We start from the raw sequence: 57,177 nt of genomic DNA on the forward strand, positions 1-57,177 counted from the left end.
TACCGCGCGCTTCGTGTCGCTCGTCGGTGCGGACGGCGCCGGCTCGGCGCTGCGCGGCGCCATGGCGGAGCGCGGCGACCTCGGCGCGCGCACCGAATGGCTCGGCCACGGCTACAAGGAGCTCGAGATCCCGCCCGCGGACGACGGCGGCTTCCGCCTCGAGCCCAATGCCCTGCACATCTGGCCTCGCGGGCGCTACATGTGCATCGCGCTGCCGAACGACGAGCGCACCTTCACCGTCACGCTGTTCCTGCCGAACGAGGGTGACCCGAGCTTCGCCACCGTGCGTTCGGGCGACGAGGCACGCGCACTGTTTGCGCGCGATTTCGCCGACGCGCTGCCGATGATCCCGCGCCTGGAGCACGACTTCGAGACTCATCCCACCGGCGGGCTCGCCACGCTCTACCTGGACCGCTGGCACGTCGACGGCCGCGCGGTGCTGCTGGGCGACGCCGCGCACGCGATGGTGCCGTTCCACGGCCAGGGCATGAACTGCGCCTTCGAGGACTGCGTCGCCCTCGCCGCGCATCTCGATGCGCAGGACGATCGCGCGGCGGCTTTCGCGGCCTTCCAGGCCGAGCGCCTGCCGAACTCGCGCGCGATCCAGGCGATGGCGCTCGAGAACTACCACGAGATGCGCGACCGCGTCGCCGACGACAGCTTCCTGCTCCAGCGCGCGCTCGAGCGCGTGCTCGCCGAACGGCATCCCGATCGCTTCGTACCGCGCTATTCGATGGTCACGTTCATGCGGCTGCCCTACGCCGTCGCCTTCGATCGTGGCCAGCGCCAGCGCGAGCTGCTGGTCGAGCTCACGCGCGGGCACGAGACGCTCGACACCATCGACCTCGATCATGCGGCACGGCGGGTCGAAGCCTCGCTGCCGCCACTCGCCGAGGCGGCGACCGCATGAGCGACAGCTTCCTCTTCTACGACCTCGAGACGTTCGGCGCCTGCCCGCGCCGCAGCCGCATCGCGCAGTTCGCGGCCATCCGCACCGACGCCGACCTGCAGCAGATCGACGACGACATCTGCTTCTACGTGAAGCCCGCCGACGACCTCCTGCCCTCCCCGGTCGCCAGCCTGATCACCGGCATCAGCCCGCAGCACGCCTGCGAGCAGGGCGTGAACGAGGCCGAGGCCTTCGCGCGCATCCACGAGCAGATGGCGCGCCCGGGCACGTGCAGCGCGGGCTACAACTCGATCCGCTTCGACGACGAGTTCGTCCGCCACGGCCTGTTCCGCAACTTCTACGACCCCTACGAGCGCGAATGGCGGGGCGGCAACTGCCGCTGGGACCTGCTCGACGTGATGCGCCTCGCGCACGCGCTGCGACCCGATGGCATCGAGTGGGTCTACCGCGAGGACGGTACGCCGACCTTCACGCTCGAGGGCCTCGCGAACGCGAACGGCGTGCGCATCGGCGACGCGCACGAGGCGCTTTCCGATGTGCGCGCCCTCATCGGCCTGGGCCGCCGCCTGCGCCAGGCGCAGCCGCGGCTGTGGGATTACTGCCTGAAGCTGCGTGACAAGCGCTTCGCGGGCAGCCTGCTCGATGTCGTGGCGATGACGCCCGTCCTCCACGTCTCGCAACGCTTCCCGGCGAGCCGGCTGTGCGCGGCGCCCGTCGTGCCGCTCGCCATCCACCCGCGCATCTCGAACCGCGTCGTCGTGTTCGACACCGCGCAGGATCCGGAGCGCCTGCTGCGGTCGAGCGTCGATGAGATCGTCGACACCCTCTACGCGAGGGCGGATCGCCTGCCGCCCGGCGTCGAGCGGCCCGCCCTCAAGGAAGTGCACCTCAACCGCTGCCCGGCGCTGATCGCCTGGGCGCACCTGCGGCCGGCCGAGCTCGACCGCCTGGGCATCGACCCGGCACAGGTCGAGACGCGGGCCGCCCGGTTTCGCGCCTGCGCGGCCGAAGTCGCGGACAAGGTACGTCGCGTCTATGCGCGCATGCCGGACCGGCCGCCGAGCGATTGCGATGCGAGCCTGTACGACGGCTTCCTGCCCGACGAGGACCGTCAGCGTTTCCCCCAGGTGCGCAGCACGCCCGCGCACGGGCTCGACGAGGCGAGCTTCGCCTTTCGCGATGCGCGCCTGCCCGAGCTGCTGTTCCGCTACCGGGCGCGCAACTGGCGCGACAGCCTCGGCGCCCCCGAGCGCGAGCGCTGGAACACGTACCGCCGCGAAAGGCTCGCCGCCACCGACCGCTCCGAACACAGCTTCCAGACCTACTTCGACGAGATCCGGCAGCTGCGCGTCGAGCGCGGCGGCGACGCGGCCGCCCACGGGCTGCTCGACCGTCTGGAGAGCTGGGGCCGCGACCTCGTGGCGCAGATCGCCTGACCTGCGCCACCCGCGCATGTCGACGCGACGTGGTGAGCGCGAGCGGCGACGAGGCTAAGCTCGCCTCACCGCCCCCGTTGCCCGTCGAATGAAGAAGCTCATCGCCCTCCTGCTTGTCGCCGCACTCGCGCTCGGCGGCTACATCGCCGCCGGTCCGTTCCTCACCATGCGCGCGATCCGCGACGCGGTGCAGCAGGGCGACACGCGCAGCCTGCAGGCGAACGTCGACTTCGAGCTCGTGCGCGCGAGCGTCCGCGCGCAGCTGGAGGACTATCTCGCGCGCCGCATGGCCGATCCGGAGACGCCGTCGGAGCTCCGGCGCATCGGCGCGCAGATCACGCGTGACATGACCGGCGGCGTCGTCGAGATGCTCGTCACGCCCGTCGGAATCGGCGCCGTGCTCCAGGGCCGGAGCATCGTCCGTCGCGTGATGGGCCTGCCGACCGAGGACACGCCGGCGGGCGCGCCCTCGCCGACCGCGCTGGATCCACTCGCCGGCGCGACGTATCGCTACGAGTCCACCGACCGCTTCAGCGCTACCGTCCAGAACGCCGACGGTGCCCCCGTGGTCTTCGTCTTCAGTCGCCAGGGGCTGCGCTGGCGCCTGACCGACGTGCGCATCCCCATCGAGCAGCTGATCGGCGGGATGACGCGCTGACGGGTGGCACGACCCGCGGCGCGGGTACGCGAAGAAGCGCGTGATGCCGCGGTCCACGCGAGCGCGGCCGCCGTGACGAAGCGCGCGTCGCACGCTTCCCCACGCCGCCCGGCCGGGGTCGCCGAGTCAGCGCCTCGCCCGGTTCGCGACGCCGTGCGGCACGTGTCCGGCGGCGACGTGGTCACGCGCGGACACGATGTTGTGCTCGGAATCGTCGAAGAAGATGTCCGCGCCGAAGGCTTCAAGGAACGGCCCCTTGCTGCGGCCGCCGAGGAACAGCGCCTCGTCCAGCCGGATGCCCCATTCGCGCAGGGTGCGGATCACGCGTTCGTGCGCGGGCACCGAGCGCGCAGTGACGAGCGCCGTGCGGATTGGCGCGTCCTCGCCCGTCGGAAACGCCTGCTGCAGCCGGTGCAGCGCATCGAGGAAGCCGCGGAACGGCCCGCCGGAGAGCGGCTCGCCCGCGCGACGCAACTCGTGCTCCGCGAAGGCCGCGAGCCCCCCCTCGCGCGAGACGCGTTCGCCCTCGTCGTCGAAGATCACGGCGTCACCGTCGAAGGCGATGCGCAGCTGGTCGGGATTGCGCGCCGCCGCCGAAGGAGAGCGCGAGGCCGATGGCAGCAGCATCGCCGCGGCGACGCCGGCCTCGAGCGCGGCACGCACGTCCTCGCCGTGTGCCGATAGGAACAGGTCGGCGCCGAACGGACGGATGTACGGATACGGCGGCGCCCCGTTGCTGAAGGCGGCGCGGCGGATCGACAGGCCGTGGTGCGCGATCGAATTGAAGATGCGCAGGCCGGTGTCCGCGGAATTGCGCGAGATCAGGATGACCTCGACGCGAGGCGCTTCCGGCGGCGCACCGTCGTTGAGCTTGAGCAGCTTGCGCACCAGCGGGAAGGCGATGCCGGGCGCGAGGATGTCGCTCTCGCGACTGCGCTGGTAGTCGGCATAGGCCTCGAGCCCCTGCAGCTCGAACAGGTGGTGGCCTTCCTCGAGGTCGAAGAGCGTCCGCGAGGAGATGGCGACGATCAGGGGATTGGCATCGCGATCGGGCATGGCGTCTATTCTGCCTGCGGCCGCGTGGCCCGCATGTTCGCGGCGCTGCGTGGATTCGCAGGGAGCGGCCGGAGCTGTCCGATCGGGCGCATCAGCCGCTCGTGAACTGCTCGGCGAGCATGCGCTCCTCGAGGTTGTGCTCCGGGTCGAACAGCAGGGTGACGGTGCGGTCGCGCGATTCGCGGATGACGACCTCCACCGCATCGCGGACCTCGTGCGAGTCGGCGGTGGCGCTGACCGGGCGCTTGAACGGATCGAGCACGGTGAAGCGCACCTCGGTCTCGGCGCGCAGCACCGCGCCGCGCCAGCGCCGCGGTCGGAACGCCGCGATCGGCGTGAGGGCAATCACGTTCGAGCCGAGCGGCAGGATCGGCCCATGCGCCGAGAAGTTGTACGCCGTGCTCCCGGCGGCCGTGGCCACGAGCACGCCGTCGCAGATGAGCTCGTCCAGCCGGGTCTGGCCGTTGAGGTCGATGCGCAGGTGCGCGGCCTGACGCGTCTGCCGCAGCAGCGACACCTCGTTGTAGGCGAGCGAGCCGACGCTCGCCCCGGACTCGGTCTGCACCACCATCTCGAGCGGCCGCAGGACCGCCGGCTCGGCCGCGTGCAGTCGCTCGACGAGCGCCTCGAAACGCTGCTGGTTCATCAGGAAGCCGACCGTCCCGAGCTTCATGCCGTACACGGGACGCCCCAGGCCACCGTGGCGATGCAGCGTCTGCAGCATGAAGCCGTCGCCGCCGAGTGCGACGAGCACGTCGGCATCGGCCGGCGCGTGGTCGCCGTGCACCTCGACGAGCTGCTGGCGTGCGGCCTGCGCCTCCGGCGCCGGGGATGCCAGGAACGCGAGGCGTGGAGTCGTGCTCATGCTGAGGCTGGCCATGGGCGGAGGATACCCGGCCGATGCGCGGGCGCGCGTAGCGGTCGTACACCGGCGCGCGATCGACCTACCACCCGGCGGCGACAGCGCGCCTGTCGCGGCGTCGTGCCCGATGCGCGCTCTGCGCGGCCTCACGGCTCGCCACAGCGCGCACCGGCCACGGCCGCCCTCGGTCCCTCGCAGGCGGAGAACTACCCCTTTGCCGCATTGGACAGCCACGGCCCGCCGATCGCGCCCCGAAACGACAAAGGCGGAACAGCCATCGGCTGCCCCGCCCGTCGTTTGCCTAGGCCGGCCCGAGCCGCGCGCTGAAGCCCGCGGCGTGCTCCGCCTATGCGGTTTCCGCCAGCTGCGCCAGGCGACGCACCGCCACCGACACCGTCGGGTAGTCGAGCGACTTCTGGCTCGCGAGCTCCGACAGCATCGCCAGCGTGAAGCGCAGGCTGGAGTCGTCGCGACGCAGCCACTGCTCGACCTTGGCCTCGCCGGCCTTCCGGCCGCCCTCGGCGAGGATCTGCCCGACCAGCGCACGCTGCTGCGTGCCCAGCTCGTCGCGGAGCGAGCCGCGCGCGAGCGCCTGCCAGCGGCTCTCCACCGGCAGCGACTCGATCTGCTCGTAGAGCCACGGCAGGTGCAGGGCGCTGCTGAGCGCGAAGTGTGCGCGCGCGACCTCGGCCGGCGCCAGGCGACGGGCGTGCGCGATCTCGACGATGTCCGTCGCCGCATCGAGCAGCGGCAGCGCGGCGAGCTGCGTCGCGAGCGCCGCGGGGATGCCCTTGCGACGCCAGTCGGCGAGGCGACGGTCGAACGCCTCCTTCTGGTCCGGCGTCATCGCGCCGGGAAGCGCCTCGCGCACGGCGCGGATGCCGTCGCCGTAGCGCGCCATCGCGGCCGCGATCTCCGGGATCTTGCCGGGGCGCGAGAGCAGCCAGCGCGTCATCGAGCGCATCAGGTGCCAGATCGCCAGCAGTGCGTCGACCTGCGCGGCTTCCGGCACCTTGCCGTCGAGCGCGTCGATCTGCGACCACAGCTCGCGCGCCTCGAGGGCTTCGCGGGCGATCGTGTAAGCCTTCGCGATCTCGGCGGGCGTGCGTCCGGTGTCCTCCTGCGCACGCAGCACGAACGTCGCGCCCATGCGGTTCACCATGGAATTGGTCACCGCCGTGGCGATGATCTCGCGCTTGAGGCGGTGCCCGTCCATGTAGCGCGCGTACTTCTCCTGCAGCGGCTTCGGGAAGTAGCGCACCAGCTCCTTCGACAGGTACGGGTCTTCCGGCACGTCGGACTGCACGAGCTGCGGGAAGAGCACGAGCTTGCTGTAGGACAGCAGCACCGAAAGCTCCGGCCGCGTCAGCCCCTGCCCGCGCGCCTTGCGCTCGGCGAACTCGGCATCCGACGGCAGGAATTCGATCTGGCGGTCGAGCAGGCCCTGCGACTCGAGCGTGCGGATGAAGTGCTGCTTGGAGCCCAGGCGCGAGACCGACATGCGCTCCATCACGGAGATCGCCTGGTTCTGGCGGTAGTTGTCGTTGAGCACGAGCTCCGCGACTTCATCCGTCATGGAAGCGAGCAGCGTGTTGCGATCGTCGAAGCTGAGCTTCTTCTGCTGCACCACCGCATTCAGCAGGATCTTGATGTTCACCTCGTGGTCCGAGGTGTCCACGCCCGCCGAGTTGTCGATGAAGTCGGTATTGAGCAGCACGCCGTGCTGCGCGGCCTCGATGCGGCCGAGCTGCGTGAGGCCGAGGTTGCCGCCCTCGCCCACCATCCTGCAGCGCAGGTCACGGCCGTCGACGCGTAGCGCATTGTTCGCGCGGTCGCCCACGTCGGCATGCGTCTCGCGGCTCGACTTCACGTAGGTGCCGATGCCGCCGTTCCACAGCAGGTCGACCGGCGCCTTGAGGATCGCGCTCATCAACTCGGCGGGGCTCATCGCCGTCACCGCCGCATCGATGCCGAGCGCCTCGCGCACCTGCGCGCTCACGGGGATCGACTTCGCCGTTCGCGGGTAGATGCCGCCGCCGGCGCTGATGAGCTTGGCATCGTAGTCCTCCCAGCTCGAGCGCGGCAGCTTGAACATCCGCGCGCGCTCCTTGAAGGAGACGGCCGCGTCAGGATTCGGGTCGAGGAAGATATGGCGATGGTCGAACGCGGCCAGCAGGCGGATGTGCTTGGATAGCAGCATGCCGTTGCCGAAGACGTCGCCCGACATGTCGCCGATGCCGACGCAGGTGAAGTCCTCCTTCTGCGAGTCGCGGCCGAGCGCCCGGAAGTGGCGCTTGACCGACTCCCAGCCGCCGCGCGCGGTGATGCCCATGCCCTTGTGGTCGTAGCCGACGGAGCCGCCCGAGGCGAAGGCGTCGTCGAGCCAGAACCCGTGCTCGCGCGCGATGCCGTTGGCGATGTCCGAGAACGTCGCGGTGCCCTTGTCGGCAGCGACGACCAGGTACGGATCGTCCTGGTCGTGGCGCACCACGTCGCTCGGCGGCACGATCTTGCCGTCGACGATGTTGTCGGTGATGTCCAGCAGGCCGTTGATGAACATCCTGTAGCAGGCGATGCCCTCGGCCTGGACGGCATCACGATCGCCACCAACCGGCGGGCGCTTCACGAAGAAGCCACCCTTCGAGCCGACCGGCACGATCACGGTGTTCTTCACCATCTGCGCCTTCACTAGGCCAAGCACTTCGGTGCGGAAATCCTCGCGGCGGTCGGACCAGCGCAGGCCGCCGCGCGCGACCGGTCCGAAGCGCAGGTGGATGCCTTCCACGCGCGGGCCGTACACGAAGATCTCGCGATAGGGGCGTGGCTTCGGCAGGTCGGGCACCTGCGCCGAGTCGAACTTGTAGCTGACGTAACCGGTGCCGGCGCCGCCACGCTCGCCCTGGTAGTAGCTGGTGCGCAGGGTCGCGTCGATCACACCCATGAAGCTGCGCAGGATGCGGTCCTCGTCGAGGCTCGAGACACGGTCCATCAGCCCGAGCAGCGCATCACGCGCGGCCGCGCCCTGTGCTTCGCGCTTGCCCGAGCGCGCCTCGATCACCGGGCGTACCGCGGCGACGAGCGCCGCGTCGTCGCCGGCCAGGCGGGCGAGCTGGCGCTGGAACTTCTCCATGCCCGCCTTGATCTCGGCCTTCGACTCGCGACCCGTAGCCGGGTCGAAACGCGCCTCGAACAGCTCGACGAGCAGGCGCGCAAGCAGCGGATAGCGCGCGAGCGTCTGCTCCATGTAGGCCTGCGAGAACGTCACGCCCACCTGCAGCAGGTACTTGCAGTAGGCGCGCAGCATCGCGACCTGCCGCCACGACAGCCCTGCAGCGAGGATGAGGCGATTGAAGCCGTCGTTCTCGGCCTGCCCGCGCCAGATGGCGGCGAACGCGTCCTCGAAGTCCTGGTCGACGCCCGTCACGTCGAGCGTGCCCGGGTACTCGACCTCGAAGTCCTGGATGAAGAACACCTGCCCGCCCGCCTCGATCCGGTACGGATGCTCGGCGATCACGCGCAGGCCCATGTTCTCCATCATCGGCAGCGCGTCGGACAGCGGGATGTCGTCGCCCTGGCGGTAGAACTTGAAGCGCAGTCCGCCCTCACCCTGGTGGCTGCGGTACAGGCTCAGCCGCAGGTCGTCGGCGCCGGTGAGCGCGGCGAGGTGCTCGACGTCGTCGGCTGCAACCTGCGCGGAAACGTTCTCGATATAGCCCGCGGGCAGTGCACGGCCGTACGCCTGCGCGAGCGCGAGGCCCCGCTCGTCGCCATGGCGGCCCACCAGCTGGTCGCGCAGGTCGTCTGCCCAGTTGCGCACGATCTGCGCGAGGCGCGCCTCGATCGCCGCCATGTCGACGTCGGGCAGGCTGCCGTCCGCCGGCTTCGGGCGGATCATGATGTGCAGCTGCGCGAGCGGCGACTCGCCGAGCATCACCGTCGAATCGACGTGGTCGGCATTGAGCGTCTCGCGGAGCATCGCCTCGATGCGCAGGCGCACCTCGGTGTTGAAGCGGTCGCGCGGGATGTAGACCAGGGCGGAATAGAAGCGCCCGTAGCGGTCGCGCCGCATGAACATGCGGCTTCGCACCCGCTCCTGCAGGCCGAGGATGCCAAGGCTCGTCGCCATCAGCTCGTCCTCGGACGACTGGAACAGCTCCTCGCGCGGCAGCGTTTCGAGGATGTGCTTGAGCGCCTTGCCGTTGTGGCTGTCCGGCGCGAGTCCGCACTGTTCCATCACGTGCGCGTAGCGCTGCCGCACCACCGGGATGTCCCACGGTCGGCGGTTGTAGGCGCTCGACGTGTACAGGCCGAGGAAGCGCTGCTCGCGCACCGGGCGGCCCTTCTTGTCGAAGCTGAGCACGCCGATGTAGTCCATGTAGCCGCGGCGGTGGACCGTCGCGCGTGCATTGGTCTTGGTGAGGATCAGCGGATCGACGTTGCCGGACGCGGCCTGCGCGCCCAGCGTGCTGAGCGGCCGCGCACGACCGCGCTCCTCCCCGCGCAGCAGGCCGAGGCCCGTGCCACCGACGGCCTGCAGGACCTCGTCGCGGCCCTGCTTGGCGACTTCGTATTCGCGGTAGCCGAGGAAGGTGAAGTGGTTGTCGGCCGCCCATCGCAGGAACTCCTGCGCCTCGGCGCGCGCCTCGTCGTCCATCGGGACGGCGCGGCTCCCGAGATCCTCGGCGACGTCGAGCATGCGGTCGCGCATGACTTCCCAGTCGGCGACGATCACGCGCACGTCCTCGAGCACGCGGCGGATCGCGCCCTCGATCTCCGCCATCTCATCGGCCGTCTGGCGATCGATCTCGAGGTGCATCATCGACTCGGGTCGACCCTCGCCTATGCGCGTCAGGCGGCCGCGCGCATCACGCGTGATCCGCACGACCGGATGCCCGATCACGTGCACGCCGATGCCGCGCTCGGCGAGCGCGAGCGTGACCGAGTCGACGAGGAAGGGCATGTCGTCGTTCGCGATCTGCAGCGCGGTGTGGCCCGACTCCCAGCCGTGGGACTTCACCGACGGGTTGAACAGGCGCACGTGCGCCGTGCCCGGCGCGCGCACCTTCGCGAAGTCGAGGAAGCCGGCGGCCAGCGAGGCCCAGCCCTCGGCGGGATGCATCGGGAATTCCTCCGCGCTCATGCGCTTGTAGAACTCGCGGGCGAAGGCCTCGCCCTGCTCCTGGCGATTCGCGGGGAGCAGGTCGGCCATCGCGCGGACGATCTGGTCGATCGCGGCGTCGCTGCGCTTGGCGGTGCGGGGACGGGCGGCGGAGGTGCGTTTGGTGGTCATTCGGCGGTCGCTCGATGGAATGCGGCCCGCGCGGTGGCGGGCCGACCAGGGTCTAGGGCGATCGCGCGCCCACCGCCGCACGCCGGTCGGCGCGCAGGTGGCGATGGGGGCGCAGGCGTTTCATCGCCGGCTCAGCGCAGGCCCGTCTCGTTGCGGGCGATCACGAGGCGCTGGATCTCGCTCGTGCCTTCGTAGATTTCCGTGATCTTGGCGTCGCGGAAATAGCGCTCGATCGGCATCTCCTTGGAGTAGCCCATGCCGCCGTGGATCTGCAGCGCCTGGTGGGTGATCCACATGGCGGCCTCCGACGCAGTGAGCTTGGCGACGGCCGCCTCCGTCGAGAAGCGCGGGCCGCCCTGGTCGTACTGCGTCTTGCCCCAGGCCGCGCGCAGCGTGAGCAGCGTGGCGGCATCGAGCTTGCACTTCATGTCGGCGATCTTCGCCTGGGTCATCTGGAACGTGCCGATCGGCGCGCCGAAGGCCCTGCGTTCCTTGACATACGAAAGCGTCGCCTCGTAGGCGGCCCGGGCGATGCCGATCGCCTGGCTGGCGATGCCGATCCGGCCGGCGTCGAGCACGCTCATCGCGATCTTGAAGCCCTCGCCTTCCTGGCCGAGCACCTCGTCCGGCTGGACGACGTAGTCGTTGAACTCGATCTCGCACGTCGCGGACGCGCGGATGCCGAGCTTGGGCTCGGTCTTGCCACGACCAAAGCCCTCGCGGGCGGTGTCGACCATGAAGGCCGTGATGCCGCGCGCACCCTTCTCCGGGTCCGTCATCGCGAACAGCACGATGTACTTGGCGACCGGGCCACTCGTGATCCAGCTCTTCTTGCCGTTCACCACGTAGGTGCCGTCCGCCTGGCGCGTCGCCTTGCAGCGCATCGCCGTGGCGTCGGAGCCCGACTGGGGCTCGGTGAGCGCGAAAGCGCCGATCTCGCGGCCCTCGGCGATCGCGCGCACATAGAGCTGCTTCTGCTCCTCGGTGCCGTACTTGAGGATGCCGTTGCAGAACAGCGAGTTGTTGACGGACATGATCGTCGAGTGCGCGGCGTCGGCCGCGGCGACCTCGATCATCGCCAGCACGTAGCTGATCGGGTCCATGCCGGCGCCGCCGTACTCGGCCGGCACCTCGATGCCCATCAGGCCGTTCTCGCCGAGGGTGCGCATGTTCTCGAGCGGGAATTCGCCGCTGCGGTCGAAGTGCTCGGCACTCGGCGCGATCTTTTCCTGCGCGATGCGCCGGGCCACGTCCTGGATCATCAACTGCTCTTCGGTGAAGCGGAAATCCACGTCGGCACCTCGATTCTGGCGATGGTCTGCAAAGCCCGCGAATTGTACCGGCTCGCGCCGTGCAGGTCGTCCGCACGGGCCCGAATGCTTGACCTCGTGCCGCGCAGCGGGGACACTTATCTTTCCATCGCGATACCAAGATAAAGGCACCATCGATGGATCTCGAAGGCTGGTCCGCCCAGCTCAAGGTCTTCGCCGACGCGACCCGCGTGCGCCTGCTCGCGCTGCTCGAGCGCGAGGAGCTCACCGTGGCCGAGCTCTCGGCCATCACGCGGCTCGCCCAGCCGCGGGTCTCGACGCACCTTGCGCGCCTCAAGGACGTCGGCCTCGTCCGCGACCGTCGCGCCGGGGTCTCGGCCTACTACCGCTTCGACGACGAGGCGCTGGACGGCCCGCAGCGCGCCCTCTGGACGATGCTCCGCGACGGCAGCGACGACCCGCTGCTGCGCCAGGACGCCGAGCGCGTGCCGGGCGTGCTGGCGAGCCGCGCCGCCGAGCAGAACTGGGCCGACACGGTGGCGGGCGACATGGAGCGCCACTACTCGCCCGGCCGCACCTGGGAGGCGCTCGCCCGCTCCGCCCTACCGCTCATGGAGACGGGCGACGTGCTCGACATCGCCTCGGGCGACGGCGTGCTCGCCGAGCTGATCGCGCCGCACGCGCGACGCTACGTCTGCCTCGACGCGAGCAGCAAGGTGGTGATGGCCGCGTCCGAGCGGTTGCGCAGGCTCGGAAACGTCGAGGTGCACGAGGGCGACATGCATGCCCTCGCCTTCGACGACGGCGTCTTCGACCTCGTCGTGATGATGCATGCCCTCACCTATGCCGAGCAGCCGGCCACCGCAGTCGCGGAGGCTGCGCGGGTACTTCGCCCGGGCGGACGCCTGCTGCTGACGAGCCTCGCACGGCACGAGCACCGCGCCGTCGTCGAGGCCTACGGCCACGTGAACCTCGGCTTCGCCGAGAAGGACCTGCAGCGGTTCGCGGCAAAGGCCGGACTGGAGGTCCTGAGCAGCGGCACGGTGACCCGCGAGCGCCGCCCGCCGCATTTCGAAGTGATCGCGGTGATCGCCCGTAAGCCGACGGCCACCGCGCCGCGCCGGAGGACTGCATGAATCGGCTGCCGTGGCTGCGCGCCGACCGCGCAGGCGCCCTGCTCGACGCGCTCGCCTCCCGCATCCTCGTGCTGGATGGCGCGATGGGGACGATGATCCAGCAACACGGCCTGAGTGAGGCCGACTACCGAGGCGACCGCTTCGCCGAAGGCTTCGACGCAGCTACCGCGCCCACGGGCCACGCGCATGGCCCGGCCTGCGGCTGCGCGCACGACCAGCGCGGGAATAACGACCTCCTGAGCCTCACCCGGCCCGAGCTGATCCGCGGCATCCACGCCGACTACCTCGCCGCGGGTGCCGATCTCGTCGAGACGAACACGTTCAATTCGACGTCGATCTCGCTGGCCGACTACGGCCTGTCGCATCTCGCGCGCGAGCTCAACGAAGCCGGCGCGCGCCTCGCCGCCGACGCCTGTGCCGAGGCCGAAGCCGCAACGGGGCGACCACGCTTCGTGGTAGGCGTGCTCGGGCCGACCAACCGCACCGCCTCCCTCAGCCCCGACGTCAATCGCCCCGGCTACCGCGCGACGCGCTTCGACGAGCTCCGCGACGCCTACCGCGAGGCGTGCGACGGCCTGATCGACGGCGGCGCCGACGTGCTGATGGTCGAGACCATTTTCGACACGCTCAACGCGAAAGCCGCCCTCTTCGCGATCGAGGAAGCCTTCGACGGCCGCGGCGCGCGGCTGCCGGTGATGATCTCCGGTACGATCACCGACGCCTCGGGACGCACGCTTTCGGGCCAGACCGCCGAGGCCTTCTGGTACTCGGTGCGCCATGCCGAGCCGGTCGCGATCGGGCTCAACTGCGCGCTCGGCGCGCGCGAGCTGCGCCAGCACGTCGACGTGCTCGCCCGCGTGGCCGACGCCTACGTGAGCACGCACCCCAACGCCGGCCTGCCGAACGCCTTCGGCGGCTACGACGAAACGCCCGAGGACATGGCCGCAGTGGTGGGCGAGTTCGCGAACGCCGGTCTCGTCAATCTCGTCGGCGGCTGCTGCGGCACCACGCCCGCGCACATCGCAGCGATCGCGGCGGCGGTCGACGGCGTGACGCCGCGGCGAATCCCGGCGCTCGTCGCTGCCGCCTGACACGCCTCATTTCCGACGCGCCCGCCGCGCGACGCAGGACCCATACGATCCATGGCCGTGCTTCCCCGCCACACCCGCCTCGCCGGCCTCGAGCCGCTTCAGATCACCCCGGAGACGAATTTCGTCAACGTCGGCGAGCGCACGAACGTTACCGGCTCGGCGCAGTTCAAGAAGCTGATCCTCGAAGGCCGCTTCGACGAGGCCGTCGCCGTGGCACGCCAGCAGGTGGAGAACGGCGCGCAGGTCATCGACGTCAACATGGACGAGGGCATGCTCGATTCGGAGCGTGCGATGGTCGATTTCCTCAACCTCATCGCCGCCGAGCCCGACATCGCCCGCGTGCCGGTGATGGTCGACAGCTCGAAGTGGAGCGTGATCGAGGCAGGCCTGAAATGCCTGCAGGGAAAGGGCATCGTCAATTCGATCTCGATGAAGGAAGGCGAGGCGGAGTTCCTGCGGCAGGCGCGCCTGGTGCGCCGCTACGGGGCCGCGGTGGTCGTCATGGCCTTCGACGAGCAGGGCCAGGCCGACACCGTCGAGCGCAAGGTGGAGATCTGCTCGCGGGCCTACCGCCTGCTGACCGAGTCGATCGGCTTCCCGCCCGAGGACATCATCTTCGACCCGAACGTCTTCGCGATCGCCACTGGTATCGAGGAGCACGACGACTACGCCGTCGCCTTCATCGAAGCCACGCGCGAGCTTAAGCGGCGCTTTCCGTACAGCCACGTCTCCGGCGGCGTCTCCAACGTCTCGTTCTCGTTCCGTGGCAACGAGCCGGTGCGGCAGGCGATCCACGTCGTCTTCCTGTACCACGCGATCCGCGCGGGCATGGACATGGGCATCGTGAACGCGGGTGCCCTGCCCCTTTACGACGACCTCGAGCCGGAGCTGCGCGAGCGCGTCGAGGACGTCGTGCTCAACCGCCGGAAGGACGCCACCGAACGGCTGCTCGAAATCGCCGACCGCTACAAGGGGAAGAAGGGCGAGAAGAAGGTCGAGGACCTGCGCTGGCGCGAGAAGCCCGTCCGCGAGCGCCTGACGCACGCACTCGTGCACGGGATCGACGCCTTCATCGAGACGGACGTCGAGGAAGCCCGTGCGCAGTCGACGCGCCCGCTCGACGTCATCGAAGGTCCGCTGATGGATGGCATGAACGTCGTCGGCGACCTGTTCGGCGCCGGCAAGATGTTCCTGCCGCAGGTGGTCAAGTCGGCGCGCGTCATGAAGAAGGCGGTCGCCTACCTGCTGCCCTACATCGAGGCCGAGAAGCTGCGCACCGGCGACACCGGCCGCAGCAACGGCAAGATCGTGCTGGCCACCGTGAAGGGCGACGTACACGACATCGGCAAGAACATCGTCGGCGTGGTGCTCGCCTGCAATAACTTCGACGTGATCGACCTCGGCGTGATGGTGCCGACGCAGGTCATCCTCGACCGCGCGAAGGCCGAGAACGCCGACCTCGTCGGACTGTCGGGCCTGATCACGCCGTCGCTCGAGGAGATGAGCCACGTCGCGCGCGAGATGGAGCGGCAGGGCCTGCGCATGCCGCTGCTGATCGGTGGTGCGACGACGTCGCGCGCGCACACGGCGCTGAAGATCGACCCGCACTACAAGGCGCCGACGGTCTGGGTGAAGGACGCATCGCGCGCCGTCGGCGTCGCGCAGTCGCTGATCTCCGCCGACCTGCGCGCGCCGTTCGTCGCCGCCAACGATGCGGACTACGCCGAGATCCGCGAGCGGCACCGCAATCGGGGCGACGGCAAGCGCCTCGTGAGCCTGGAGAAGGCCCGCGCCCAGCGCTTCGACGGCGACTGGGCGACGCACGTGCCCGTCGAGCCCCGCCTGACCGGCGTCCACGCCTTCGACGACTACCCGCTCGCCGAGCTCGTGCCGTACATCGACTGGACGCCGTTCTTCAACACGTGGGAACTCGCCGGCCGCTATCCCGCGATCCTCGACGACGACGTCGTCGGCGCGCACGCGCGGGAGCTGTATCGCGACGCACGCGCCATGCTCGATCGGATCGTGGCGGAGCGTTGGCTGCGGGCGAAGGCCGTCTTCGGGCTCTGGCCCGCGCATTCCGTTGGGGACGACGTCGACGTGCGCCTCATCGAGGGTGCGGCGAGCGGGCTCCCGGGGCTCCGCCACGTGCTGCCGGGCGATCGCGCGGGCGAGAGCGTGCGGCTGCACTTCCTGCGTCAGCAGGTGGACAAGCCGGTCGACCGCCCCGATTTCTGTCTGTCCGATTTCATCGCCCCCGCCGCCGGACGGGATGACTGGATCGGTGCCTTCGCCGTGACCGCCGGCATCGGCATCGAGCCGCACGTCGCGCGCTTCGAGGCCGCCCACGACGACTACAACGCGATCATGCTCAAGGCGCTCGCCGACCGCTTCGCCGAGGCGCTCGCCGAGCGCCTGCATCAGCGCGTCCGGCGCGAGTTCTGGGGTTATGCCACCGACGAATCGCTCGACAACGAGGCCCTGATCGCGGAGCGCTACCGCGGCATCCGCCCCGCCCCCGGCTACCCCGCCTGCCCGGACCACACCGAGAAGGCAACGCTCTTCCGCATGCTCGACGCGCCGGCCAATGCAGGCGTCGAGCTCACCGAAAGCTTCGCGATGTACCCGGCGTCGTCAGTCTCGGGCTACTACTTCGCGCACCCCGGCAGTCAGTATTTCGTCGTCGGCCGTGTCTCGCGCGAGCAGGTCGCCGACTATGCCAAGCGAAAGGGCGTGGAGATCGCCCACGTGGAGCGGTGGTTGGCGTCGAACTTGGATTACGACCCGGACTAGGCCGCCGAGCCCCGCGACCGATGCGGGGCGATGCGGGCCCGACACGCCGGGTGTCGGGCCCGCGCCACGTCAGGGCTGTGCGTCGTAGAAGTTGGCGCGCACGCTCACCACATTGCGCGCGCCGGACGCGGTGAACTGCTCGAGCGACTCCAGCACGTAAACGCGGCCGCCCGAGCTCGCGAGCGGCATCCAGCTACGCCGCTGACTGACGTAGCAGCCGCGTACACCGATCTGGCAGTAGGGCAGCGCAGACGGAAACGCGAACTGGCGATAGCTATCGGCCTGCCAGCGGCCGAGCGAATCGACCATCCAGCTGAACGGTGCGGTCACGGATTCGACAAGCGAGCCGTCGTCAGGCGTCGAGACCTGCAGATAGTCGCCCTGCGGCATCGGGCTGCCTGTATCGCGGATCCGCGCGAACAGCACCGTGGCGCCGATCGGGAACGAATCGCTCAGGTTGAAGCCGCTCTCGTAGGTGCCGGCCATCGCCTCGGCACGGAAGGCAAAAGCCGCATCGCGCACGACGGACATGTCGGCCTTGACCGAGCGCGTGCCATCGCGGCGGTAGGCGACCGCCATCACGCCGTCGGCGCCCTGCCCGTCCTCCGTGAGGCGACGGACCTCGTAGAACGTGTCACCGCTCGGGTCCTGGAATCGCAGGCGCCCGCCGATCACTTCGGTCCGCGCCTCAGGCGCGGAGAGGTCCGCAATTCGTGCGCCCCATGCCGGTAGCCCGTCCGGGCTGTAGCGCGCAGACACGTCCGGCACCAGCCGTTCACCCGTCCCGGCGGAGTCAGTAAAGGGCCGTTCGCCAGCGCCCGACTCGAATGCGACGAAGCGCCGCGCCGCCATCACCTGCCCCGCCTCGCGCGGCACGCACGCATCGCCGGGCATGAGATCTTCGGTAACGCGGTCGTAGAGGTAGGTCACTTCGACGACGTCCACGCCATCGCCATCGTGGAGACGCGCCAGGTCGAGGCTGCGCAGCGACAGGACCTCACGATCCTGACGCGCGCACGCGTTGAAGGGAAAGCTGTAGCTGACGACCGGCTCGTCGAGCATCACCGAGATCCGACCGTCGACGCGTACCCAATTCGCCACGTCGCCGCTGCGGAACGTCTCCGCGATATAACGCCCGGTGCCGGCGTCGGCCGCAGTACGCCCGCCGAACTCGATCAGCGCTTGCCCAAGCCGCCCGACGCGCACGGTACCCGGCGCGCTCGCGTACGTCAGCGCGTAGCCGGTCGCACCGCCGGAGGTGCCAAACCCCGCCACCTCTCGCGCAACGTCATGCTGCGTAGCGATTGCGGCATCGAGGCGACCCGCCGGGAGCGAGGCGATGAAAGCCTCCCGGACGGCGGCATCGCCGAGCAGGGTCGACGGCGTGGCCCCGGCCGGGAGTGGCACACCCTCTGCCAGCAGATGCACCAGGGCTGCGCCGCGCAACAGCTGCTCCGGGTCGACGTGTTCCGATGCCTGCCGAAGCGCACGCGCATTGTCGATGGCGCCACCCAGCGCGGAAGCCGCAAGCAGGTGATGGGCCGTGCCGAGCGCCGAGATACGCACGCGCCGCGTCTCGGCGTCGTCCAGCACGCCATCCACACCGGCGAGCCGCTCGAGATCGGCCGCGGGCCCGAGATCCGCGAAGTACCGGGTCTCGACGCCCGCCACGGTGGCGCCTTGAGCCTCGAGGCGAACGAGCGCGGCACCGTCCAGTGCGTGCAGATCGATCGAATAACGGCGGTCATCCTGGATTCGAGACGCGAAGCGGTGGCCCGCGATGACGGTCGAGACCTCGCCACTCAGCGGGCCACCTACCACGCGCCCGTCGATACGGACGCGCGCACCCGTGCGGCTGACGTGCACGTCGACGACGCCCGTATGCGGCGCCCCGCCCTTCGGGTGGACGACATAGGTGAAGCGATCGCTGCCAGCGAATCCCGCGTCCGGCGTGTAGACGATACGGCCGTCGGCTACGACGGCCGTGCCATGTGCTCCGTCACGCACCCGGCCGATGCGCAGCCTATCGCCGACCGGCGCATCGTTGGCCAGAACGTCGATGACGACAGCCTCGCCCCGAACGGAAAACCCGACGTCCGCAGGCGCGGTACGGTCACGCTCGACCGCACCTGCCGATGCACATGCGAACACGGCCATGACCGCCAATCCGGCGGCTCTGTTCCTGACTTCCATGGAATCCCCTGGCATTCGGGCCCACCCCCCGGGGCCCGTCACGCTTAGGATCCGCGAAATAGACGGCCGTCTCAATACGCGCCCGGGGCGGCTCGTGATCGTCCGCCACGAAGACGCGTAGGGTTGCTGGGCGCAGCGGGATCTGCCGTCGCCACCATCAGCCAAGGGTGCGGAGGCGGTCGTGCGACCAGCTGCTGCGGCACCACGCCATCCGCTCGACCCGACGCGTTCGGCGTTCAGGCGGCGCGGCGCGGCGCTTCACGCACTACCACACAAGATCGTCGGGCACCTGGTATTGAGGATCGCTGTATGGATCGTCGCTCGCAGGCGCATCCGGATCGACGCGCAATGCGACGCATGCGGGAAAAATCCCTTCCGCTTCGGCGAGCACCTCGGTCGTCACGAGAATGTAGCGCCCGTCCAGCTGCACGACGCCCAGCTCGCCCGCGTTGAGTGCGCGCAGCTGCTCCGCGTTGACGTAGATCCGCTTGATCTTGCCGCCGTACGGGAAGTGGCGCGCGATGTCGGCGTCCTTGTCGTTGAGCGCCTTGTCCTTGAGGTAGTCGCCGAGCTTCGCGCGGGCTTCGCGGCGCAGTCGTGCCTCCTCTTGGCGCGCGGCCTCAGCGGCGATGCGCTCGTCCTTCTCGCGCTGCGCGCGCAGCGCATAGGCCTTGCCGAGGTCCATCTCCGCAGCGCGCGTGCGTTGGCCCGCGCCGCCGGGCCTGCCCGCCGTACCCGGCTTGCCGGGCCGACCCTGGGCACCGCGGTGCTGCGGACGCGCGTCCGGCTTGCCGCGGTCCTGTCCACGCGTCTCGTTCCTGCGCGCGCCGGGCTGAGGGGCCTGGGGCCTGGAGGGGGGCTTCGGCGCGGGCTTGAAGCCCAACCCGAGGAGCTGGTCGCGGATGCTGTCGCTCATGGTCCGTGGCGTCAGTAATGGGGCGGCGGCGGCTCGCTGGCCGGATCGCCTGTGAGGTCGGTCGCGAGCGAGGCGCGCATCAGGCGCAGCTCGTCGAGTGCGCGCTGCAGCATGAGCAGCGTTCGCGTGTTTTCTTGGCGCAGCTCGGCCATCGCATCGCTCAGCTCGCCGAGGGCGTGCTCCTGGAAGGCGAGCCGGGTCTCGAGGTCGACGATTCGTGCGTCCATGTCGCTCATGCCCGCACCGATCGGCCGCGGCCGATACCGTAGTACGCGAGGCCCGCCGACTCGACCTCGTCCGGGTGGTAGATGTTGCGGCCATCGAAGATCACCGCATCGGCGAGCGCGGCGCGCAGGCGGTCGAAGTCCGGGCTACGGAACTGCTTCCATTCGGTCACCACGACCAGCGCGTCGGCGTCGACGAGCGCGGCGCGCGCGTTGTCGCAGAGCACCAGGTCGTCGCGCTCGCCGAAGATCCGCTGCGCCTCGTCGCGCGCTTCGGGGTCGTAGGCGCGCACGATGGCGCCCGCTGCCCAGAGCCTCTCAAGCAGCACGCGGCTCGACGCCTCGCGCATGTCGTCGGTGTTCGGCTTGAACGCAAGGCCCCAGACAGCGAACGTCTTGCCGCGGATGTCGCCGTCGTAATGGCGCAGCACGAGCTCGGCGAGGTGGCCCTTCTGCCGCGCATTGACCGCCTCCACCGCATCGAGGAGCTCCGCGCGATAGCCGGTTTCGTCGGCGGTGCGCGCGAGCGCCTTGACGTCCTTCGGAAAGCACGAGCCGCCGTAGCCGGCGCCCGGGTAGATGAAATGCCAGCCGATGCGCGGATCGGATCCGATGCCGAGGCGGACCATCTCGATGTCCGCGCCAACGCGCTCGGCGATGTTCGCCATCTCGTTCATGAAGGAGATCTTCGTGGCGAGCATCGCGTTCGCGGCGTACTTCGTCAGTTCCGCCGAGCGCACGTCCATCACCACGATGCGTTCGTGGTTGCGATTGAAGGGCGCGTAGAGCCGCTTGAGTCGATCGACGACATAGCCGTCGCTCGCGCCGATCACGATGCGGTCGGGCCGCATGAAGTCGTTGACGGCGTCGCCTTCCTTCAGGAACTCCGGATTCGACGCAACACCGAAGGCGACGTCGACACCACGTGCGCGCAGCTCGCCGTCGATCGCCTGCCGGACGCGGTCCGCGGTGCCGACCGGCACCGTGGACTTGTTCACCACGATCGCGGGGCGGTCGAGGTGCCGCCCGATCGTCGACGCCACCGCGAGTACGTGTCGCAGGTCCGCACTGCCGTCCTCACCCGGCGGCGTGCCCACGGCGATGAAGAGCACGTCGCCCGCGGCGACCGCCGATTCCGCATCGGTCGTGAAATGCAGGCGGCCGGCCGCATGGTTCGCGCGCACCATCGGTGCGAGCCCCGGCTCGAAGATCGGGATCTCGCCGCGCGTGAGCGCGTCGACCTTCGCGGCGTCGATGTCCACGCAGGTGACGTCGTGGCCGACGTCGGCCAGGCACGTTCCCGTGACCAGGCCGACGTAGCCGGTGCCGAAGATCGCAACGCGCACGCGGCGGTCCGGATCAGCCGCCCGGGGTGGGCTGCGGCGCGCCGCCGGCGTCGCCGATGCCGAGCAGTTCCACTTCGAAGACGAGCGTCGAGTTCGGGCCGATCGGGCCGCCGCCGGGCGTGCCGGCCTCGCCGTAGGCCAGTGCCGCGGGCACCCAGAAGCGGTACTTGCTGCCGACGCTCATCAGCTGCACGCCCTCGCGCCAACCCGGCACGACCTGCTGCAGCGGGATCGTGGCCGGCTGGCCGCGGTCGATCGAGCTGTCGAACTTGGTGCCGTCGAGCAGCGTGCCGACGTAGTGCACGCGCACCAGGTCGGATTCCTTCGGCTTCGGGCCGGTGCCTTCCTTCAGCACCTGGTACTGAAGGCCGGTCGCCGTGGTCTTGACGCCCGGCTTCTTGCCGTTCTCGGCGAGGAAGACCCGGCCGGCCTCGGCGTTCTTCTTCGCGGCCTCCATCTGCTCGGACATGCGCTTCATCTGGATCTTCTGCGCGAAGGCGTCGCGCACCTGCTGCGCCTGCTTCTCGTCCATCAACGGCTTCTCGCCCTTGAGCGACGTGCGCAGCGCCTTCTCGAGCGTCGGGATGTCGATCTCGTCCTTCACCGGCTGCAGCGTCTGCGCGATGTCGAGGCCGATCATGTAGCTCACGCGCTCCTTCTCGTCCTTGAGGCCTGCGATCGCGTTCGGGTCGTTCTTCGCGTCGGCGGACTTCGCCGCGGAATTCTCGGCCGTGCGGTTGCAGCCGGCGGTGCCGGCGAGGGCCACGGCGAACGTGGCGAGCGCGAGCAGGCGCATCGGGTGAGCGGTCATCGGGTTTCCTTAGGTCTAAGCGGCGGGGCCGCGGTTCACTGCGTGATGGAGAGCAGCTCGACGTCGAAGACGAGCGTGGCGTTCGGTCCGACCTGCGCACCGGCACCGCGCTCACCGTAACCGAGTTCGGCCGGAATCCAGAAACGGTACTTCGCGCCCACCGGCATCAGCTGCACGCCTTCGGCCCAGCCCTGGATCACCTGCTTGAGCATGAAGTCGACGGGCTGGCCGTTCTTGTAGGAACTGTCGAACACCGTGCCGTCGAGCAGGCGGCCCTCGTAGTTCACGCGCACCCGGTCGGTCGCGCGCGGCCGGGCGCCGGAGCCCTGGCGCAGCACCATGTACTGCAGGCCGGACGCCGTGGTGAACACGCCCTTCTGCGTCTTGTTCTGCGCGAGGAACTTCGCGCCCGCTTCCTTGTTCGACGTCGCCTGCGCGGCGGCGCGCGCCTGCAGCTTGGTGCTGACCTCGCGCGCGAACTGCTCGCGCAGCGCGGTGCGCTCGGCATCCGTCATCAGCAGCGTGCCCTTCGAGAACACGGTCGACACCGCCTGGATCAGCACCGGCAGCTCGAGCTCGTCCTTGATGGCCTCGAGCGAACGACCGACGTCCGCGCCCACCAGCGCGGCGACATGCGCCTTCGACACGGGCGGCGGCGTGGTGCCCGCCGGTGCCTGCCCGCGGCGCACGGCGATGCGCTTCATGAGTGCTTCGTGCGTGGCCTTCGCCTGCTCGGGCGTGATCAGCGGCGAGCCGCCGGCGAAGGCATTGCGGATCGCGCGCTCGAACTCGGCGACGTCGAGGTCCTCGGCGACGGGCGCGATCGACTGCGCGACGTCGGTGCCCACCATGTAGCTCACCTTCTGGCGCTGCGTGGTCAGCGCGGTGAGCGGCGCGGCGCGCGCGGCCTTCGTGGCGGCCGGTGCGGCGGGTGCCTTCTGCGAAGCGGCCGGCGGCGCGAACACGAGGGCGGCGCCGAGCACGACGGCGGCGCGGACGGTGGAATGCATGGGGAACTCCTGGGCGGCGCCGGTCCGCGGCGCGGGGCCCGTATTGTCACGACGGGCCCCGGCTGCGGCAATCACGGCGCGCGGCGGCAGTTCAGGGACCTATGCCATCAGTTGGGGGACCGACCGTTGACGGCCAGTAAATTGGTGTTATAGTTGCCTACAACACCGGTCAACCAACGAGGAGGTTTGCCATGTTCCGCAAGCTCCGCAACAGCCTGACAGCGCTCGCCCTGGCCGCTTCCGCCCTCACGGTCGGCGCGTTCGTCATGGCGGCCGTTCCGTTCAGCGCGCCGGCCGTGGCCCATGCCGCGGTCGCCGTCGAGTCCACCGCCACCCCGGCGCGCCCGCCGGTCGTCGTCATCGCCAAGCGCAAGGTCGCCCATGCCGTCCGCATGCGCCACTCCGCCGCGATGCCCTATTTCTCCTTCGTCCCGCGGGGCTGATCGCTATGGCCGCCATCCAATGGAGCGACGGCGCTCCCATCTACCGCCAGCTGAAGGACCGCGTCATCGCCATGATGCTCGACGGTCTGCTCAAGCCCGGCGATCCCCTGCCTTCGGTCAGGCAGGTCGCCGCCGAGTACCAGCTCAACCCCATCACCGTCTCGCGGGCCTACCAGGAGCTCGCGGATGAAGCACTGGTCGAAAAACGCCGAGGACTGGGCATGTACGTCACCGAAGAAGCCGCCAGGAAGCTCCTGACCAATGAACGCGAGCGCTTCCTCAAGGAGGAGTGGCCGCTCGTCATGGAACGCATCGCGCGCCTCGGCCTGCAGCTCGACGAGCTGATGGCCGCCGCCGGCCGCCGGGAGGGCATGCAATGAACGCCGAAGTGAACGTGTCCACCCCGGCCACCGTGGTCCGCGCCCGCGGCCTGCGCAAGGCCTACAAGAACAAGGTCGCGCTCGACGGCACGGCCATCGAGATCCCGGCCGGCCGCATCGTCGGGCTGATCGGCCCGAACGGCGCCGGCAAGACGACCGCCCTAAAGGCGATGCTCGGCCTGATCCCGTTCGAAGGCGAGATGTCGGTCCTCGGCCGTGATCCGCGCACCCAGCGCGACGAGCTGATGCAGGACGTCTGCTTCATCGCCGACGTGGCCGTGCTGCCGCGCTGGATCAAGGTCAAGGAAGCCATCGAGTTCGTCGCCGGCGTGCATCCGCGGTTCGACATGGCCCGCTGCGAGCGCTTCCTCGCCGGCACGCAGCTCAAGCCGAACATGCGCGTCCGCGAGATGAGCAAGGGCATGATCGTGCAGCTGCACCTGGCGCTGGTCATGGCGATCGACGCCAAGCTGCTGGTGCTCGACGAGCCCACGCTCGGCCTTGACATCCTCTACCGCAAGCAGTTCTACCAGCGCCTGCTGGAGGACTACTTCGACGAGGAGAAGACGATCATCGTCACGACGCACCAGGTCGAGGAGATCGAGCACATCCTCACGGACGTGATCTTCATCCGTGACGGCAAGGTGGTGCTGGACGCGCAGATGGACACGCTCGGCGAGCGCTATGCCGAGGTGCTCGTCGACCAGCACCAGCTCGACGCGGCCCGCGCGCTCAAGCCGGTCGACGAGCGCGCCCTGCCCTTCGGCAAGACCGTGATGCTCTTCGACGGCGCCGACCCGGATCGCCTCGCGCAGCTCGGCGAGACCCGCACGCCCGGCCTGGCCGACCTGTTCGTGGCCACCATGAAGGGGACCTACGCATGAACACGATGACCGATACCCTGCCGCAGCGCCGCCCCGTCGCCCCGCCGCACGCCACGCACAAGTTCAAGCTGCTGCTCAAGCGCGAGTTCTGGGAGCACCGCGGCGGCTTCTTCTGGGCCCCGCTGATCGCGGGCGCCATCACCCTGCTCTTTACGATCCTCGGGGCCATCGGCGGCAGCATCGCCAAGGCGCGGCACGCCAACCAGATCGAGATCGGCAATGCCGATCCGGACGAGGTCGCCCGCGTGCTCGGCGGCGCCGGCGACGTCGCCCTGATGGGCGGCATCGGCATCAGCCTGATGGTGCTGGGCTTCGTGGTGTTCTTCTACGCACTCGGCAGTCTCTACGACGACCGCAAGGACCGCAGCGTGCTGTTCTGGAAGTCGCTGCCGGTGTCCGACGCCAGCACCGTCGGCGCGAAGGTCACCTGGGCGCTCGCCCTCGCCCCGTTGCTCGCGATGGCGATCGGCATCCTCGTGGGCCTGCTGCTCTGGATCGTCGCGGCGCTCACCACCAGCATCAACGGGCTTCCGGGTGCCGGCGGGATCTTCACCTACTCGCATCCGGCGCGCGTGATCTCCAACGCCATCGGGCTGGTCCCGCTGTACGCCCTCTGGTCGCTCCCCGCCGTGGGCTGGCTGATGCTCTGCTCCGCCGCATCGCGCTCCAAGCCGTTCCTTTGGGCCGTGATGATCCCCGTGCTGGGCTGCGCGCTGATCAGCTTCGCGAACGTGGTGACGAACATGGGTCTCGACGTCGGCCCGCTCTGGTACACCGTCGCCTACCGCGGCCTGCTGAGCGTCTTCCCCGGCACCTGGATGCCGCGGCTCGGTGGCGATCCGGGCGACCACATCAACGGCCCGGAAGACATCGGCATGGCGCTCAATGCCGCCGACCACTGGGCGCTCGCCGGCACGGCCGACCTGTGGATCGGTGTGGTGGCCGGGGTGCTGATGATCCTCGCCGCCGTCCGCCTGCGCCGCTGGAGGGACGAGGGCTGAGGCCCTCGCTCCCCCGAACCGGAGACATGCCATGAACCGCTACCGCAACGCACTGCTGGCCCTCGCCGTCGCCGCTGCCCTCACCGGCTGCAACCCCGGTCGCGAGGAGGCCCGCACCGCCCAGGAGTCGGGCACTGCGATCGAGCGCAATGTCGAAACGAACATGCAGGCCGCCATGGACGAGGCGCGCACGAAGATGGCCCAGGGCAACATCGGCCTGGACGGCCGGGGCGATGCGCCCAAGGCCGAGATCACGCCCAAGGGCGACCTGCTCATCGACGGAAAGGCCGTGGCGATCACCGACGAGCAGCGCATGATGCTGCTCGACTACCGCGCCCAGGTCGCGGGGGTCGCCTCGGCCGGCATGGATGTCGGCGTGCAGGGCGCGCGCCTTGCCGCGCGTGCCGTCGGCGAGGCCGTGCGGGGCGTCTTCAGCGGGAGGGCCGACGAGGTCGATAAGCGCGTCGAAGCCCAGGCCGAGCCGATCCGCGTCGCCGCACTCAAGCTCTGTGATCGCCTGCCGGCCATGTTCGAGGCGCAGCAGAAGCTCGCCGTCGCCCTTCCCGCCTTCGCGCCCTACGCGACGATGGAGAAGGAGGACTTCGACGACTGCCGCAAGGATGCGATGGACGGCAAGGCGCCGACCCCGCCGGCCGCGCCGACCGCTCCCGGCGCGCCACCCGCCCCTGCGGCCGCGGCACAGGGCGCGAAGCAACTCACCGCGAAGGACGTGCTCGGCAAGCCGGAACTTCCGAAGCTTCCCGAGCTCCCGGATCCGACCGGCTGACGCCTAGCCGCCTCCGCCCAGCCCTTCCCGGATCCCGCCCTGCGTCAGCTGGGCGGGATCCAGCAGTTTCTGCAGCTCGGCACGGGGAAGGCCCGTAGCCTCCGCCGCCACGTCCAGGACCGGCCGCTGCTCCCTGTAGGCCTGCTTCGCGATCGCCGCCGCGTTCTCGTAGCCGATCACCGGGTTCAGCGCGGTCACGAGGATCGGATTGCGGTCCAGCACGCCGCGGATGCGGTCGTCGCGCACCTTGAGCCCGTCGATCGCGCGGTCCGCCAGCAGACGCGAGGCATTGGACATCAGTACGATGCCGTCGAGCAGGTCGAGCGCGATCAGCGGCAGCATCACGTTGAGCTGGAAGTTGCCGCTCTGCCCGGCGACCGTGATCGCCGTGTGGTGCCCCATCACCTGCGCGCAGGCCATCGCGACGGCCTCGGGCACGACCGGATTCACCTTGCCCGGCATGATCGAGCTGCCCGGCTGCAGCGCCGGCAGCTCGATCTCGCCCAGGCCCGCCAGCGGCCCCGAATTCATCCAGCGCAGGTCGTTGGCGATCTTCATCAGCGCCACCGCGAGCGCATTGAGCTGGCCCGAGAGCTCCACGGCGTCGTCCTGCGAGGCGATGCCCTCGAACTTGTCCTCCGCGGCCTCGAACTTCACGCCCGCCCGCCGCGACAGCACCCGCGCGACCTGCAGCGCGAAGCGCGGATGCGCATTGATGCCGGTACCGATCGCCGTGCCCCCGATGGGCAGCCGACGCAGGCGCCCGAGCGCATCCTCGATGCGCAGCCGCGCCGACTCGACCTGCGACGCCCAGGCGCCGAACTCCTGCCCGAAGGTGAGCGGCATCGCGTCCATCAGGTGCGTCCGCCCGGTCTTGGTGACCTTCGCGAAGGCGCGCGCACGCCGCCGGATCGTGTCGCGCAGGTGCTTGAGGGCCGGCAGGAGGTCCCGTGCGCAGGCGACCGTCGCGGCGACGCGGATCGCCGTCGGGATCACGTCGTTCGAACTCTGGCCGAGGTTCACGTCGTCGTTGGGATGCACGCGCGCGCCGGCGCGGCTGGCGAGCGCGGCGATGACCTCGTTGGCATTCATGTTGCTCGACGTGCCCGAGCCGGTCTGGAAAACGTCGACGGGAAAATGCGCGTCGTGCGCGCCGTCGGCGACCGCCTGCGCGGCCTCCGCGATCGCGGCCGCGACGTCCTCCGGCAGCAGGCGGAGCTTCGCATTGACGTCCGCGGCGCTTGCCTTGATCAGCCCCAGCGCCTCGATGAAGGCACGCGGCATGCGCTGGCCCGACATCGGGAAATTCTCGACGGCGCGCTGCGTCTGCGCGCCCCAGAGGGCATCCGCGGGCACCTGCAGCTCGCCCATGCTGTCGCGCTCGATCCGGTACTGATCGCCTGACCTGGCCATGCTCGCCTCCGTGGGGTTCCGCGCGAGCCTACGCCGTGCGGCGTATACGCGCCGGCCGGGCCGGCCCCGCCCGTTAGAATTGCGGCCCCACCGACGCGCCGACGCCCATGTCCAGCCCCGCCGACACCCCGCTCCTCGCCCTCTCCCCGCTCGACGGCCGCTACGCGGGCAAGGTCGACACGCTGCGGCCGGTGTTTTCCGAGTACGGGCTGATCCGTGCGCGCGTGCACGTGGAGATCGAATGGCTGATCGCGCTGGGTGCCGAGGCCGGCATCCCCGAGTTGCCGGCGTTCTCCGAGGCGCAACAGGCGCGGCTGCGCGCCTTCGCCTCGGGCCTCTCGGTGGCGGACGCCGCTCGCGTCAAGGAGATCGAGCGCACCACCAACCACGACGTCAAGGCGGTCGAGTACCTCATCAAGGAACGCCTGCAGGGCGATGCCGAGCTCGCGCCCACGCTCGAGTTCGTGCACTTCGCCTGCACGTCGGAGGACATCAACAACCTCAGCTATGCGCTCATGCTTCGCGAGGCACGCGAGGGCGTCATGCTCCCGCGCCTTCGCGAGCTCGTCGCCAAGCTGCGCGACATGGCCCATGCCCATGCGGGGCTGCCGATGCTCTCGCGCACGCACGGGCAGACGGCGTCACCGACCACCGTCGGCAAGGAGCTGGCGAACGTCGTCGCACGCCTGGAGCGCCAGCGCGAGGTGCTCGAGGCGCTGCCGATGCCGGGCAAGATCAACGGCGCGGTCGGCAACTTCAACGCGCACGTCGCGGCTTACCCCGAGGTGGACTGGCCGGCCTTCTCGCAGCGCTTCGTGGAGTCGCTGGGCCTCCAGTGGCAGCCCTACACCACGCAGATCGAGCCGCACGACGGCATCGCCGAGATCTCCGATGCGATGAAGCGCGTCGGCTCCATCTGCATCGACCTGTGCCGCGACGTCTGGGGCTACATCTCGCTCGGCTATTTCAGGCAGGCGGTGAAGGCCGGCGAAGTGGGCAGCTCGACGATGCCGCACAAGGTCAACCCGATCGACTTCGAAAACGCCGAGGGCAACTTCGGCATCGCGAACGCGCTGTTCGAACATTTCGCGGCGAAGCTGCCGATCAGCCGCTGGCAGCGCGACCTCACCGATTCCACCGTGCTGCGCGCACTCGGCACCGCCTTCGGCCATGCGCTGATCGGCATCGATGCGCTCATGCGCGGGCTCGGCAAGCTCAGCGCGAATCCCGAGCGCCTCGCGGCCGACTTGGACACGGCGTGGGAAGTGCTCGCCGAGGCCGTGCAGACGGTGATGCGCCGCTACGGCCTGCCGCAGCCCTACGAGCAGCTCAAGGCGCTCACGCGAGGGCATGGCATCGACGAAGCGTCGATGCGTGGCTTCATCGAGGGCCTCGACCTGCCCGCGGATGCGAAGGCACGCCTGCTCGCGATGACGCCGTCGAGCTACACCGGCCTCGCGGCGCGTTTCGCGCAGGACGTCTGATGAAGCACGCGATGCCGATGGTTGCGGCGGCAGTGTCCTCGATGCTGCTGGCGGCCTGCGCCGCGTCGCGGCCGGAGCCCGCGACGGCACCGGTCGCGGCGACGCGGCAGGTCGTGCGCATGCCGATGCCGCCTTCGGCGCCGCCGAGCCCGTGCGCGGCGGACGCCGGCTGGGACGATCCCGCGTCGCCCCGGCGCGTGCACGGCGACACGTGGTACGTCGGCACGTGCGGGATCACCGCGTTGCTCGTCGCGTCGCCTGCCGGACACGTCCTGATCGACAGCGGCACGGAGAACGGCGCGACGCAGGTGCTCGCGAACCTGCGCATGCTGGGGGTCGACATCCGCGACGTGCGCTACATCCTCACCTCGCACGTGCACCACGACCATGTCGGCGGGGTGGCGACCCTACAGCGCGAATCGGGCGCGACGGTGGTCGCGATGGTCGATGCCGCGACGGTGCTGCGCACCGGCCGCAGCCTGCCCGGCGATCCCCAGCACGGCAGCCTGTCCCCGTTCGCGCCGGTCTCGGCCGTGCGGACGATCGCCGACCGCGAAGCCCTGCGCGTCGGCGCGCTCACGTTCACCGCACAGGCCACCCCCGGCCATGCGCCGGGCGGTACGAGCTGGACCTGGCGCTCCTGCGACGCCGCCGGCTGCGTCGACATCGCCTATGCGGACAGCCTCACGGCCGTGAGCGCCCCGGGCTATCGCTTCAGCGATGCCCGTGCGAACCCCACGGTGGTCCCGGCCTTCCACGCCACGTTCGAGCGCGTGGCGGCCCTGCCCTGCGACGTCCTGCTGACGCCGCATCCGCAGGCCAGCGCGCTATGGTCGCGGCTCGGGCCGGGCGCGACGCAGCCGCTCGTGGCACGCGGCGCCTGCCGGGACTACGTCGCCGCCGCGCGACGTCGCCTCGATGCCCGCCTCGCCGAGGAGACCGCGACCCCGTGATCGAGATCGATGCCCGCCGCGCCCTTCCGCTCGGCATGCCCGCCGGGCGCTTCCTCCGCGAGTTCTGGCAGAAGCGGCCGCTGCTCATCCGCGGCGCGTTCCCGGGATTCGTCAGCCCGATCGAGCCCGAGGACCTCGCCGGCCTCGCCTGCGAGGAAATGGCGCTGTCGCGGATCATCAGCCACGACCGCGCGACCGACCGCTACACGCTGCGCACGGGGCCGTTCGAGGAAGACGAGTTTCCCGGCATGCCCCACCACGATTGGACGCTGCTGGTGCAGGACGTCGACAAGTGGGACGCCGACGTCGCGGCGGTGCTCGCGAGGTTCGATTTCCTGCCGCGCTGGCGCATCGACGACATCATGGTTTCCTTCGCCGCGCCGGGCGGCTCGGTCGGCGCGCATGTCGACCAGTACGACGTCTTCCTGCTGCAGGCGCAGGGCCGGCGTCGCTGGCAGATCGACGCCTCGCCCAGTCCGCCGCTCGAGTTCCGCGGCGACGCCGAGATCAAGCTGCTGCGCGAGTTCACCCCCACGCATGACTGGGTGCTCGAGCCCGGCGACATGCTCTACCTGCCCCCCGGCGTGCCGCACCACGGCGTCGCGGAAGACGCCTGCCTGACCTTCTCGGTCGGCATGCGCGCGCCCTCGGCCGCGGAGCTGCTCGGCGACTTCGTCGACACGCTCGCTGCCGATGCGGACGAGGCGCTGCGCTATCGCGATCCCGACCTCGCGCCACCCGCCGACCCCTCGGAGATCGACGCCGCGGCGATGGGGCGCGTGGTCGAGGCGCTCAACCTGCTGCGAATGAACGATCCCGATCGCCTCGGCGACTGGTTCGGACGTTTCATCACGACGTACCGCAGCAGCGGGATCGTCGCGGCGCCGTGCGGCGCACCGTCGACCGGCCCGCTCGACCAGGCGCTCCGCCACGGCGCGGTGCTCGTGCGCAATCCCTTCAGCCGCATGGCCTGGCGCCGCGCGACCAAGGGTGCGCATCTCTACGTCGCAGGCCAGGTGCTCGCGATGCCCGCCGCCGACGCGCGCCGCATCGCGAACGCGCCGACGTTGGACGCCGGGGCGTTCCTGCGACTCGGCGCCGCCGGACGCGCCGCGGTCACCGAGCTCGTCGCCGGCGGCCACTACCAGCTCGCCGAGGACGAGGCATGAGCCCGCGCGGCCTCCGCGTCGCGGTCGTCGACTACGGCTCGGCGCTGCCCGCGCTGCGCGCCGTGCGGGATCCCGTATTCGTGCAGGAGCAGCGGGTCCCGATCGAGATCGAACTCGACGACCTGGATCCGGCCTGCGTGCATGTGCTCGCCACGGCGGACGACGGCCGGCCGGTCGGCACCGGGCGCATGTCGCCCGCCGGCAAGATCGGCCGAATGGCCGTGTTGCGCGACTGGCGGGGCGCCGGCGTCGGCCGGGCCCTGCTGCGCGCGCTCGTCGACGCGGCGCGCGAGCGCGGGCTGCGCGAGGTGCTGCTGAACGCCCAGGTCGACGCCGAGGGCTTCTACGCCGTGGAGGGCTTCCTGCCCCATGGCGAGCGCTTCGAGGAAGCGGGCATCCAGCACCAGGCGATGCGCCGCATGCTCGACCAGCCGGCGACCGTCGAGACCGCCCGGCAGGCCGCCGCGGCCACGATCGCCGTGCTCGCGCAGGCCCGCCGCGCCGCGGTGGCTTACAGCCGCGAGATGGATCCCGGCCTCTTCGACCGCGCCGAGGTGCTCGCGGCGTTCCGTCGGCTCGCCACCCGCGGCGGCACCCTGCGCCTGCTGCTTCAGGACGTCGCGACCCCGCAGCGTGCGCATGCCCCGCTGATCGGGCTCGCGCAGCGCCTGCCGAGCGCCTTCGAGCTGCGGGTGATCGAGGAGCCGGTCGACCTCACCTATCCCTCGGCCTTCCTCGCGAACGACATCGGCAGCTGGTACTTCCGGCCGCTCGGGCACCGACTCGACGGCGAGGCGCAGATCGACGGCGCGGCGCGTGCGCGCCAGCTGCGCGCCACGTTCGACGAGGCCTGGGCCCGCGCGCGGCCCGCCACGGAGCTGCGCGCGCTCGGCATCTGACGCTCGCCGAACGGCCGCGATGCGGCCGCCCGCCCCCGGCTCCCGCTATAATTCCGCGTCTTTGGCGCCCGATCCCCGTTCCGGCCGCTCCATGCATGTCCTCGCCGGCCGCCGGGCGCTCCTCGCCTCACCCTCGAGAACCCCGACCGTCAACGTGGACAGCCTTCTCAAGCAGTTTGCCCAGTCCTCCCAGCTCGGCGCCAACGCCGCCTTCGTGGAGGATCTGTACGAGCAGTACCTGGTCTCGCCGGAGAGCGTGGACCCGAAATGGAAGGCCTACTTCGACGGCGTCCGTGGCGGCTCGACGGCCGAGGTGCCGCACTCGGCGGTGATCGACGCCATCGGCGTCGCCGCACGCGACGCGGCGCGCGGCTCGGTCTCGACGGCCGGCACCGAGGCCGGTGACGAGCGCCAGCGCGCCGTCGGCAAGCTGATCATCGCCTACCGCTCGCGCGGCCACCTCGCGGCCGAGCTCGATCCGCTGGGCCTCGAGACGAAGCCCGAGGCGCCCGACCTGGAGCTCGGCTTCCACGGCCTTAACGAGCGCGACCTCGACGTCGAGTTCAGCACCGGCGGCCTCGGCGGCCGTGACCGCATGAAGCTGCGCGACATCGTCGCGCTGCTGAAGTCGACCTACACCGGCACCGTCGGCGCCGAGTTCATGCACATCGCCGAGGCCGACCAGCGCCGCTGGCTCTACGAGCGCATGGAAAAGGCCGGCGGCCGTTACGCGCGCAGCGCCGAGGACCGCGTGCGCGTGCTCGAGCGCCTCACCGCGGCCGACGGCCTGGAGCGCTACCTGGGCACGAAGTACGTCGGCCAGAAGCGCTTCTCGCTGGAAGGCGGCGACGCACTGATCCCGTTGCTCGACGACATGGTCCGCCGCGCCGGCACGCAGGGCGCCAAGGAGATCGTGATGGGCATGGCCCATCGCGGCCGCCTCAACGTGCTGGTCAACACGCTCGGCAAGCCGCCGCGTCATCTGTTCGACGAGTTCGAGGGGCGTTTCGAGCACATGCACACCGACCTCGCCCACCAGGGCGACGTCAAGTACCACATGGGCTTTTCCGCCGACGTCGCCACGCCTGGCGGCCCGGTGCACCTCGCGCTCGCCTTCAATCCGTCGCATCTCGAGATCGTCGATCCGGTCGTCGCCGGCAGCGTGCGCTCGCGGCAGACGCGCCGCGGCGACGAGACCCGTCGCCAGGTGATCCCGGTGCTGATGCACGGCGACGCCGCCTTCGCCGGCCAGGGCGTGGTGATGGAGCTGTTCCAGATGTCGCAGGCCCGCGGCTTCGCGGTCGGCGGCACGATCCACATCGTGATCAACAACCAGGTCGGCTTCACGACCAGCGAGCGGCAGGACGCGCGCTCCACGCTCTACTGCACCGACGTCTCGAAGATGGTCGGCGCCCCGGTGCTGCACGTGAACGGCGACGACCCGGACGCGGTGCTCTTCTGCGGGGAGCTCGCGCTCGACTTCCGCAACACGTTCGGCAAGGACGTGGTCATCGACCTCGTCTGCTACCGCCGCCACGGCCACAACGAGGCGGACGAGCCGGCGGCCACGCAGCCGCTGATGTACCAGGTGATCCGCAAGCACCCGACGCCGCGCGAGCTCTACGGCCGCCGCCTCGTCGAGCAGGGCGTGCTGCCCGCCGAGCAGGTGCAGGCGATCGCCGACGGCTACCGCGCGCGCCTCGACGCGGGCGAGGTCGCCGCCGAGCTGACCGACGTCACGCCGGACGAGTTCACCGTCGACTGGTCGCGCTACCTGTCGGGCAAGCTGTCCGACCCGGTCGACACCACGTTCGACGCCGTGCGCCTCGCCGAGCTCGCGCAGGCGATCAACACCATCCCCGAGCGCATCAAGCTGCATGCGCGCGTCGCGAAGATCTACGACGACCGCCGCAGGATGACCGCGGGCGAGCTCGCGGGCGACTGGGGCTTCGCCGAGAACCTCGCCTACGCCACGCTGCTCGACCAGGGCTACAAGCTCCGCCTCGTCGGCCAGGACTGCGGCCGCGGCACGTTCTTCCACCGCCACGCGATCCTGCACGAGCAGTCGACCGACGAGTACTACCTGCCGCTGCGCGGGCTGGTGAAGAACCCGAACGACGTCGCGATCATCGACTCGCTGCTCAGCGAGGAAGCCGTCATGGCGTTCGAGTACGGCTACTCCACCGCCGACCCGATGACGCTCGACATCTGGGAAGGCCAGTTCGGCGACTTCGCGAACGGCGCGCAGGTGGTGATCGACCAGTTCCTGTCCTCGGGCGAGGCGAAGTGGGGCCGCCTGTGCGGGCTCGCGCTGTTCCTGCCGCACGGCTACGAAGGCCAGGGCCCCGAGCACAGCTCCGCGCGCCTGGAGCGTTACCTGCAGCTCTGCGCGCTCGACAACATGATCGTCTGCACCCCGACGACCCCGGCGCAGGCGTATCACATGATCCGCCGGCAGATGCTCATGACCACGCGCAAGCCGCTGGTGGTCATGACGCCGAAGTCGCTGCTGCGTCACAAGATGGCGGTGTCGTCGCTTGACGAGCTGGCCCGCGGCACGTTCCAGACGCTGATCCCGGATACGTACGCGGACCCGAAGAAGGCCAAGCGCGTGGTGCTCTGCGGCGGCAAGGTCTACTACGACCTGCTTGAGGACATGCAGAAGCGCGGCGCGAACGACGTGGCGCTGATCCGCATCGAGCAGCTCTATCCGTTCCCGCGTGTCGAGCTGAAGGCCGAGCTCGCGAAGTACGCCACGAAGGACGTGGTCTGGTGCCAGGAAGAGCCCATGAATCAGGGGGCGTGGTACCAGATCCGCCATCACCTCGTCGCCTGCCTGGGCGCGAAGCAGTCGCTGCACTACGCCGGGCGCTCGCGCTCGCCGTCGCCCGCGGCCGGCCACTTCGCCGACCACGTGCGCGAGCAGAACCAGCTGATCGCCGACGCGCTGGTGAACCCGCTCAACGGCGAGCACTGCGACGAATGAGCCGCCGCGGGCCCCGCCCCGCGATGGCGCGACACGATTCGAAGGCCGGGTGACCGGCCCGATCCAACTTCCCTGAGGACGATTTCCCGATGAGCACCGAAATCAAGGTTCCCGTGCTGCCCGAGTCGGTTTCCGACGCCACCATCGCCACCTGGCACAAGAAGCCCGGCGACGCGGTCAAGCGCGACGAGAACCTCGTCGACCTCGAGACCGACAAGGTCGTGCTCGAAGTGCCCTCGCCCGTCGACGGCGTGCTCAAGGAGATCCGCTTCGAGACCGGCGCGACGGTCAACAGCGAGCAGGTGATCGCGATCGTCGAGGCCGGCGCTACGGGCGCGGCCCCGGCGTCGGCCAACCAGACCATTCCGACCACGACGATGGAAGCGCAGCCGGCGTCCAGCGCCGCCGCCGTCGATCCGAAGGCGATCGCCGCGGCGCCCGCGCCGGCTGCGCAGGCTGCTCCGTCGGCCGCGAATGCGCAGCTTCCTCCGGGCGCGCGCTTCGCGGCCGAGACGTCGGGCGTCAACGCCACGGACGTGGCCGGCACCGGCCGCCGCGGCGCGGTGACGAAGGAAGACATCGTCAATTACGCCAAGTCCGGCGGCGTCGGCGGCGCCCAGGGCGCGCGTCCGGAAGAGCGCGTGCCGATGACGCGCATGCGCGCGCGCATCGCCGAGCGACTGATGCAGTCGAAGAACTCCATCGCGATGCTGACCTCGTTCAACGAGGTCAACCTCGGCAAGGTCATGGCGATGCGCAAGGAACTCGGGGAGTCCTTCGAGAAGGCCAATGGCATCAAGCTCGGCTTCATGAGCTTCTTCGCCAAGGCGGCGGCCAACGCGCTGCAGCGCCATCCGATCATCAATGCGTCGGTCGACGGCAACGACGTGATCTACCACGGCTATGCCGACATCTCGATCGCCGTGTCGACCGACAAGGGCCTCGTGACGCCGGTGCTGCGCAACGTCGAGCGCATGTCGTTCGCGGACATCGAGTCGGGCATCGCCGGCTACGCCAAGAAGGCGCGCGACGGCAAGCTCGGTCTGGAAGACCTGCAGGGCGGCACGTTCACGATCACCAACGGTGGCACCTTCGGCTCGCTGATGTCGACGCCGATCGTCAACCCGCCGCAGTCCGCGATCCTCGGCATGCACGCCATCAAGGAGCGCGCGATCGTCGAGAACGGCCAGGTGGTCGCGGCGCCGATGATGTACATCGCGCTGAGCTACGACCACCGCATCATCGACGGCAAGGACGCGGTGCTGTTCCTCGTCGACATCAAGAACCAGCTCGAGAACCCGCACCGCATGCTGCTGGGCATGTAATGCCCGCCTGGACCCTCGTCCAGAGGGTCCGTCGCATCACGAACAAGGGAAATTTTCTGAGATGAGCGAACAGCAGCAATTCGACGTCGTCGTGATCGGCGCAGGCCCCGCGGGCTACCACGCCGCCATACGCGCCGCGCAGCTCGGCCTGAAGACCGCCTGCATCGACGCGGCGCTAGGCAAGGACGGCAAGCCGGCCCTCGGCGGCACCTGCCTGCGGGTGGGCTGCATCCCGTCCAAGGCGATGCTCGACTCGTCGCGACAGTTCTGGAACATGCACCACATCTTCGGCGACCACGGCATCGCGTTCGACAACGCGAAGATCGACGTCGGCACGATGGTCGGCCGCAAGGACAAGATCGTCAAACAGTTCACCGGCGGCATCGCACAGCTGTTCAAGGCGAACAAGGTGAGCGCGTTCTACGGCTTCGGCCAGCTGCAGCCGGGCAATGTGGTGACGGTGAAGCAGCACGACGGCACCACCGTGGAGCTCAAGGGCACGAACGTCATCATCGCAGCCGGCTCGGATTCGATCGAGCTGCCGTTCGCGAAGTTCGGCGAGCACGTCGTCGACAACGTCGGCGCGCTGGACTTCACGGAGGTACCGAAGCGTCTGGGCGTGATCGGCGCGGGCGTGATCGGCCTGGAGCTCGGCAGCGTGTGGAACCGCCTCGGCGCGGAGGTCACGATCCTCGAGGGCATGCCGACGTTCCTGTCGGCGGCCGATGGCGAGGCCAGCAAGGTCGCGGCGCGCGAGTTCAAGAAGCAGGGCCTCGACATCCGCCTCGGCTGCAAGGTGTCGAACACCGACGTTCAACCTGACGGCGTGCATGTCGCCTACACCGACGCCTCCGGCGCGGCGCAGGAACTGGTGGTCGACAAGCTGCTCGTCGCCGTGGGTCGCCGTGCCGCGACGCGGGGCCTGCTCGCCGAGGGCACCGGCGTGCAGCTCAACGAGCGCGGGCAGATCCAGGTCGACGAGCACTGCCACACCGGCGTCGACGGCGTGTGGGCGGTCGGCGACTGCGTGCGCGGCCCGATGCTCGCGCACAAGGGCTTCGAGGAAGGCATCGCCGTGGCCGAGCTGATCGCGGGCCTGCCGGGCCACGTGAACTTCGACACGATCCCGTGGGTGATCTACACCGAGCCGGAGATCGCCTGGGTCGGCAAGACCGAGGAGCAGCTCAAGGCCGAGGGCGTCCCCTACAAGGCCGGCAGCTTCCCGTTCGCCGCCGTGGGTCGCGCGGTCGCGATGAGCGAGCCGGCCGGCTTCGTGAAGGTGCTGGCGCATGCGGAGACCGACACGGTGCTCGGCATGCACCTCGTCGGCGCCAACGTCTCCGAACTCGTCCACGAGGGCGTGCTGACGATGGAGTTCAAGGGCTCCGCCGATGATCTCGCGCGCATCTGCCACGCGCATCCGAGCCTCTCGGAAGCCGTGCACGATGCCGCCATGGCCGTGCACAAGCGGGCGATCCACAAGGCGAACTGATCCCCGCCACATCGCCTTCCGCGACGCCAGGCGAAAGTCTGGCGTCGCGCGTTTCAGCCAATGGAAATCCGATGAAGTACGTCTGCGTCTACTGCGGTTCGAACTCCGGCAACAGACCGGTCTACGCCGAGCGTGCGGCCGCGCTGGGGCGCCTGCTCGCCGAGCAGGGCCTCGGGCTCGTCTACGGCGGCGGCAACGTCGGCCTGATGGGCATCGTCGCCGACGCCGTACTCGAGGCCGGCGGCGACGTGATCGGCGTGATCCCCGAGCAGCTCGTCGGCATGGAGGTCGCGCATCGCGGGCTGACGAAGCTCGAGATCGTCGCCGACATGCACACGCGCAAGGCGCGCATGTTCGATCTTGCCGATGCCTTCGTCGCCCTGCCCGGCGGCTTCGGCACGCTCGACGAGATGTTCGAGATGCTCACATGGCGCCAGCTCGGACTCGGCGACAAACCCTGCGCCTTCCTCGACGTCGAAGGCTTCTGGGCGCCGCTGATGGCGATGCTCGACCACATGGTCGGCGAGCGCTTCCTGCATCCCGACCAGCGCGCCGATCTCTGGCACGGCGATGATGCGGGCGCCATGCTCGCATGGATGCGCGACTATGAGCCCGCGCACGCGCAGAAGTGGCTCGAGGACAAGCTGCGCCGCGAAGGCCGCCGCTGACCGCATCCATCGCCTCTCGGATATCGCCATGACCATTCCCGCCTTCAATGCCTTCCGGATCCACAGCGACGCGCAGGGCTATCGCGCCGGCATCGAACCGATCGCGCTCGACGACCTCTCGCCCGGCGAGGTCGTGATCCGCACGGCGTATTCGTCGGTCAACTACAAGGATGCGCTTGCCGGCACCGGTGAAGGCAAGATCCTGCGGCGCTTTCCGCTCGTCGGCGGCATCGACGTCGCCGGCCACGTCGTGCAGAGCCGCGACTCGCGCTATCGCGAGGGCGACGCGGTGCTGGTCACGGGCTGCGGGCTGTCGGAGACACGCGACGGCGGCTACGGCGAATACGCGCGCCTCGAAGCCGATTGGGTGATCCCGCTGCCGGCCGGCCTCGACCTGCGCGAGGCGATGATCCTCGGCACGGCCGGGTTCACCGCCGGGCTCGCGCTGCACCGCATGACCGAGAACCGGCAGGTGCCGTCGATGGGGCCGCTCGTCGTCACCGGCGCGACCGGCGGGGTCGGTTCGCTCGCCGTGGACATCTTCAGTCGCGCGGGCTTCGAGGTGCATGCGGTCAGCGGCAAGCCCGAGGCCGTGGAGTACCTGCGCACGCTCGGTGCGCACGAGGTGCTGGGCCGCGACGCACTCGCGACGGGTCGCCCGATGGAATCCGCACGCTTCGGCGGCGGCCTCGACAACGTCGGCGGCGCGATGCTCGCGAGCCTGCTCGCCCAGACCGCACCCTACGGCAATGTCGCCACCGCGGGGCTGGCCGCGTCGCCCGAGCTCGCGACGACGGTCATGCCTTTCATCATCCGTGGCGTCTCCCTGCTCGGCGTCGCCTCGGCGGGCACCGCCCGTGACGTGCGCGAGGCGGTCTGGCAGCACCTGGCCACCGACTGGAAGCCCGCGCACCTCGACCGGATCGCGACGCGCGAGGTCGGGCTCGACGGGCTGCCCGACGTTTTCGCGACGATGCTCGCAGGTGGCTCCTTTGGCCGCACGCTGGTTCGGCTCTGAGGCTTGCGGGGGGCGCCGGGGCGACCGGTAGAATCTCCGGAACTCCCGAGAACCCGCCATGGCCCGAATCCTGATCGTCGACGACTCGCCCTCCCAGCTGATGGGCATCCGCCGGCTCGTCGAAAAGCTGGGGCACGAGGCGATCACCGCCGAGGACGGCGCGGCGGGCGTGGAAGTCGCCAAGCGCGAGATCCCCGACCTGATCCTCATGGACGTGGTGATGCCGAACCTCAATGGCTTCCAGGCCACGCGCGCGATCTCGCGCGAGCCGACCACCAAGCACATCCCGATCGTGCTGGTGACGACGAAGGACCAGGACACGGACCGCGTCTGGGGCATGCGCCAGGGCGCGAAGGCCTACATCACCAAGCCGTTCAACGATGCCGACCTGGCGGAAGTGATCGGGCAGCTGATGCCCGGCTGACGGCGGCGGGACGCGGGACACACGCGAGGCTTCGCTCGGCCGCTCCTGCGCCGCTCGATCCGGGCGCGCCGCGGGCGAAGGTGCTCGTGACCGGCGCGCTGGGCGCGATCGTCCCGGCCGTCGTCCCCGCGCCGTTCTGGCGCTGGGTCGAAGCCGGCACGGAACTCGAGGGGATTGGCCACTCCGGCCCGGCGACGTGGTGTTTCGCGGTCGTCTGGGCCGTTCTCGCGCTTGCTGAGTGGCGGCGCGGCGACGGAGCGCCAGGCGCGCCCGGGAGCGATGACCGCTCAGCGCCGGGCGCCGTCGAACGCCGCGCGCAGCGCCTCGTAGGCCTCGATCTGCGCCACGCTCTGCGGACGCGGCGCCACCACTTCGAGCTCCACGATCTGGTCGCCCGGCGATGCGCCCGGCAGGCCGCGCCCGCGCAGGCGCAGCTTGCGACCCGCTTCCGAGTTGGGCGGGACCTTGAGTTCCACCGCGCCGCCGAGCGTCGGCACGCTGATCGTCGCGCCGAGTGCGGCCTCCCACGGCGCGATCTGCGCGACGTGGAGGATGTTCCGGCCGTCGACCTCGAAATGCGGATGCGCGGCGTACTCGACCTCCAGCAGCAGGTCCCCGCCGTTGCCGCCCTGCCCGGCAAGCCGGATCACCTGGCCCTCGCGAACGCCCTTGGGCACGCGCACGTCGAGCGTGCGGCCGCCGATGGAGATGCGGACGCTGTTGCCCTCGTAGACCGATTCGAGCGGCACCGCGAGCTTCGCGCGCGTGTCCGCGCGGGGTGCCGTGCGCGGGCCGGACGCGCCCGGGCCTGCCCCGGGGCGCCCCGGCCGGCGGCCCTGGCCGAACAGGCTTTCGAAGAAGTCGCTGAAGCCGCCGCCCGCGCCGCCGCCGGCGAAGATCTCGTCGAAGTCGACACCGCCCATGTCGCCGAACCCCTGCGGGCCGGGCTGCACGTCATCGCCGGGGCGGTAGCCGCGCGCGCGAAGCTGGTCGTAGGCCTTGCGCTTGGCGGGATCGCGCAGCGCCTCGTAGGCCTCGTTGACGGCCTTGAAGCGCTCCTCCGCGTCGGCCTCCTTGCTGACGTCGGGATGGTACTTGCGCGCGAGCCGGCGGTAGGCCGTCTTGATCTCCGCGTCGCCCGCGCTCGGCTCGAGGCCGAGCGTCGCGTAGTAGTCCTTGAACTGCATCCAGCGCTCCGCTGAGGAATTCCGAAAACGATGACGGCCCGCGGGTGACCCCGCAGGCCGTCAGTGTAGTGACACCGCCCGGCAAAGCACCGCGCGTCGCACGGGGCCCGCGGCCGTTACTGCCGGGTCGACTCGATCGCGTCGCGCGACTGGACGCCGTTGCCCACCTGAATGCGCCGCGGCGTGGTTTCGGGGCGCTTGGGGATGCTGATCTCCAGCACGCCGTTGCGGCCGTTCGCGGTGATGCCGTCGGGATCGGCGCTGTCGGGCAGCGCGAAGCGGCGATGGAAGCTGCCGTAGCGGCGCTCGATGCGCGAATAGCGATCGGTCTGCTCGTTGAGCTCGCTCTTGCGCTCGCCGCGGATCGACAGGATGCCCTTGTCCATCAGCACCTCGACCTCGCCCGGCTCGACGCCCGGCAGGTCGGCGAGGATGACGAAGCGGCCCGGCTCCTCGCGGATGTCGACCCGCGGGCTCCACTGGCTGGTGACCACCGACGACTCGTCGGTGTTCGTCTCCCCGAGGCCGAAGAAGCGCTCGAAGAGCTGCTTGAACTCGTCCTGCGCCAGCGACTGGCCAGAACGCTGCTGCTGCGGATAGCGCGTCAGGTTCATGCGGTCCCTCTCTGTCTCTACAAGGGCGGCCGGCGGCCGCGATGCCGGCAAACTAGTGGCGGCCGCACGCGTTTCAAGAGGGCGGCACGCCGCCTGCGGGCGCGCGTACACTGCATTAAGAATCCAGACAGGAGTACACGGATGATCCAGAACGGCGAGCGCCTTCCCGAGGTGGTGGTACAGAAGATCACGGCCGGCGGCATCGACAAGACCGATACGCATGCCCTGTTCGGCACCGGGCGTACGGTGATCTTCGCGGTGCCCGGCGCATTCACGCCGACGTGCTCGGAGAAGCACCTGCCCGGCTTCGTCGCGCAGTTCGACGCCTTCCGCTCGCGCGGCGTGGACGTGGCCTGCATGGCGGTCAACGACCCCTTCGTGATGCAGGCCTGGATGAACAGCCAGGCGGTGCCGGACGGCATGATCATGGTGGCCGACGGCAATGCCGAGCTCACGCGTGCCCTCGGACTCGAGCTCGATGCCTCGGCCTATGGGATGGGCATCCGCTCCAAGCGCTTCGCGCTGCTCGTCGAGGACGGCGTGGTGACCAAGGTGTTCGTCGAGGCGCCGGGCGAATTCCGCGTATCCACCGCCGAGCACATGCTCGAGCAGATCGGCTGAGTCACGGCCCGGGCGGTTCCGCGCCGCCCGGGCGCATTCGCGCGGCGTGAATCCCGCGCGACCGGGTCATAGCCGGAAGTCGTAAGCAGATGGCGCGCGGTGATTGGTGCGCCGCGCGTCGCCCCGCCACATTTCCCACATGGTGACTGGGAAATGCTGACGATGAAGGCGAAGTACGCGCTAAGGGCGCTGAGCGCGCTCGCGGGCCCCGACGACGGCGCGGCGCCGCGCCTGCAGGCCCACCGCCTCGCCGAGCAGAGCGGGCTGCCGCCGAAGTTCCTCGAGACGATCCTGGTCGAGCTCCGCGACGCCGGCTTCGTCGACAGCCGTCGCGGCCCGTCCGGTGGCCATGCGCTCGCCCGTCCAGCTGACGCGATCATGCTCGGCGACGTGATCCGCGTGATCGATGGCCCGCTCGCCCCCGTGCGCTGCGCGAGCGTCACGGCCTACCGCCCCTGCGCCGACTGCGCGGACCCCGCCGCCTGCAGCCTGCGCGCCGTCATGCGCGAGGCGCGCGATGCGCTCGCCGGCGTGCTGGACCGCGTGAGCGTGCGTGCCCTCGTTGACGGCACGGCCGTGGCGGGAGGCGTCGCATGAAACCCGCACCCTTCGTGTCCGACGGCCAAGCGCCGCCGCGCCGCTACGCCGTGCCGCTGACCGACGCCGAGCACGCCGTGCTCGAAGCCCTGCGCGAACTGCGCTACGGGTCCGTCGAGGTCGTCGTGCACAGCGATCGCATCGTCCAGATCACGCGCAGCCAGAAGCTCCGCGTCGACGGACGCTAGACCCACCGCGCCGACCGGACCGCCGGACGCGCGACCACAGCCAGGAGACTCCATGATCCCGCGTCACTCCCTCCTCGCGGTCGCGTTGCTCGTCGCCAGCGGCGCCGTCGACGCACAGACCGCGCCCCCTACCGTCGAGCAGCTCGCCGAGCGCCTGCGCGTGCTCGAGCAGCGCCTGGGCGTCGGGGCCACGCCCGAGCCTGTGACCGACGCGGCCGGGCTCGCCGCCCTCGACCAGCGCCTGCGGGTCATCGAACGCCAGCTCGAATTGCAGGCGGAGGACGCCGCGACGAAGGCCGCCACCGCATCGACGGTGCAGCTCTCGCCGAAGGGGCTGTCCCTGCGCTCGCCCGCGGCCGACGGCATCGAGGTGAAGGTGCGCGCGCTCGTCCAGGCCGACGGACGCACGTGGATCGACGACGATCGCCTGCCGCAGAACGACGGCTTCCTGCTGCGCCGCGTGCAGCCCGCGCTGGAAGGCACCTGGGGCAAGCTCGTCGGCTACCGGATCATGGCCGAGCTCGCCGGCGACAGCGCGAGCATCGCCGATGCCTACGTCGACCTGAAGTTCGATCCGCGCGCCACGTTGCGCGCGGGCAAGTTCAAGGTGCCCTTCGGCATCGAGCGGCTGCAGTCGTCCGGCGCGACGACGTTCGTCGAGCTCGGCCTGCCATCGGAACTCGCGCCCAACCGCGACCTCGGCGTGCAGCTGCAGGGCGAGTTCGGCGGCGGCCGCCTCGCCTATGCCGTCGGCGCGTTCAACGGCGCCGCGGACGGCCGCGACGGCGCGTCGCAGAATGCGGACGACGGCGTCGAGGCGTTCGCGCGAGTGGCCTGGGAGCCGTTCCGTGACGCCGCGAACGCAGCGTCGGGGCTTGGCTTCGCACTCGCGGCGAGCCACGGCGATGCGACCGGCACGGCGACGCTCCCGCGCTACCGCACGCCGGGACAGGTCAATGCCTTCGGCTACCGCGCGACCGTCGTCGCCGACGGCGAGCGCGCTCGGCTGTCGCCGCAGGTGACGTACTACCAGGGCCCGCTCGGCGTACTCGCCGAGGCCGTGGCGTCGCGACAGGCCGTTCGCACGGGCACCGCGGCCGCCGACCTCGAGCATCGCGCCTGGCAGGTCGCGGCGTCGTGGGTGCTCACCGGCGAGGACGCGAGCTATCGCGGCGTCGTGCGTCCCGATCGGGCGTTCGGCGCCGACGGCGGCGGACTCGGTGCGTTCGAGCTCGCCGCGCGCGTCGGCGTGCTCGACATCGACGACGGCGCGTTCCCGGTATTCGCCGATCCCGCCAGCGCGGTACGCCGCACGCGCGCCTGGACGGTCGGCCTCAACTGGTACCTGACGCAGAACTTCAAGCTCGTCGCCAACTACACGCAGGCCGCATTCGAGGGCGGAGCGCCCACCGGTGCCGACCGCGAGGACGAGAAAACCCTCTTCACCCGTGCGCAGTTCGCCTTCTGACGGAGACCCCCATGCGACCGTTCCGTATTCTTCCGCTCCTGCTCGTGCTCGCATCGATCGCGTTGCCGACCGCCGCACGCGAAGGCGAGCTTCTCAACGTCTCCTACGACCCCACGCGCGAGTTCTACGCGGAGGTCAACGAGCGCTTCGCCGCACGCTGGAAGCAGCAGACCGGCGAGACGCTGCAGATCCGCACCTCGCACGGCGGCTCCGGCAAGCAGGCGCGCGCCGTGATCGACGGGCTCCGGGCGGACGTCGTGACGCTCGCACTGGCGGGCGATATCGACGCGATCGCGCAGAACGCGCGTCTGTTGCCCGCGAACTGGCAGTCCCGCCTGCCGCACAACAGCGCGCCCTACACGTCGACGATCGTGTTCCTGGTGCGCAAGGGCAATCCGAAGAGCGTCCGCGACTGGAACGACCTCGCCCGGCCCGGCGTCGCGGTGATCACGCCGAACCCGAAGACGTCCGGCGGCGCGCGCTGGAACTACCTCGCGGCCTGGGCCTGGGCTTCGCGGGAGTACCGCGAGGGCGACAAGGTCGTCGACTACATGAGGCGCCTGTACGGCAATGCGCCGGTGCTCGACACCGGTGCGCGCGGCGCGACCACGACCTTCGTGGAGCGCGGCATCGGTGACGTCCTGATCGCCTGGGAGAACGAGGCGCTGCTCACGCTCGCCGATCCCGACACGGCATCGAAGTTCGAGCTGGTGGTGCCGTCGATCTCGATCCGGGCCGAGCCACCCGTGGCGTGGGTCGACAAGAACACGGCGAAGCACGGCACGCAGCGCCAGGCCGAGGCCTACCTGCGCTTCCTTTACACGCCCGAGGGCCAGCAGCTCGCAGCCAAGCACCACTTCCGCCCGGCCGTCGCCGGCGCCGTGCCCGCCGCGCAGCTGCGGAAGTTCCGCGAGTTGCCGCTGGTGACGATCGACGCCGCCTTCGGCGGCTGGAAGAAGGCGCAGGCAGAGCACTTCGCCGACGGCGGCTTCTTCGACCGGATCTACCGGCCGCGATGAGCAGATCCGTGCCGCACATGCCGCAGGTCGCACGATGAGCGCGGCCGTCGCCGCCCCCCTGCTGCCGCCGCGCGTGCATCGCGCGCGGCATGCGCCGCTGCCGGGCTTCGGGCTGAGCCTGGGGCTCGGCCTGGCGTGGCTCGGGGTGGTCGTCCTGCTTCCGCTCCTCGCCCTCGCAGTGCGGGCGGCGGGACTCGGCGCGGACGGCTGGCTTCGCGCGATCGCCGACGAACGGGTGCAGGCCGCCGTACGGCTGAGCTTCAGCGCCGCGCTGGTCGCCGCGCTCGCGGCATCGCTCGCGGGTGCATTGATCGCGTGGGTCGTGGTGCGTTACCGGTTCCCGGGCCGCCGATTGCTCGATGCGCTCGTTGACCTGCCCTTCGCCCTGCCGACCGCGGTCGCGGGCATCGCGCTCACCGCGATCTATGCGCCGACCGGCTGGATCGGCCGCCACGCGAAGGCGATGGGCATCGAGATCGCCTATGCACCGACGGGCATCGTGCTCGCGCTCGTGTTCATCGGCCTGCCCTTCGCCGTACGCACGCTGCAACCCGTGCTCGAGGCGCTCGGCCGCGAGGCGGAAGAGGCCGCCGCCTCGCTCGGCGCATCGCGCTGGACCGTCCTGCGGCGCGTGGTCCTGCCCGAAATGCTGCCGGCGCTGCTTACCGGCTTCTCGCTGGCGTTCGCGCGCGCACTCGGCGAGTACGGCTCGGTGATCTTCATCGCGGGCAACCTGCCCTACCGCACCGAGATCGCGCCGTTGCTGATCGTGATCCGGCTGGAGGAATACGACTACGCCGGTGCGACCGCGATCGCCGCGCTGCTGCTCGCGGCATCGTTCATCTGCCTGCTCGCCATCAACTCCATCCCGCTGCTGTTCGCCCATGGACGACGGAGCATCGGCCATGGCTGAGGCGCATGCGCTCGATCCGCCCGCGTGGCTGCGGCGCCTTGCCATTGCCTCCGCCGTGCTGCTGATGGTTGCCCTCGTCGTGCTGCCCTTGCTGATGGTGCTGGGCGCGGCGTTCGGCGACGGCTTCCGCGCCTGGTGGAATGCGCTGTCCACGCGCGATGCCCGCGCGGCGCTCGGCCTCACGCTCACCACGGCACTGGTCGCCGTACCGCTCAATGCCTTCTTCGGCCTGCTGCTCGCGTGGGCCGTCACCCGCTTCGAGTTCCGCGGCAAACGGGTGCTGCTCGCGCTGATCGACCTGCCGTTCGCGGTGTCGCCGGTGGTGGCGGGTCTCTGCCTCGTGCTGCTCTTCGGCAGCAGCGGCTGGTTCGCGGACGCACTCCGCGAGCACGATGTCGAGATCCTGTTCGCACGGCCGGGCATCGTGCTCGCAACGCTGTTCGTGACGTTCCCGTTCGTCGCGCGCGAGCTGATCCCGCTGATGGAGCAGCAGGGCGCCGACGAGGAGCTCGCGGCGCGGTCGCTCGGCGCGGATGCCTGGACGATGTTCCGGCGCGTGACGCTTCCGAACATCCGCTGGGGCCTGCTGTACGGCGTGCTGCTGTGCACCGCCCGCGCGATGGGCGAGTTCGGCGCGGTCTCGGTCGTTTCGGGCCACATCCGCGGCCTCACCAACACGCTGCCGCTGCACATCGAGATCCTCTACAACGAGTTCGACGGCACCGCGGCGTTCGCGGCCGCGTCGCTGCTGGCGGGCCTCGCCCTCGTCACCCTCATCCTCAAGACCTGGCTGGAGTTCCGCCATGGCGATGCCCTCGCCCGTGACCGCACCCATCGCTGACGCCGCGACTCTCGCGGCCGCTTCGCCGCGCGGCACGCGCCTGACGATCCGCGGCCTCGGCAAGCGCTATGGGCGCGTCACGGCGCTCGACGACATCGACCTCGACATCCCGCCGGGCGAACTCGTCGCCCTGCTGGGGCCCTCGGGCTCGGGCAAGACGACGCTGCTTCGCGTGGTCGGCGGCCTGCTCGCCGCCGACACCGGTCGCGTGCTGTTCGACGATGTCGATGCGACGCGGCTGTCGCTGCGCGAGCGTGGCATCGGCTTCGTCTTCCAGCACTACGCCCTGTTCCGGCACATGACGGTCGCCGAGAACGTGGCGTTCGGCCTGCGCAGCCGACCGCGTGCGCAGCGCCCGTCGAAGCCCGACATCGCGCGGCGCGTGGACGAACTCCTCGCGTTGGTGCAGCTGCCCGACCATGGCGGGCGCTATCCGGACCAGCTGTCCGGCGGCCAGAAGCAGCGCATCGCGCTCGCCCGGGCGCTGGCCATCGAGCCGCGCGTGCTCCTGCTCGACGAGCCGTTCGGCGCGCTCGACGCGAAGGTGCGCGTGGAGCTGCGCCGGTGGCTGCGCGCGCTGCACGAGCGCACCGGGCAGACGACGCTGTTCGTCACCCACGACCAGGACGAAGCGCTCGAGCTCGCGGATCGCATCGTGCTCATGCGCGAGGGACGCATCGAGCAGGTCGGCACCCCCGAAGCGCTGCATGATGCGCCCCGCACGGCCTTCGCCTACGACTTCATCGGCGAGTCCTGCCGGCTCGACGGCGAGGTCGCGAGCGGCGCCTTCATGCTCGGTGGCGAACGCGTGTGGGGCTCATCCGACGTGCCCGACGGCCCCGCCTCGCTTCACTTCCGGCCGCGCGAGGCACGCCTCGTCGACACCGGCCGCGACGGCCTGCGCATCCGCGTCGCGGGACAGCGGCGGATCGCGGGGGACCTCGTGCTCGACGCCCGACTCGGCACCGATGCTCGACGCGTGGAACTGCGGCTCCCGGCCGAATCCGCCGGAGGCCTCGCCGGTGGGACCGCGTTGCTGGTCCCCCGTTCGGTCGCGGTGTTCCCGACGCGCTGAGGGCTGCCCTCAGCCGACGGAGGCCGGCATGGCGTCCGCCGCGCCCAGCGACCAGCCGATGAAGTCGGCGGCGGGCATGGGCCGGCCGAACAGGTAGCCCTGCACGCTGTCGCAGCCGAGCTCGCGCAGCCGCTCGAAGGTCGCGTCGTCCTCCACGCCCTCGGCGGCCACGCGCAGGCCGAAGCGGTGCGCCAGCTCGATGATCAGCCGCACGATCTCGCCATTCGCCGGATCGGTGAGCAGGCCGGTCACGAACGAGCGGTCGATCTTTAGCTCGTCGGCCGGGATGTTGCGGAAGTACGCCAGGCACGAATAGCCCGTGCCGAAGTCGTCGATCGAGATGCCTACGCCGAGGTCGCGGATGCGCTGCAGCACCGGGAAGGCGCGCGCCGGATCCATCAGCGAGCCCTCGGTGATCTCGAGCATCAGGCGCACGTCGTTGCCCGACCACAGCGACAGCGCGTCCTCGACCAGCTCGGGCAGGTCCGCATGCGCCGCGAGCATGCCCGGAAGGTTCACCGACACCACGCGCGGTACGGCGTCCGCCGGCCAACGGGCCGCCTGGCGCAGCGCGCTGTTGAGTGCCCAGACGGTCAGCTTCTTGATCTGGCCGACGCGCTCGGCGACCGGGATGAACACCGCGGGCGACACCACGCCGCGCGAGAGGCTGGTCCAGCGCATCAAGGCCTCAGCGCCCTCCGGCCGACGATCGTCGACACGCACTTTAGGCTGGAAGGCGAGCTGCATCTCGCCGCGCTCGATCGCGCCGCCCAGCTGCAGTTCCAGGTCCCACAGGTCGGAGATGTCGAGGTCGGCGTCGGCATCCGGCGCGAACGCATGGCGCAGGCCATCGCGGCGGGCACGCAGCAGGGCCGCCTCCGCGCGCCGCAGCAGGTGCTCGGCATGCGTCGCGTGCAGCGGACACATCGCGATGCCGATGCTGACGGGCACGTGCAGTCGCACGGTTGACGCCTGCAGCGGAACGTCGAGCAGGCGGAACAGCTTCTGCACCGCGAGCTCGACGTGCCCGCGATTGAACATGCCGGTCAGCAGCAGCGCGAAGCGGTCGTCACCGATGCGCGCCACGAAGTCCTGCCGCCGCGCAACGGCCTTCAGCTGCGCAGCGAGGTGACGAAGCATCTCGTCGCCCACCCGGTAGCCGTGCAGGCCGTTCACCTGCACGAAGCCTTCGATGTCCACCACCAGCAGCGCCATCGCCGACTTGTGCTCGCACGCGGCCACCACCTGCCGGCCCAGCAGCGGCATGAACCCCTGCCGCGAGCGCAGGCCGGTGACCTCGTCGTCGATCTGCACGGTCAGTCCAGGAACAGCGCGGCGCGGTCGATGCCGTACGCGCCCTGCGGCAGGCCGCCGCGCACGCCGAGCGGGCGGCCGTCGGCGTCCACCTCGACATCGGCGAGGTCGACCAGGGTGAATTCCGCAAGGGGGCGCTTGTCCGCCCCGAGGATCAGCATGACGCGGGGCTTCAGGCGCTTGAGCGAATCCACCGACACGACGACGCCGACCGTCCCGTCGGTGAGCTCGACCAGCGAGCCGGTCGGATAGATGCCGCAGGTGCGGATGAACTGCTCGACGAGCTCGGACTGGAAGAGCCGGTCGCGTGCGTCGTAGAGCTCCATCACCGCCTGGTGCGGCGACCGGCTCGCGGCATAGGGCCGCACGCTGATCATCGCGTCATAGCTGTCGACGAGCCCGGCGATGCGCGCGAAGAGCGGGATCGCGCCGCCCCTGAGGCCGTCGGGATAGCCGCTGCCGTCGAAGCGCTCGTGATGGCTGGCGACCATGTCGCGCACGCGGCGCGGGAACCCGCCGCCGGCGTCGAGGATCTTGCAGCCCTCGGCGACGTGGCTGCGCAGGCGTGCGATCTCGTGCTCGCTGAGCGGTCCGGGCTTGACGAGCAATGCCTGGGGCAGGCGCACCTTCCCAACGTCGCACAGCAATGCCCCGAGCGAGAGCTCGCGCAGGTCCTCGCGCTCCAGGCCCAGGTGGCAGCCGAACGTCGCCGCCCAGATCGAGCAGGCCAGCGCATGCTGGTAGACGTAGTCGCCCTTGCGGCGCATCTCCATCACCCAGGGCAGCGCGAGCGGATTGCGGGTGATCGAGTCGAGCATCAGGTCGACGCCCTGCGCGAGCTTGTCCGCGTCGAGCTTGCCGCCGCTGCGCACCTCCTCCATGACCTCGCGGATGCCGGCCTGCAGGCCCTCGTGCGCCTGCTCGGCCCGCGAGAGCTCGGGGCCGAACAGCTGTGCGGGCACCCATTCGCGCCCGTCCCGCACCACGGGAGGTGCGGGCGGCAGCTCGACCTCGCTTTCCAGCACGACGTGGCGCAATGCCGGCGCCTTGCCACGCACCACGTCGACATAGACGTGCCGGCACAGCGCGCGCAGGCGGTCGAGATCGACCTCGCGAAGCAGCAGCACGCCTTCGAGCGGAAACCCCGAGCCGATCCACGACCGGTCGAGGCGTGAGACGAACATCCCGACTTCCAGCCCCGCCACCGCGATGCGCAGCTCCTGGGAGAACGGCTCGGTCACGGCCATCGTGCGTCCCCGACGGACCGGACCGGTGCGGCGTGGCGACGACGGCGCAGCGCCCGCGCGGGCACACCCGCCCGCGCGCCATGGCGCAATGCCCCTGCTGGCCGCCTGCCTCGCACCACTCGAATTCCCCCCGGATCCGGGGACGTTAACGGCCCGTGCAACGCCGGCTTGAGGCCCGCAAACACGGAGCCCGGCAGGTGCCGGGCTCCGGGGTCGATCAATCGCAGCGGCCAATCAGTCCGCAAGACCCTCGCCGGTGCCCGCTGCATCCGGATCGTGGCCGGCGACGATCAGCACGTGCTCGTCGATCGACGGATCGACATCGCCCTCGACCGGCACCGCGGGGCCGCTGAGCATTTCGTCGTCCTCTTCCAGCGACACGTCCACGCGCTCGATCGCCTGCAAGCACTCGTCGGCGGCCAGCTTGATCAGCGTGACGCCCTGCGTGTTGCGGCTCACCTGCGAGATCTCGGACGCTCGCGTGCGCACCAGAGTGCCGCGGTCGGAGATGAGCAGCACCTCGTGGTGATCGCTGAGCTGGATCGCGCCGACGAGCTCGCCGTTGCGGTCCGTGGTCTTCAGTGCGATCACGCCCTGCGTGCCACGGCCCTTGCGCGGGTACTCGTCGAGCGGCGTGCGCTTGCCGAAGCCGCGCTCGCTGGCGGTGAGGATGTCGCCCTCGCCGTCGACCACGATCAGGCTGACCACCTTCGCGCCGTCGCTGCCCTCCTCGCCCTCGGCCAGGCGCATGCCGCGCACGCCGGTGGCGGTGCGGCCCATCGGGCGCACCTCGGACTCGGCAAAGCGCACGCCCTTGCCGTTGCTCGCGAACAGCATGATGTCGCGCGTGCCGTCGGTCAGCTCGGCGTTGACGAGCGCATCGCCCTCGTCGAGCGAGATGGCGATCTTGCCGCGCGCCAGCCGGAACGCGAACTCGGTGAGCGGTGTCTTCTTGACCGTGCCATTGCGCGTGGCGAAGAAGACGAACTGGCCTTCGGTGTACTCGCGCACCGGCACCACGGCCTGCACCTGCTCGCCGGCTTCCAGCGGGATCCAGTTGATGATCGGACGGCCGCGCGACGTCGGGCCCGCCTCGGGCAACTGGTGCACCGGCAGCCAGAACACGCGACCGGTGCTCGTGAACGTGAGCAGCGTGTCGTGCGTATTCACCAGCCACAACTGGTCGATGAAGTCCTCGTCCTTCGTCTTGGCGGCATTGCGACCGCGGCCGCCGCGCTTCTGCGCGCGATAGGCCGCCACCGGCTGGCGCTTGGCGTAGCCGGCGTGCGAGAGCGTGACCACCACGTCTTCCGGCGCGATCAGGTCGAGGATGTCAAGGTCTTCCTCACTCTCGCGGATCTCGCTGCGGCGCGCGTCGCCGAACTCTTCCTTCAGCTCCAGCAGCTCGGTGCGGATCACCTCGCGCAGGCGGTCGGGGTTGACGAGGATCTCGATCAGGGCGCGGATCGTCTCCAGCAGCTCCTTGTACTCGTCGGTGAGCTTCTCCTGCTCCAACCCGGTCAGGCGGTGCAGGCGCATCTCGAGGATCTGCTGCGCCTGCGTCTCGGTGAGCTGGTAGCGCGACGTGCCGTTCTCGTCGACCAGACCGACGCCGTTGGGCAGGTCGTCCGGGCGCGACGCATCCGCACCGGCGGCCGACAGCAGCGCGCTGACGAGCCCCGGTTCCCACGTGCGGGCGAGCATGCGCTCACGCGCCTCCACCGGGTTCGCCGACGTCTTGATCAGGTCGATCATCTCGTCGATGTTGGCGAGCGCGACCGTGAGGCCTTCCAAGATGTGGGCGCGCGCGCGGGCCTTGCGCAGGTCGTAGATCGTGCGGCGGGTGACGACCTCGCGGCGGTGACGCACGAAGGCCTCGAGGATCTCCTTGAGGTTCAGCACGCGCGGGCGGCCGTCGATGAGCGCGACCATGTTGATGCCGAACACCGACTCCATCTGCGTCTGCTGATAGAGGTTGTTGAGTACCACGTCGGCCGACTCGCCGCGCTTGACCTCGATGTAGATGCGCATGCCGTCCTTGTCGGACTCGTCGCGCAACTCACTGATGCCCTCGAGGCGCTTCTCCTTCACCAGTTCGGCGATCTTCTCGATCAACCGCGCCTTGTTCACCTGGTAGGGGATCTCGGTGACGATGATCGCCTCGCGGCCGTTGTCCATCGTCTCGATGTCGGCCTTCGCGCGCATGCGCACGCGGCCGCGGCCCGTGCGGTAGGCGGCGGCGATGCCTGCGGTGCCGTTGATGATGCCCGCGGTCGGGAAGTCCGGGCCCGGGATGTGCTGCATCAGGCCGTCGACGTCGATCTCGGCGTCGTCGATCAGCGCGATGGTCGCGTCGACCACCTCGCCGAGGTTGTGCGGCGGGATGTTGGTCGCCATGCCCACGGCGATGCCCGCCGAACCGTTCACGAGCAGGTTCGGCACCCGCGTCGGCATGACGGTCGGCTCGAGTTCCTTCTCGTCGTAGTTGGGCTGGAAGTCGACGGTCTCCTTGTCGATGTCCGCCATCAACTCGTGCGCGATGCGCGACATGCGCGCCTCGGTGTAGCGCATGGCCGCGGCGGAGTCGCCGTCGATCGAGCCGAAGTTGCCCTGCCCGTCCACCAGCATGTAGCGCAGCGAGAACGGCTGCGCCATGCGCACCAGGGTGTCGTACACGGCGGTATCGCCGTGCGGGTGGTACTTGCCGATGACGTCGCCGACGATTCGCGCGGACTTGTAGTACGGGCGGTTCGAATGCGCGCCCAGCTCGTGCATCGCGTAGAGCACGCGACGGTGCACGGGCTTGAGGCCGTCGCGCACGTCCGGGAGCGCGCGGCCCACGATCACGCTCATCGCGTAATCGAGGTAGCTGCGGCGCATCTCGTCTTCGAGGTTGACCGGGATGATTTCGCGGGCGAGTTCCGTCATCGGGATTCCGTCAGGGCGATGGACACGGCCGGTGATGCCGGCGCCTCACCGGCCGGAAGTGGCGGGTCGGGCGGGCATCCGCAGGCGGGGTCCTGAAGAGGTGAAATGGTAGCACGACGGGCGTTCGAAAGCACCCGGATTTCGACGGAAAAACAAGGACTTAGGGCGCCGTGGAACCAGCTTCAGGCGCTGGCGTGGAACCGGTCTCGACGCGTGCGACGGCAGGCGTCGAAGGGCCGCGCGCAATGCCCGAGCAGGCCCCTCGGGCCGGGCGCCCTGATGTACGTCGGAACGGCCGCGTCGCCGCCGGATGGGCCGGTTTCAGCCGGCCGCGAAAGCCGCGCGCATGGCCGCCTCGTCCGGGCGCTCGATCACGCCGCGCTCGGTCACGATCACGTCGATCAGCGCGTGCGGCGTGACGTCGAAGACGGGGTTCCAGGCCTCGATCTGCTCGGCCGCGGTGCGCACGCCACCGAGCGCGAACAGCTCCGTCGGCTCGCGTTCCTCGATGTGGATCGCGTCGCCCGAAGGCGTTTCGAGGTCCACCGTCGACGACGGCGCGGCCACCATGAACTTGACCCCGTGATGGCGCGCGGCGATCGCGAGCTGGTAGGTGCCGATCTTGTTAGCGGTGTCGCCGTTGGCGCAGATGCGATCGGCGCCGACCACCACCCACCGCACCGCACCGGTGCGCATGAGGTGCGCCGCGGCCGAGTCGGCGATGAGCGTGGGCACGATGCCGTCCTGCTGCAGCTCCCAGACCGTGAGCCGTGCACCCTGCAGCCAGGGGCGCGTCTCGCCCGCATAGACCTTGTCGATGCGGCCTTGCGCGACGCCCGCGCGGATCACGCCGAGCGCGGTGCCGAAGCCGGCGGTGGCGAGCGAGCCGGTGTTGCAGTGGGTGAGCACGTGGCTGCCCGGCTCGATGAGCGCGGCGCCGAGCGCACCCATGCGGCGATTGGCGGCGAGGTCCTCGGTGGAGATCGCCTCCGCCTCGCGCACGAGCGCATCGCGCCAGTCGCCGCCGGCGTCGAGCAGCACGCGGCGCATGCGCGCGAGCGCCCACGCGAGGTTCACCGCCGTCGGGCGTGCCGCATTGAGATGCGCGAAGGCGGCCTCGAGCTTCGCGAGGGCGGCGGGGCCGGTATCGGCGTCGACGGTGCGCGAGGCGAGCACGGCGCCCCAGGCGGCCGCAATGCCGATCGCCGGCGCGCCGCGCACGGTGAGGTTCGCGATCGCCGTGGCGACGTCCTCGTAGGTCGCGCAGCGGATGTAGTCGACGGCGAACGGCAACCGTCGCTGGTCGAGCAGCTCGAGGGCCTCGCCATCCCAGCGGATGGGGCGGACGCGGTCGTAGCGGTCGAAATCGAAGTCGGAGGAAGTCATCCGCCGATTCTAGCCGCGGCCCGCGAGCGCGCCGTCAGGTCGGCTGCAGGCGGATCGCTGCTCGAGGCTCAGTTGTCCCAGCCGCGACCGCGCGCGACTTCGAACTCGCCGCGGCAGCCCTGCTCCACCCACACGCCGCCGCGGTCGCGGCCCCATGTGCGGCCTTCGGTGCAGGGCGATCGCGAAAGCTGGCGCACCAGGCGGATCGACCCGCGCGCATCGACCGGGCAGAAGCGCGGCCCCCCGTTGTCGGACTCGCAGCGGAAGCGCTCGGCCGCCGCGCCGCCGCCCCAGCCGCGCGACTCGACGCGGAAGTCGGCGCGGCAGCCGCCGTTGACCCAGATGCCGCGGCCGTCCGTGCCCCAGGACTGGCCGCGGATGCAGGCGCTTCGCGAGAGCTGGCGTACCAGTTCCACGTCGCCGCGCGTGTTCGCCGGGCAGCGGTTCCAGCGGCCGTCGTTGGATTCGCAGCGTACGTACGGCCCTGCGCCGTCGGTACCGTAGTTGTCGTCGCGGCGGCGATCGTCGACCGCGAACTCGCCGCGGCAGCCGTGCGAGACCCAGATCGCGCGTCGCGTCGCGCCCCAGGTCTGGCCCTCGACGCAGGGGCCGCGCGAGAGCTGGCGCACAAGGCGTGCACCGCGGATGGGGCCGACAGGGCATTCGCGCGTGCGGCCGTCGTTGGACTCGCAGCGCACGATGCCGGAGGCATGGCCGTACTCGGCCTGGGCCGGAAAGGCGGCGAGGCCGATCAGGGACGAGACGACCGCCAGCACGAGCTTCATGGTGATGCTCCGTCGAGGACGAGGCCGACTCTACAGCCGCCGGGTGAATGGCGGTCGTCCGGAAACGGGTCGGTCGCTGCGCGACGCGATGCATTAAGCGGCCGTTTGCCCGTGGCTAATGGAAATCGCGCGAGCCCAGGCGCAGCGGCCCGAGCAGGTCGTCGAGCACCTCGAGCCGATGCGCGAGCAGGTGGATCACGCCGTCGCGGCTCTCGAGCCGCCCGCGCACGGCGAGCAGGCGCGACTCGACCAGTTCGCGTCGCTGGCGCTCGGCGAGCTCGCGCCGCACCACCACGTTGATCAGGCCGAACTCGTCCTCGAGCGTGACGAACGTGATGCCGCTCGCGGTGTCGGGGCGCTGGCGAAGCGTGACGAGCCCACTGCAGGTGACGAGGCGACGGTCGGGGATCGCGGGCAGGTCCTTCGAGGTGCGATGCCGACGCGTGCGCAGCTTCGGCCGCAGCAGTGCGATCGGATGATGGTCCAGGCTCAGGCCGAGCATCGCGTAGTCGGCCTGCACGCTCTCGCGCGCATCGGGCGGCGGGATGACGACGGGCGCCTCCGTCGATGCCGGCACGTCGTCGAACAGGGCACGCCGCGGCTCGACACCCGCGACCTCCCAGCGCGCGCGATGGCGATGCCCCGCGAGGGCGCGCAGGGCGCCG

48 protein-coding genes (2 of these 48 only partly in view) are annotated in these 57,177 nt (G+C 70.3%); 29 read left to right on the plus strand and 19 right to left on the minus strand.

The features are described 5' to 3' along the window. The 3 genes from ACYVJJ_RS11835 to ACYVJJ_RS11845 form a co-directional block, all read left to right on the plus strand. Positions 1-910, plus strand: the 3' portion of a protein-coding gene (locus ACYVJJ_RS11835) for an FAD-dependent oxidoreductase (RefSeq protein ID WP_460833818.1). Its footprint begins 458 nt before the window's first position; the window shows 910 of its 1,368 coding nt (coding positions 459-1,368); its start codon lies beyond the left edge, outside the window; the stop codon is at positions 908-910. Then, the gene (sbcB, locus tag ACYVJJ_RS11840) at positions 907-2,346 is read left to right on the plus strand and encodes an exodeoxyribonuclease I (protein ID WP_460833819.1); all 1,440 of its coding nucleotides are present in this window, start codon (positions 907-909) and stop codon (positions 2,344-2,346) included. The genes ACYVJJ_RS11835 and sbcB overlap by 4 nt, the downstream gene beginning before the upstream one ends. Before the next feature lie 88 nt (positions 2,347-2,434). Next, positions 2,435-3,004, plus strand: coding sequence for a DUF2939 domain-containing protein (locus tag ACYVJJ_RS11845; RefSeq protein ID WP_460833821.1), 570 nt, complete (start codon positions 2,435-2,437; stop codon positions 3,002-3,004). 126 nt (positions 3,005-3,130) lie between these two features. On the opposite strand, the gene ACYVJJ_RS11850 is transcribed toward ACYVJJ_RS11845, so the two are convergent. The 4 genes from ACYVJJ_RS11850 to ACYVJJ_RS11865 form a co-directional block, all read right to left on the minus strand. Then, positions 3,131-4,060, minus strand: a complete 930-nt coding sequence (locus ACYVJJ_RS11850) for a 5'-nucleotidase (protein ID WP_460833822.1) — start codon at positions 4,058-4,060, stop codon at positions 3,131-3,133. Positions 4,061-4,151: 91 nt separating this feature from the next. After that, complete coding sequence (locus tag ACYVJJ_RS11855) at positions 4,152-4,925, minus strand: NAD kinase (RefSeq protein WP_460833824.1); 774 nt, start codon at positions 4,923-4,925, stop codon at positions 4,152-4,154. Positions 4,926-5,268: 343 nt separating this feature from the next. Further along, complete coding sequence (locus tag ACYVJJ_RS11860) at positions 5,269-10,212, minus strand: NAD-glutamate dehydrogenase (protein WP_460833826.1); 4,944 nt, start codon at positions 10,210-10,212, stop codon at positions 5,269-5,271. A gap of 131 nt (positions 10,213-10,343) precedes the next feature. Beyond that, on the minus strand, positions 10,344-11,504 hold the full coding sequence (locus tag ACYVJJ_RS11865; RefSeq protein ID WP_460833827.1) for an acyl-CoA dehydrogenase family protein: 1,161 nt from the start codon (positions 11,502-11,504) through the stop codon (positions 10,344-10,346). Positions 11,505-11,659: 155 nt separating this feature from the next. On the opposite strand from ACYVJJ_RS11865, the gene ACYVJJ_RS11870 reads away from it, so the two are divergent. The 3 genes from ACYVJJ_RS11870 to metH are packed head-to-tail and all read left to right on the plus strand — an operon-like array spanning position 11,660 to position 16,503. Continuing rightward, on the plus strand, positions 11,660-12,619 hold the full coding sequence (locus ACYVJJ_RS11870; RefSeq protein ID WP_460833829.1) for an ArsR/SmtB family transcription factor: 960 nt from the start codon (positions 11,660-11,662) through the stop codon (positions 12,617-12,619). Beyond that, entirely contained in the window at positions 12,616-13,710 is a 1,095-nt protein-coding gene (locus tag ACYVJJ_RS11875) for a homocysteine S-methyltransferase family protein (protein WP_460833830.1), read from the plus strand. Before ACYVJJ_RS11870 ends, ACYVJJ_RS11875 begins: the two co-directional genes overlap by 4 nt. Positions 13,711-13,761: 51 nt before the next feature. Then, on the plus strand, positions 13,762-16,503 hold the full coding sequence (gene metH, locus ACYVJJ_RS11880; RefSeq protein ID WP_460833832.1) for a methionine synthase: 2,742 nt from the start codon (positions 13,762-13,764) through the stop codon (positions 16,501-16,503). Positions 16,504-16,572: 69 nt separating this feature from the next. Here metH and ACYVJJ_RS11885 read toward each other — a convergent pair whose 3' ends face one another. The 6 genes from ACYVJJ_RS11885 to ACYVJJ_RS11910 all read right to left on the minus strand — a co-directional run bounded on the left by ACYVJJ_RS11885 (position 16,573) and on the right by ACYVJJ_RS11910 (position 23,003). Then, the gene (locus ACYVJJ_RS11885; protein WP_460833834.1) at positions 16,573-18,660 is read right to left on the minus strand and encodes an Ig-like domain-containing protein; all 2,088 of its coding nucleotides are present in this window, start codon (positions 18,658-18,660) and stop codon (positions 16,573-16,575) included. 301 nt (positions 18,661-18,961) lie between these two features. Further along, on the minus strand, positions 18,962-19,612 hold the full coding sequence (locus tag ACYVJJ_RS11890) for a DUF2058 domain-containing protein (RefSeq protein ID WP_460833836.1): 651 nt from the start codon (positions 19,610-19,612) through the stop codon (positions 18,962-18,964). A gap of 11 nt (positions 19,613-19,623) precedes the next feature. After that, positions 19,624-19,848, minus strand: a complete 225-nt coding sequence (locus ACYVJJ_RS11895; protein ID WP_460833838.1) for a SlyX family protein — start codon at positions 19,846-19,848, stop codon at positions 19,624-19,626. Further along, on the minus strand, positions 19,845-21,182 hold the full coding sequence (locus ACYVJJ_RS11900; RefSeq protein ID WP_460833840.1) for a UDP-glucose dehydrogenase family protein: 1,338 nt from the start codon (positions 21,180-21,182) through the stop codon (positions 19,845-19,847). Before ACYVJJ_RS11900 ends, ACYVJJ_RS11895 begins: the two co-directional genes overlap by 4 nt. 13 nt (positions 21,183-21,195) lie before the next feature. After that, positions 21,196-21,993, minus strand: coding sequence for an FKBP-type peptidyl-prolyl cis-trans isomerase (locus ACYVJJ_RS11905; RefSeq protein ID WP_460833841.1), 798 nt, complete (start codon positions 21,991-21,993; stop codon positions 21,196-21,198). Between the two features lie 35 nt (positions 21,994-22,028). Continuing rightward, complete coding sequence (locus ACYVJJ_RS11910; RefSeq protein ID WP_460833843.1) at positions 22,029-23,003, minus strand: FKBP-type peptidyl-prolyl cis-trans isomerase N-terminal domain-containing protein; 975 nt, start codon at positions 23,001-23,003, stop codon at positions 22,029-22,031. Positions 23,004-23,194: 191 nt separating this feature from the next. On the opposite strand from ACYVJJ_RS11910, the gene ACYVJJ_RS11915 reads away from it, so the two are divergent. Genes ACYVJJ_RS11915 through ACYVJJ_RS11935 form a run of 5 tightly spaced genes read left to right on the plus strand, consistent with a single transcriptional unit; the run spans position 23,195 to position 26,498 of the window. Next, a complete protein-coding gene (locus ACYVJJ_RS11915; RefSeq protein ID WP_460833844.1) occupies positions 23,195-23,446 on the plus strand; it encodes a hypothetical protein in 252 nt (83 codons plus the stop codon). A 5-nt stretch (positions 23,447-23,451) separates the two neighbouring features. Further along, positions 23,452-23,826, plus strand: coding sequence for a GntR family transcriptional regulator (locus ACYVJJ_RS11920; RefSeq protein WP_460833846.1), 375 nt, complete (start codon positions 23,452-23,454; stop codon positions 23,824-23,826). After that, positions 23,823-24,710, plus strand: a complete 888-nt coding sequence (locus tag ACYVJJ_RS11925; protein WP_460833847.1) for an ABC transporter ATP-binding protein — start codon at positions 23,823-23,825, stop codon at positions 24,708-24,710. The genes ACYVJJ_RS11920 and ACYVJJ_RS11925 overlap by 4 nt, the downstream gene beginning before the upstream one ends. After that, positions 24,707-25,711 (plus strand): ABC transporter permease, encoded by a 1,005-nt coding sequence (locus ACYVJJ_RS11930; protein ID WP_460833849.1) that lies wholly within the window; start codon positions 24,707-24,709, stop codon positions 25,709-25,711. Before ACYVJJ_RS11925 ends, ACYVJJ_RS11930 begins: the two co-directional genes overlap by 4 nt. Before the next feature lie 31 nt (positions 25,712-25,742). Continuing rightward, the gene (locus tag ACYVJJ_RS11935) at positions 25,743-26,498 is read left to right on the plus strand and encodes a hypothetical protein (protein WP_460833851.1); all 756 of its coding nucleotides are present in this window, start codon (positions 25,743-25,745) and stop codon (positions 26,496-26,498) included. 3 nt (positions 26,499-26,501) lie between these two features. Here the strand turns inward: ACYVJJ_RS11935 and ACYVJJ_RS11940 are convergent, their stop codons facing one another. After that, positions 26,502-27,911 (minus strand): class II fumarate hydratase, encoded by a 1,410-nt coding sequence (locus tag ACYVJJ_RS11940; RefSeq protein WP_460833853.1) that lies wholly within the window; start codon positions 27,909-27,911, stop codon positions 26,502-26,504. Positions 27,912-28,018: 107 nt separating this feature from the next. On the opposite strand from ACYVJJ_RS11940, the gene purB reads away from it, so the two are divergent. The 10 genes from purB (at position 28,019) to ACYVJJ_RS11990 (ending at position 40,329) form a co-directional block, all read left to right on the plus strand. Next, positions 28,019-29,395 carry an adenylosuccinate lyase gene (gene purB / locus ACYVJJ_RS11945; protein ID WP_460833854.1) on the plus strand — a complete coding sequence of 459 codons (1,377 nt, stop codon included), beginning with the start codon at positions 28,019-28,021 and terminating at the stop codon, positions 29,393-29,395. Then, positions 29,395-30,348: a subclass B3 metallo-beta-lactamase gene (bla, locus tag ACYVJJ_RS11950; protein WP_460833856.1), complete on the plus strand. Its 954-nt coding sequence runs from the start codon at positions 29,395-29,397 to the stop codon at positions 30,346-30,348. The genes purB and bla overlap by 1 nt, the downstream gene beginning before the upstream one ends. 35 nt (positions 30,349-30,383) lie before the next feature. Further along, positions 30,384-31,517, plus strand: a complete 1,134-nt coding sequence (locus tag ACYVJJ_RS11955) for a ribosomal protein uL16 3-hydroxylase (RefSeq protein WP_460834672.1) — start codon at positions 30,384-30,386, stop codon at positions 31,515-31,517. After that, a complete protein-coding gene (locus tag ACYVJJ_RS11960; protein WP_460833857.1) occupies positions 31,514-32,416 on the plus strand; it encodes a GNAT family N-acetyltransferase in 903 nt (300 codons plus the stop codon). Before ACYVJJ_RS11955 ends, ACYVJJ_RS11960 begins: the two co-directional genes overlap by 4 nt. A gap of 154 nt (positions 32,417-32,570) precedes the next feature. Continuing rightward, the gene (locus ACYVJJ_RS11965) at positions 32,571-35,402 is read left to right on the plus strand and encodes a 2-oxoglutarate dehydrogenase E1 component (RefSeq protein ID WP_460833858.1); all 2,832 of its coding nucleotides are present in this window, start codon (positions 32,571-32,573) and stop codon (positions 35,400-35,402) included. A gap of 89 nt (positions 35,403-35,491) precedes the next feature. Beyond that, a complete protein-coding gene (sucB, locus tag ACYVJJ_RS11970) occupies positions 35,492-36,727 on the plus strand; it encodes a dihydrolipoyllysine-residue succinyltransferase (protein WP_460833860.1) in 1,236 nt (411 codons plus the stop codon). Between the two features lie 61 nt (positions 36,728-36,788). Then, complete coding sequence (lpdA, locus tag ACYVJJ_RS11975; RefSeq protein WP_460833861.1) at positions 36,789-38,219, plus strand: dihydrolipoyl dehydrogenase; 1,431 nt, start codon at positions 36,789-36,791, stop codon at positions 38,217-38,219. A 71-nt stretch (positions 38,220-38,290) separates the two neighbouring features. Next, positions 38,291-38,887, plus strand: a complete 597-nt coding sequence (locus tag ACYVJJ_RS11980) for an LOG family protein (RefSeq protein ID WP_460833863.1) — start codon at positions 38,291-38,293, stop codon at positions 38,885-38,887. A 28-nt stretch (positions 38,888-38,915) separates the two neighbouring features. Further along, on the plus strand, positions 38,916-39,905 hold the full coding sequence (locus ACYVJJ_RS11985; RefSeq protein WP_460833865.1) for an oxidoreductase: 990 nt from the start codon (positions 38,916-38,918) through the stop codon (positions 39,903-39,905). A gap of 58 nt (positions 39,906-39,963) precedes the next feature. Further along, complete coding sequence (locus ACYVJJ_RS11990; protein ID WP_460833866.1) at positions 39,964-40,329, plus strand: response regulator; 366 nt, start codon at positions 39,964-39,966, stop codon at positions 40,327-40,329. 287 nt (positions 40,330-40,616) lie between these two features. On the opposite strand, the gene ACYVJJ_RS11995 is transcribed toward ACYVJJ_RS11990, so the two are convergent. Further along, positions 40,617-41,516 (minus strand): DnaJ C-terminal domain-containing protein, encoded by a 900-nt coding sequence (locus tag ACYVJJ_RS11995; protein WP_460833868.1) that lies wholly within the window; start codon positions 41,514-41,516, stop codon positions 40,617-40,619. Positions 41,517-41,632: 116 nt separating this feature from the next. Then, positions 41,633-42,130 (minus strand): Hsp20/alpha crystallin family protein, encoded by a 498-nt coding sequence (locus ACYVJJ_RS12000; protein WP_460833869.1) that lies wholly within the window; start codon positions 42,128-42,130, stop codon positions 41,633-41,635. 141 nt (positions 42,131-42,271) lie between these two features. Here ACYVJJ_RS12000 and ACYVJJ_RS12005 point away from each other — a divergent pair, with 141 nt between their 5' ends. The 8 genes from ACYVJJ_RS12005 (at position 42,272) to ACYVJJ_RS12040 (ending at position 48,852) form a co-directional block, all read left to right on the plus strand. Beyond that, entirely contained in the window at positions 42,272-42,751 is a 480-nt protein-coding gene (locus ACYVJJ_RS12005) for a redoxin family protein (RefSeq protein ID WP_460833871.1), read from the plus strand. Positions 42,752-42,913: 162 nt separating this feature from the next. Next, the gene (locus ACYVJJ_RS12010) at positions 42,914-43,348 is read left to right on the plus strand and encodes an RrF2 family transcriptional regulator (RefSeq protein WP_460833872.1); all 435 of its coding nucleotides are present in this window, start codon (positions 42,914-42,916) and stop codon (positions 43,346-43,348) included. Then, entirely contained in the window at positions 43,345-43,536 is a 192-nt protein-coding gene (locus ACYVJJ_RS12015; RefSeq protein ID WP_460833874.1) for a DUF2292 domain-containing protein, read from the plus strand. The genes ACYVJJ_RS12010 and ACYVJJ_RS12015 overlap by 4 nt, the downstream gene beginning before the upstream one ends. 52 nt (positions 43,537-43,588) lie before the next feature. Continuing rightward, the gene (locus tag ACYVJJ_RS12020) at positions 43,589-45,004 is read left to right on the plus strand and encodes an OprO/OprP family phosphate-selective porin (RefSeq protein ID WP_460833875.1); all 1,416 of its coding nucleotides are present in this window, start codon (positions 43,589-43,591) and stop codon (positions 45,002-45,004) included. Positions 45,005-45,015: 11 nt separating this feature from the next. Further along, the gene (locus tag ACYVJJ_RS12025; protein WP_460833876.1) at positions 45,016-46,023 is read left to right on the plus strand and encodes a sulfate ABC transporter substrate-binding protein; all 1,008 of its coding nucleotides are present in this window, start codon (positions 45,016-45,018) and stop codon (positions 46,021-46,023) included. A gap of 34 nt (positions 46,024-46,057) precedes the next feature. After that, positions 46,058-46,936 carry a sulfate ABC transporter permease subunit CysT gene (gene cysT / locus ACYVJJ_RS12030; protein ID WP_460833878.1) on the plus strand — a complete coding sequence of 293 codons (879 nt, stop codon included), beginning with the start codon at positions 46,058-46,060 and terminating at the stop codon, positions 46,934-46,936. Next, on the plus strand, positions 46,929-47,777 hold the full coding sequence (gene cysW / locus ACYVJJ_RS12035; RefSeq protein ID WP_460833879.1) for a sulfate ABC transporter permease subunit CysW: 849 nt from the start codon (positions 46,929-46,931) through the stop codon (positions 47,775-47,777). The genes cysT and cysW overlap by 8 nt, the downstream gene beginning before the upstream one ends. Next, complete coding sequence (locus ACYVJJ_RS12040; RefSeq protein ID WP_460833881.1) at positions 47,740-48,852, plus strand: sulfate/molybdate ABC transporter ATP-binding protein; 1,113 nt, start codon at positions 47,740-47,742, stop codon at positions 48,850-48,852. The genes cysW and ACYVJJ_RS12040 overlap by 38 nt, the downstream gene beginning before the upstream one ends. A 9-nt stretch (positions 48,853-48,861) precedes the next feature. Here the strand turns inward: ACYVJJ_RS12040 and ACYVJJ_RS12045 are convergent, their stop codons facing one another. The 6 genes from ACYVJJ_RS12045 to ACYVJJ_RS12070 all read right to left on the minus strand — a co-directional run. Continuing rightward, a complete protein-coding gene (locus tag ACYVJJ_RS12045; protein WP_460833882.1) occupies positions 48,862-50,166 on the minus strand; it encodes a putative bifunctional diguanylate cyclase/phosphodiesterase in 1,305 nt (434 codons plus the stop codon). A gap of 2 nt (positions 50,167-50,168) precedes the next feature. After that, positions 50,169-51,413: an HD-GYP domain-containing protein gene (locus ACYVJJ_RS12050; protein WP_460833884.1), complete on the minus strand. Its 1,245-nt coding sequence runs from the start codon at positions 51,411-51,413 to the stop codon at positions 50,169-50,171. 234 nt (positions 51,414-51,647) lie between these two features. After that, positions 51,648-54,341, minus strand: a complete 2,694-nt coding sequence (gene gyrA, locus ACYVJJ_RS12055) for a DNA gyrase subunit A (protein WP_460833885.1) — start codon at positions 54,339-54,341, stop codon at positions 51,648-51,650. Between the two features lie 321 nt (positions 54,342-54,662). Then, positions 54,663-55,727: an S-methyl-5-thioribose-1-phosphate isomerase gene (gene mtnA, locus ACYVJJ_RS12060; protein WP_460833886.1), complete on the minus strand. Its 1,065-nt coding sequence runs from the start codon at positions 55,725-55,727 to the stop codon at positions 54,663-54,665. Positions 55,728-55,795: 68 nt separating this feature from the next. After that, the gene (locus ACYVJJ_RS12065; protein WP_460833888.1) at positions 55,796-56,512 is read right to left on the minus strand and encodes a DUF3011 domain-containing protein; all 717 of its coding nucleotides are present in this window, start codon (positions 56,510-56,512) and stop codon (positions 55,796-55,798) included. Positions 56,513-56,627: 115 nt separating this feature from the next. Next, positions 56,628-57,177, minus strand: partial view of an error-prone DNA polymerase gene (locus ACYVJJ_RS12070; RefSeq protein WP_460833889.1) — the final stretch only. 2,672 nt of this gene lie beyond the right edge of the window; 550 of the gene's 3,222 nt are visible here — the last part of the coding sequence; its start codon lies off the right edge, out of view; it ends in the stop codon at positions 56,628-56,630.

This window comes from Lysobacter humi (ex Lee et al. 2017) (genome assembly GCF_054781815.1).

Coding starts and splice junctions, on each gene's coding strand:
- metH (WP_460833832.1), top strand. CDS start 13,762: ATGGCCGTGCTTCCCCGCCACACCCGCCTCGCCGGCCTCGAGCCGCTT.
- ACYVJJ_RS11940 (WP_460833853.1), bottom strand. CDS start 27,911: ATGGCCAGGTCAGGCGATCAGTACCGGATCGAGCGCGACAGCATGGGC.
- gyrA (WP_460833885.1), bottom strand. CDS start 54,341: ATGACGGAACTCGCCCGCGAAATCATCCCGGTCAACCTCGAAGACGAG.
- ACYVJJ_RS11910 (WP_460833843.1), bottom strand. CDS start 23,003: ATGCATTCCACCGTCCGCGCCGCCGTCGTGCTCGGCGCCGCCCTCGTG.
- ACYVJJ_RS11885 (WP_460833834.1), bottom strand. CDS start 18,660: ATGGCCGTGTTCGCATGTGCATCGGCAGGTGCGGTCGAGCGTGACCGT.
- purB (WP_460833854.1), top strand. CDS start 28,019: ATGTCCAGCCCCGCCGACACCCCGCTCCTCGCCCTCTCCCCGCTCGAC.
- ACYVJJ_RS11875 (WP_460833830.1), top strand. CDS start 12,616: ATGAATCGGCTGCCGTGGCTGCGCGCCGACCGCGCAGGCGCCCTGCTC.
- ACYVJJ_RS12015 (WP_460833874.1), top strand. CDS start 43,345: ATGAAACCCGCACCCTTCGTGTCCGACGGCCAAGCGCCGCCGCGCCGC.
- ACYVJJ_RS11870 (WP_460833829.1), top strand. CDS start 11,660: ATGGATCTCGAAGGCTGGTCCGCCCAGCTCAAGGTCTTCGCCGACGCG.
- ACYVJJ_RS11860 (WP_460833826.1), bottom strand. CDS start 10,212: ATGACCACCAAACGCACCTCCGCCGCCCGTCCCCGCACCGCCAAGCGC.
- sucB (WP_460833860.1), top strand. CDS start 35,492: ATGAGCACCGAAATCAAGGTTCCCGTGCTGCCCGAGTCGGTTTCCGAC.
- ACYVJJ_RS11895 (WP_460833838.1), bottom strand. CDS start 19,848: ATGAGCGACATGGACGCACGAATCGTCGACCTCGAGACCCGGCTCGCC.
- ACYVJJ_RS12025 (WP_460833876.1), top strand. CDS start 45,016: ATGCGACCGTTCCGTATTCTTCCGCTCCTGCTCGTGCTCGCATCGATC.
- ACYVJJ_RS11960 (WP_460833857.1), top strand. CDS start 31,514: ATGAGCCCGCGCGGCCTCCGCGTCGCGGTCGTCGACTACGGCTCGGCG.
- ACYVJJ_RS11850 (WP_460833822.1), bottom strand. CDS start 4,060: ATGCCCGATCGCGATGCCAATCCCCTGATCGTCGCCATCTCCTCGCGG.
- ACYVJJ_RS11920 (WP_460833846.1), top strand. CDS start 23,452: ATGGCCGCCATCCAATGGAGCGACGGCGCTCCCATCTACCGCCAGCTG.
- cysT (WP_460833878.1), top strand. CDS start 46,058: ATGAGCGCGGCCGTCGCCGCCCCCCTGCTGCCGCCGCGCGTGCATCGC.
- ACYVJJ_RS11990 (WP_460833866.1), top strand. CDS start 39,964: ATGGCCCGAATCCTGATCGTCGACGACTCGCCCTCCCAGCTGATGGGC.
- cysW (WP_460833879.1), top strand. CDS start 46,929: ATGGCTGAGGCGCATGCGCTCGATCCGCCCGCGTGGCTGCGGCGCCTT.
- ACYVJJ_RS11995 (WP_460833868.1), bottom strand. CDS start 41,516: ATGCAGTTCAAGGACTACTACGCGACGCTCGGCCTCGAGCCGAGCGCG.
- ACYVJJ_RS11935 (WP_460833851.1), top strand. CDS start 25,743: ATGAACCGCTACCGCAACGCACTGCTGGCCCTCGCCGTCGCCGCTGCC.
- ACYVJJ_RS12050 (WP_460833884.1), bottom strand. CDS start 51,413: ATGGCCGTGACCGAGCCGTTCTCCCAGGAGCTGCGCATCGCGGTGGCG.
- bla (WP_460833856.1), top strand. CDS start 29,395: ATGAAGCACGCGATGCCGATGGTTGCGGCGGCAGTGTCCTCGATGCTG.
- lpdA (WP_460833861.1), top strand. CDS start 36,789: ATGAGCGAACAGCAGCAATTCGACGTCGTCGTGATCGGCGCAGGCCCC.
- ACYVJJ_RS11855 (WP_460833824.1), bottom strand. CDS start 4,925: ATGAGCACGACTCCACGCCTCGCGTTCCTGGCATCCCCGGCGCCGGAG.
- mtnA (WP_460833886.1), bottom strand. CDS start 55,727: ATGACTTCCTCCGACTTCGATTTCGACCGCTACGACCGCGTCCGCCCC.
- sbcB (WP_460833819.1), top strand. CDS start 907: ATGAGCGACAGCTTCCTCTTCTACGACCTCGAGACGTTCGGCGCCTGC.
- ACYVJJ_RS11890 (WP_460833836.1), bottom strand. CDS start 19,612: ATGAGCGACAGCATCCGCGACCAGCTCCTCGGGTTGGGCTTCAAGCCC.
- ACYVJJ_RS12000 (WP_460833869.1), bottom strand. CDS start 42,130: ATGAACCTGACGCGCTATCCGCAGCAGCAGCGTTCTGGCCAGTCGCTG.
- ACYVJJ_RS11905 (WP_460833841.1), bottom strand. CDS start 21,993: ATGACCGCTCACCCGATGCGCCTGCTCGCGCTCGCCACGTTCGCCGTG.
- ACYVJJ_RS11845 (WP_460833821.1), top strand. CDS start 2,435: ATGAAGAAGCTCATCGCCCTCCTGCTTGTCGCCGCACTCGCGCTCGGC.
- ACYVJJ_RS11985 (WP_460833865.1), top strand. CDS start 38,916: ATGACCATTCCCGCCTTCAATGCCTTCCGGATCCACAGCGACGCGCAG.
- ACYVJJ_RS11955 (WP_460834672.1), top strand. CDS start 30,384: ATGCCCGCCGGGCGCTTCCTCCGCGAGTTCTGGCAGAAGCGGCCGCTG.
- ACYVJJ_RS12065 (WP_460833888.1), bottom strand. CDS start 56,512: ATGAAGCTCGTGCTGGCGGTCGTCTCGTCCCTGATCGGCCTCGCCGCC.
- ACYVJJ_RS12005 (WP_460833871.1), top strand. CDS start 42,272: ATGATCCAGAACGGCGAGCGCCTTCCCGAGGTGGTGGTACAGAAGATC.
- ACYVJJ_RS12020 (WP_460833875.1), top strand. CDS start 43,589: ATGATCCCGCGTCACTCCCTCCTCGCGGTCGCGTTGCTCGTCGCCAGC.
- ACYVJJ_RS11980 (WP_460833863.1), top strand. CDS start 38,291: ATGAAGTACGTCTGCGTCTACTGCGGTTCGAACTCCGGCAACAGACCG.
- ACYVJJ_RS12010 (WP_460833872.1), top strand. CDS start 42,914: ATGAAGGCGAAGTACGCGCTAAGGGCGCTGAGCGCGCTCGCGGGCCCC.
- ACYVJJ_RS11930 (WP_460833849.1), top strand. CDS start 24,707: ATGAACACGATGACCGATACCCTGCCGCAGCGCCGCCCCGTCGCCCCG.
- ACYVJJ_RS11915 (WP_460833844.1), top strand. CDS start 23,195: ATGTTCCGCAAGCTCCGCAACAGCCTGACAGCGCTCGCCCTGGCCGCT.
- ACYVJJ_RS12040 (WP_460833881.1), top strand. CDS start 47,740: ATGGCGATGCCCTCGCCCGTGACCGCACCCATCGCTGACGCCGCGACT.
- ACYVJJ_RS11925 (WP_460833847.1), top strand. CDS start 23,823: ATGAACGCCGAAGTGAACGTGTCCACCCCGGCCACCGTGGTCCGCGCC.